The organism is Paenibacillus sp. V4I9 (assembly GCF_030817295.1).
Classification (GTDB): Bacteria; Bacillota; Bacilli; order Paenibacillales; family NBRC-103111; genus Paenibacillus_E.
This window is the reverse complement of sequence record NZ_JAUSZE010000001.1, coordinates 6,916,360-6,974,030: the sequence shown is the minus strand read 5'-3', so window position 1 is coordinate 6,974,030 and position 57,671 is coordinate 6,916,360. Positions and strand designations below refer to the sequence as shown.

Annotated in this window: 56 protein-coding genes and 3 pseudogenes (2 of these 59 only partly in view); 43 read left to right on the top strand and 16 right to left on the bottom strand. The window is 42.4% G+C overall.

The window, feature by feature from the left end; translation table 11 throughout:
- Nucleotides 1-1,342 carry the 3' portion of a glutamine--fructose-6-phosphate transaminase (isomerizing) gene (gene glmS / locus QFZ81_RS31990; RefSeq protein WP_307437934.1) on the top strand. The gene continues 488 nt to the left of window position 1, outside the view, so only the last 1,342 of its 1,830 coding nucleotides appear in the window; the start codon falls outside the window, past its left edge; the stop codon is at nt 1,340-1,342.
- A 207-nt stretch (nt 1,343-1,549) separates the two neighbouring features.
- Nucleotides 1,550-1,915: a helix-turn-helix domain-containing protein gene (locus QFZ81_RS31985; protein WP_307437936.1), complete on the top strand. Its 366-nt coding sequence runs from the start codon at nt 1,550-1,552 to the stop codon at nt 1,913-1,915.
- Between the two features lie 227 nt (nt 1,916-2,142).
- Here QFZ81_RS31985 and QFZ81_RS37550 read toward each other — a convergent pair whose 3' ends face one another.
- Nucleotides 2,143-2,283: an IS3 family transposase gene (locus QFZ81_RS37550; RefSeq protein WP_373463738.1), complete on the bottom strand. Its 141-nt coding sequence runs from the start codon at nt 2,281-2,283 to the stop codon at nt 2,143-2,145.
- A 449-nt stretch (nt 2,284-2,732) separates the two neighbouring features.
- On the opposite strand from QFZ81_RS37550, the gene QFZ81_RS31980 reads away from it, so the two are divergent.
- From QFZ81_RS31980 to QFZ81_RS31960, 5 genes are all read left to right on the top strand, one after another.
- Nucleotides 2,733-3,212, top strand: a complete 480-nt coding sequence (locus QFZ81_RS31980) for an FIST N-terminal domain-containing protein (RefSeq protein WP_307437941.1) — start codon at nt 2,733-2,735, stop codon at nt 3,210-3,212.
- Between the two features lie 190 nt (nt 3,213-3,402).
- Nucleotides 3,403-4,284, top strand: a complete 882-nt coding sequence (locus tag QFZ81_RS31975; RefSeq protein ID WP_307437943.1) for a LysR family transcriptional regulator — start codon at nt 3,403-3,405, stop codon at nt 4,282-4,284.
- A complete protein-coding gene (locus tag QFZ81_RS31970; RefSeq protein ID WP_307437945.1) occupies nt 4,259-4,699 on the top strand; it encodes a hypothetical protein in 441 nt (146 codons plus the stop codon). The genes QFZ81_RS31975 and QFZ81_RS31970 overlap by 26 nt, the downstream gene beginning before the upstream one ends.
- Before the next feature lie 119 nt (nt 4,700-4,818).
- On the top strand, nt 4,819-5,694 hold the full coding sequence (locus tag QFZ81_RS31965; RefSeq protein WP_307437947.1) for a LysR family transcriptional regulator: 876 nt from the start codon (nt 4,819-4,821) through the stop codon (nt 5,692-5,694).
- Nucleotides 5,695-5,830: 136 nt separating this feature from the next.
- On the top strand, nt 5,831-6,301 hold the full coding sequence (locus tag QFZ81_RS31960; protein WP_307605942.1) for a helix-turn-helix domain-containing protein: 471 nt from the start codon (nt 5,831-5,833) through the stop codon (nt 6,299-6,301).
- An 826-nt stretch (nt 6,302-7,127) separates the two neighbouring features.
- Here the strand turns inward: QFZ81_RS31960 and QFZ81_RS31955 are convergent.
- From QFZ81_RS31955 to QFZ81_RS31935, 5 genes are all read right to left on the bottom strand, one after another.
- Entirely contained in the window at nt 7,128-7,934 is an 807-nt protein-coding gene (locus QFZ81_RS31955; protein ID WP_307605939.1) for an SDR family oxidoreductase, read from the bottom strand.
- A 163-nt stretch (nt 7,935-8,097) separates the two neighbouring features.
- Nucleotides 8,098-8,904 carry an SDR family oxidoreductase gene (locus tag QFZ81_RS31950; protein WP_307605937.1) on the bottom strand — a complete coding sequence of 269 codons (807 nt, stop codon included), beginning with the start codon at nt 8,902-8,904 and terminating at the stop codon, nt 8,098-8,100.
- Nucleotides 8,905-8,959: 55 nt separating this feature from the next.
- Complete coding sequence (locus tag QFZ81_RS31945) at nt 8,960-9,361, bottom strand: GlcG/HbpS family heme-binding protein (RefSeq protein WP_307437955.1); 402 nt, start codon at nt 9,359-9,361, stop codon at nt 8,960-8,962.
- A 607-nt stretch (nt 9,362-9,968) separates the two neighbouring features.
- On the bottom strand, nt 9,969-10,184 hold the full coding sequence (locus QFZ81_RS31940) for a hypothetical protein (RefSeq protein WP_307605935.1): 216 nt from the start codon (nt 10,182-10,184) through the stop codon (nt 9,969-9,971).
- Between the two features lie 238 nt (nt 10,185-10,422).
- The gene (locus QFZ81_RS31935) at nt 10,423-11,055 is read right to left on the bottom strand and encodes an acetate uptake transporter family protein (RefSeq protein WP_307437957.1); all 633 of its coding nucleotides are present in this window, start codon (nt 11,053-11,055) and stop codon (nt 10,423-10,425) included.
- Nucleotides 11,056-12,023: 968 nt separating this feature from the next.
- Here QFZ81_RS31935 and QFZ81_RS31930 point away from each other — a divergent pair.
- The 8 genes and pseudogenes from QFZ81_RS31930 to QFZ81_RS31895 all read left to right on the top strand — a co-directional run bounded on the left by QFZ81_RS31930 (nt 12,024) and on the right by QFZ81_RS31895 (nt 18,039).
- Entirely contained in the window at nt 12,024-12,926 is a 903-nt protein-coding gene (locus QFZ81_RS31930) for a DMT family transporter (protein ID WP_307437960.1), read from the top strand.
- An 81-nt stretch (nt 12,927-13,007) separates the two neighbouring features.
- A pseudogene (locus QFZ81_RS31925) lies at nt 13,008-13,176 on the top strand (oxidoreductase); the annotation flags it as partial.
- A 224-nt stretch (nt 13,177-13,400) separates the two neighbouring features.
- A pseudogene (locus QFZ81_RS31920) lies at nt 13,401-13,792 on the top strand (ABC transporter permease family protein); the annotation flags it as partial.
- A 141-nt stretch (nt 13,793-13,933) separates the two neighbouring features.
- On the top strand, nt 13,934-14,239 hold the full coding sequence (locus tag QFZ81_RS31915; RefSeq protein WP_307437962.1) for a hypothetical protein: 306 nt from the start codon (nt 13,934-13,936) through the stop codon (nt 14,237-14,239).
- 654 nt (nt 14,240-14,893) lie between these two features.
- Complete coding sequence (locus QFZ81_RS31910; RefSeq protein ID WP_307605932.1) at nt 14,894-15,457, top strand: NAD(P)H-dependent oxidoreductase; 564 nt, start codon at nt 14,894-14,896, stop codon at nt 15,455-15,457.
- Nucleotides 15,458-15,479: 22 nt separating this feature from the next.
- Nucleotides 15,480-16,325, top strand: coding sequence for an oxidoreductase (locus QFZ81_RS31905; protein WP_307437965.1), 846 nt, complete (start codon nt 15,480-15,482; stop codon nt 16,323-16,325).
- A gap of 224 nt (nt 16,326-16,549) precedes the next feature.
- Nucleotides 16,550-16,792 (top strand): SDR family NAD(P)-dependent oxidoreductase, encoded by a 243-nt coding sequence (locus QFZ81_RS31900; protein ID WP_307437966.1) that lies wholly within the window; start codon nt 16,550-16,552, stop codon nt 16,790-16,792.
- A gap of 329 nt (nt 16,793-17,121) precedes the next feature.
- Nucleotides 17,122-18,039 (top strand): helix-turn-helix domain-containing protein, encoded by a 918-nt coding sequence (locus QFZ81_RS31895; RefSeq protein WP_307605930.1) that lies wholly within the window; start codon nt 17,122-17,124, stop codon nt 18,037-18,039.
- A 276-nt stretch (nt 18,040-18,315) separates the two neighbouring features.
- Here QFZ81_RS31895 and QFZ81_RS31890 read toward each other — a convergent pair whose 3' ends face one another.
- Entirely contained in the window at nt 18,316-19,011 is a 696-nt protein-coding gene (locus tag QFZ81_RS31890) for a response regulator transcription factor (RefSeq protein WP_307437971.1), read from the bottom strand.
- 43 nt (nt 19,012-19,054) lie between these two features.
- Nucleotides 19,055-20,203, bottom strand: coding sequence for a low temperature requirement protein A (locus QFZ81_RS31885; RefSeq protein WP_307437974.1), 1,149 nt, complete (start codon nt 20,201-20,203; stop codon nt 19,055-19,057).
- 165 nt (nt 20,204-20,368) lie between these two features.
- On the opposite strand from QFZ81_RS31885, the gene QFZ81_RS31880 reads away from it, so the two are divergent.
- The 3 genes from QFZ81_RS31880 (at nt 20,369) to QFZ81_RS31870 (ending at nt 23,507) form a co-directional block, all read left to right on the top strand.
- Nucleotides 20,369-20,740 (top strand): hypothetical protein, encoded by a 372-nt coding sequence (locus tag QFZ81_RS31880; protein ID WP_307605928.1) that lies wholly within the window; start codon nt 20,369-20,371, stop codon nt 20,738-20,740.
- 879 nt (nt 20,741-21,619) lie between these two features.
- Nucleotides 21,620-22,468: an AraC family transcriptional regulator gene (locus QFZ81_RS31875; protein ID WP_307605926.1), complete on the top strand. Its 849-nt coding sequence runs from the start codon at nt 21,620-21,622 to the stop codon at nt 22,466-22,468.
- 184 nt (nt 22,469-22,652) lie between these two features.
- Nucleotides 22,653-23,507: an oxidoreductase gene (locus QFZ81_RS31870; RefSeq protein WP_307437980.1), complete on the top strand. Its 855-nt coding sequence runs from the start codon at nt 22,653-22,655 to the stop codon at nt 23,505-23,507.
- A gap of 200 nt (nt 23,508-23,707) precedes the next feature.
- On the opposite strand, the gene QFZ81_RS31865 is transcribed toward QFZ81_RS31870, so the two are convergent.
- The 4 genes from QFZ81_RS31865 to QFZ81_RS31850 are packed head-to-tail and all read right to left on the bottom strand — an operon-like array spanning nt 23,708 to nt 27,597.
- A complete protein-coding gene (locus tag QFZ81_RS31865) occupies nt 23,708-23,911 on the bottom strand; it encodes a hypothetical protein (protein ID WP_307437982.1) in 204 nt (67 codons plus the stop codon).
- Complete coding sequence (locus QFZ81_RS31860) at nt 23,908-25,002, bottom strand: GerAB/ArcD/ProY family transporter (protein WP_307437985.1); 1,095 nt, start codon at nt 25,000-25,002, stop codon at nt 23,908-23,910. Before QFZ81_RS31860 ends, QFZ81_RS31865 begins: the two co-directional genes overlap by 4 nt.
- Before the next feature lie 3 nt (nt 25,003-25,005).
- Nucleotides 25,006-26,139, bottom strand: coding sequence for a Ger(x)C family spore germination protein (locus QFZ81_RS31855; RefSeq protein ID WP_307437987.1), 1,134 nt, complete (start codon nt 26,137-26,139; stop codon nt 25,006-25,008).
- A gap of 15 nt (nt 26,140-26,154) precedes the next feature.
- The gene (locus QFZ81_RS31850; RefSeq protein WP_307437990.1) at nt 26,155-27,597 is read right to left on the bottom strand and encodes a spore germination protein; all 1,443 of its coding nucleotides are present in this window, start codon (nt 27,595-27,597) and stop codon (nt 26,155-26,157) included.
- Nucleotides 27,598-28,112: 515 nt separating this feature from the next.
- On the opposite strand from QFZ81_RS31850, the gene QFZ81_RS31845 reads away from it, so the two are divergent.
- Together QFZ81_RS31845 and QFZ81_RS31840 are read left to right on the top strand one after the other, a co-directional pair.
- On the top strand, nt 28,113-28,562 hold the full coding sequence (locus tag QFZ81_RS31845) for a Dps family protein (protein ID WP_307437992.1): 450 nt from the start codon (nt 28,113-28,115) through the stop codon (nt 28,560-28,562).
- A 545-nt stretch (nt 28,563-29,107) separates the two neighbouring features.
- Nucleotides 29,108-29,335, top strand: coding sequence for a hypothetical protein (locus tag QFZ81_RS31840; RefSeq protein ID WP_307605924.1), 228 nt, complete (start codon nt 29,108-29,110; stop codon nt 29,333-29,335).
- Between the two features lie 111 nt (nt 29,336-29,446).
- Here the strand turns inward: QFZ81_RS31840 and QFZ81_RS31835 are convergent, their stop codons facing one another.
- Entirely contained in the window at nt 29,447-30,373 is a 927-nt protein-coding gene (locus tag QFZ81_RS31835; protein WP_307607092.1) for a helix-turn-helix transcriptional regulator, read from the bottom strand.
- A gap of 103 nt (nt 30,374-30,476) precedes the next feature.
- On the opposite strand from QFZ81_RS31835, the gene QFZ81_RS31830 reads away from it, so the two are divergent.
- The 22 genes and pseudogenes from QFZ81_RS31830 to QFZ81_RS31725 all read left to right on the top strand — a co-directional run bounded on the left by QFZ81_RS31830 (nt 30,477) and on the right by QFZ81_RS31725 (nt 51,596).
- Complete coding sequence (locus QFZ81_RS31830) at nt 30,477-30,941, top strand: VOC family protein (RefSeq protein ID WP_307605922.1); 465 nt, start codon at nt 30,477-30,479, stop codon at nt 30,939-30,941.
- Nucleotides 30,942-31,026: 85 nt separating this feature from the next.
- Entirely contained in the window at nt 31,027-31,596 is a 570-nt protein-coding gene (locus QFZ81_RS31825) for a YdeI/OmpD-associated family protein (protein WP_307605920.1), read from the top strand.
- Between the two features lie 516 nt (nt 31,597-32,112).
- Nucleotides 32,113-32,976 carry an MBL fold metallo-hydrolase gene (locus QFZ81_RS31820; protein WP_307605918.1) on the top strand — a complete coding sequence of 288 codons (864 nt, stop codon included), beginning with the start codon at nt 32,113-32,115 and terminating at the stop codon, nt 32,974-32,976.
- A 328-nt stretch (nt 32,977-33,304) separates the two neighbouring features.
- Nucleotides 33,305-33,784, top strand: a complete 480-nt coding sequence (locus QFZ81_RS31815) for a DinB family protein (RefSeq protein WP_307605917.1) — start codon at nt 33,305-33,307, stop codon at nt 33,782-33,784.
- Between the two features lie 174 nt (nt 33,785-33,958).
- A complete protein-coding gene (locus QFZ81_RS31810; RefSeq protein WP_307605915.1) occupies nt 33,959-34,156 on the top strand; it encodes a hypothetical protein in 198 nt (65 codons plus the stop codon).
- A gap of 43 nt (nt 34,157-34,199) precedes the next feature.
- A pseudogene (locus QFZ81_RS31805) lies at nt 34,200-35,063 on the top strand (MFS transporter); the annotation flags it as partial.
- A 259-nt stretch (nt 35,064-35,322) separates the two neighbouring features.
- Entirely contained in the window at nt 35,323-35,787 is a 465-nt protein-coding gene (locus QFZ81_RS31800; RefSeq protein WP_307605913.1) for a hypothetical protein, read from the top strand.
- Between the two features lie 196 nt (nt 35,788-35,983).
- Nucleotides 35,984-37,915, top strand: a complete 1,932-nt coding sequence (locus QFZ81_RS31795) for a fructose-1,6-bisphosphatase (RefSeq protein WP_307605911.1) — start codon at nt 35,984-35,986, stop codon at nt 37,913-37,915.
- Nucleotides 37,916-38,153: 238 nt separating this feature from the next.
- Entirely contained in the window at nt 38,154-38,735 is a 582-nt protein-coding gene (locus QFZ81_RS31790) for a GNAT family N-acetyltransferase (protein ID WP_307605909.1), read from the top strand.
- A gap of 25 nt (nt 38,736-38,760) precedes the next feature.
- A complete protein-coding gene (locus QFZ81_RS31785; protein ID WP_307437994.1) occupies nt 38,761-39,057 on the top strand; it encodes an NUDIX hydrolase in 297 nt (98 codons plus the stop codon).
- 49 nt (nt 39,058-39,106) lie between these two features.
- Nucleotides 39,107-39,661 (top strand): hypothetical protein, encoded by a 555-nt coding sequence (locus QFZ81_RS31780; RefSeq protein WP_307437995.1) that lies wholly within the window; start codon nt 39,107-39,109, stop codon nt 39,659-39,661.
- Nucleotides 39,662-40,304: 643 nt separating this feature from the next.
- Nucleotides 40,305-40,802 (top strand): NUDIX domain-containing protein, encoded by a 498-nt coding sequence (locus tag QFZ81_RS31775; RefSeq protein ID WP_307605907.1) that lies wholly within the window; start codon nt 40,305-40,307, stop codon nt 40,800-40,802.
- 171 nt (nt 40,803-40,973) lie between these two features.
- On the top strand, nt 40,974-41,558 hold the full coding sequence (locus QFZ81_RS31770; protein ID WP_307605905.1) for a GNAT family N-acetyltransferase: 585 nt from the start codon (nt 40,974-40,976) through the stop codon (nt 41,556-41,558).
- A gap of 162 nt (nt 41,559-41,720) precedes the next feature.
- The gene (locus QFZ81_RS31765; RefSeq protein WP_307605903.1) at nt 41,721-42,890 is read left to right on the top strand and encodes an MFS transporter; all 1,170 of its coding nucleotides are present in this window, start codon (nt 41,721-41,723) and stop codon (nt 42,888-42,890) included.
- 104 nt (nt 42,891-42,994) lie between these two features.
- Complete coding sequence (locus tag QFZ81_RS31760; RefSeq protein WP_307605901.1) at nt 42,995-43,390, top strand: DUF5071 domain-containing protein; 396 nt, start codon at nt 42,995-42,997, stop codon at nt 43,388-43,390.
- Nucleotides 43,391-44,146: 756 nt separating this feature from the next.
- Nucleotides 44,147-44,389, top strand: a complete 243-nt coding sequence (locus tag QFZ81_RS31755; RefSeq protein WP_307605899.1) for a hypothetical protein — start codon at nt 44,147-44,149, stop codon at nt 44,387-44,389.
- A 269-nt stretch (nt 44,390-44,658) separates the two neighbouring features.
- The gene (locus QFZ81_RS31750; RefSeq protein ID WP_307605897.1) at nt 44,659-45,135 is read left to right on the top strand and encodes a GNAT family N-acetyltransferase; all 477 of its coding nucleotides are present in this window, start codon (nt 44,659-44,661) and stop codon (nt 45,133-45,135) included.
- 181 nt (nt 45,136-45,316) lie between these two features.
- Nucleotides 45,317-46,195, top strand: a complete 879-nt coding sequence (locus QFZ81_RS31745; RefSeq protein WP_307605895.1) for a class I SAM-dependent methyltransferase — start codon at nt 45,317-45,319, stop codon at nt 46,193-46,195.
- A 204-nt stretch (nt 46,196-46,399) separates the two neighbouring features.
- Nucleotides 46,400-47,686, top strand: coding sequence for an IS110 family RNA-guided transposase (locus tag QFZ81_RS31740; RefSeq protein WP_307603425.1), 1,287 nt, complete (start codon nt 46,400-46,402; stop codon nt 47,684-47,686).
- A gap of 926 nt (nt 47,687-48,612) precedes the next feature.
- A complete protein-coding gene (gene ltrA / locus QFZ81_RS31735) occupies nt 48,613-49,992 on the top strand; it encodes a group II intron reverse transcriptase/maturase (protein WP_307605893.1) in 1,380 nt (459 codons plus the stop codon).
- A 122-nt stretch (nt 49,993-50,114) separates the two neighbouring features.
- On the top strand, nt 50,115-50,696 hold the full coding sequence (locus QFZ81_RS31730; RefSeq protein ID WP_307440752.1) for a hypothetical protein: 582 nt from the start codon (nt 50,115-50,117) through the stop codon (nt 50,694-50,696).
- 492 nt (nt 50,697-51,188) lie between these two features.
- A complete protein-coding gene (locus QFZ81_RS31725; RefSeq protein WP_307605891.1) occupies nt 51,189-51,596 on the top strand; it encodes a hypothetical protein in 408 nt (135 codons plus the stop codon).
- A gap of 589 nt (nt 51,597-52,185) precedes the next feature.
- On the opposite strand, the gene QFZ81_RS31720 is transcribed toward QFZ81_RS31725, so the two are convergent.
- On the bottom strand, nt 52,186-52,590 hold the full coding sequence (locus QFZ81_RS31720) for a VOC family protein (protein WP_307605889.1): 405 nt from the start codon (nt 52,588-52,590) through the stop codon (nt 52,186-52,188).
- 135 nt (nt 52,591-52,725) lie between these two features.
- Nucleotides 52,726-53,673: a helix-turn-helix transcriptional regulator gene (locus tag QFZ81_RS31715; RefSeq protein WP_307605887.1), complete on the bottom strand. Its 948-nt coding sequence runs from the start codon at nt 53,671-53,673 to the stop codon at nt 52,726-52,728.
- Nucleotides 53,674-54,028: 355 nt separating this feature from the next.
- On the opposite strand from QFZ81_RS31715, the gene QFZ81_RS31710 reads away from it, so the two are divergent.
- A complete protein-coding gene (locus tag QFZ81_RS31710) occupies nt 54,029-54,574 on the top strand; it encodes a GrpB family protein (protein WP_307605885.1) in 546 nt (181 codons plus the stop codon).
- Between the two features lie 208 nt (nt 54,575-54,782).
- On the opposite strand, the gene QFZ81_RS31705 is transcribed toward QFZ81_RS31710, so the two are convergent.
- A protein-coding gene (locus tag QFZ81_RS31705) for a collagen-like domain-containing protein (protein WP_307605883.1) crosses the window boundary here: on the bottom strand, nt 54,783-57,671 show its 3' portion. It continues 39 nt past the right edge of the window; the window shows 2,889 of its 2,928 coding nt (coding positions 40-2,928); the start codon falls outside the window, past its right edge; the stop codon is at nt 54,783-54,785.

Genomic DNA, 57,671 nt, shown 5'->3' with positions numbered 1-57,671 from the left:
ATATGAGCCGGATCGCCTTGTAGCTGTGCGCCAGGCTAGTCCTTTGATTATCGGTATTGGCGAAGGCGAGAATTTCATTGGTTCGGATATCCCTGCTATTCTTGAATATACACGTAATGTGTTTATTTTGAATGATGGCGAAATGGCGCTGTTGACGCGTGATGGTGTCGAATTAATGACTTTAGAGGGGAATTTTATTTCCAGGGAAATGTTTCATGTCGATTGGGACATTGTAACTGCCGAAAAAGCCGGATTTGATCACTTTATGTTGAAAGAAATCTATGACCAACCCAAAGCTTACCGCGACACAATGGGCAGCCGTATTTCCCCTGATGGTCTTAGCGTGACGCTGAATGAGCTTACGATTACAGCTGAAGCGATTCGCAACATTAGCCGTGTTCATATTATTGCTTGTGGTACAGCCTATCATGCCGGTATGGTTGGTAAGTATGTTATTGAGAAGTTGGCGCGTATTCCGGTGGAAACGGATGTTGCTTCTGAATATCGTTATCGTTCACCCATTATCACGAAAGATACGCTTGTTATCGTAGTAAGTCAGTCAGGTGAGACGGCGGATACGCTGGCTGCGCTTCGTGAAGCTAAACGTTGTGGTGCGCATGTACTGGCCATTACGAATGTGGTAGGAAGCTCGGTAGCGCGTGAAGCTGATGATGTTATCACAACTTGGGCGGGCCTTGAAATTGCAGTTGCGTCTACGAAAGGATACACTTCACAGTTAATTGCTTTCTATCTGCTCGGCTTGCACCTGGCTCAAACGCTAGGGACACAAACATCGGATGAGATTAAAGAAGCGGTTAAGGCATTGAAAGAGCTGCCGGCTCAAGTGGAAGAAATTTTGGGGCAAGCGGAAGCCATTAAAGCAGTCGCTGAGGAGATGGCTAAGCATGATAATCTCTTCTTCATCGGAAGAGGCTTGGATTATGCTGTAGCCATGGAAGGATCTTTGAAACTGAAAGAGATTTCTTACATTCATTCAGAAGCTTATGCAGCAGGTGAATTGAAGCACGGCACACTAGCGCTAATCGAGGATGGTGTTCCGGTTATCGCGTTGGCTACTCAGCATGAACTGCTTGAGAAAACGGTAAGCAATATTAAAGAAGTTAAAGCGCGCGGCGCAAATGTACTTGGGATTGCCGTAGAAGGTGAGCTGGAGCTGCAGAAGTCTGTAGATAGCACCTTCGTTATTCCTAAGACGCTGGATGTTTTATCACCTGCGTTGTCGGTAATACCGCTGCAGCTGCTTTCGTATTACGCGTCGTTGGCGCGTGGTAATGATGTTGATAAGCCTCGTAATTTGGCGAAGAGTGTGACGGTGGAGTAGGTTTGGATTATTTAGACACTACATTGTCTGGTGATATAAAAGTGTGGAACCAGTAACAAAAGTATGGAACCAGTAATAAAACTGTGGAACCAATAATAAAAGTGTGGAACCACAATAATAACTTCTTGTCAAAATTAACGGCTTTTATTCAGGTGACCCGATCAATAAGATGGTCGGGTCACTTATTATTTAATTAGATGTGAAAAAATGATAAATATCGGGTCCAATATTCGTAGATTACGAAAATTAAATAATATGAATCAAGTGGAGTTTTCGAGTAGAATAGGCATCTCTCAAGGGAATCTAAGTGAGATTGAGCAAGGAAATTGCAATCCATCCTTTGATACCTTATTAGCAATAAAGAAACAATTTAATTGTAATATAGATGATTTAATAATAATTGAGAATGATTTAATTAAATCTAATGTTTCTTCTGTTCTATCAGAAGGAGAGTTAAGCATGATTTCTAACTATAGGTTGTTAGATGGGTTTGATCAAAAAGAAATCGATGAAATCATTAAAATAAAGATTTCTTTAAATAAAGGTAAAATCAGATCTGATATTAAGTCGTGAACACTTAGTTAGTCCCGGTGAGCTATTACAGCCATCGGGACTATTTTTTTTAAGTGTAGAATAACGAACTATTTTTAAGCTTAACGGGAGACATTAGCTTAATATCAAACTCACGACGGCAGCCGGGCATGAACTGCACCCTCTCAAGTAGACAGTACAAAAAATAAAATCAATTAAGCGGCCTTAGTCCTGTTTTCCATCGGGCTGAGGCCGTTTTTCGCTTGTAATCATTCGTTGTTGTAAAAGCGGATATAGGCCTCAATGTCCCGCTTGAGCTCCTCAAAGGTATGGTACGTGTGTAAATAATATTTCTCGCATTTTAGGGTCCCCAGAAAGATTCCATGGACCGTTATCGATGCACCGCCCAACTAGGGACATGCTCTGAGACAAACGAAATGAACAACAAAAATGGACTTTACAACAAAGTAATGACAGGCAGATCGTGGTATCGTTTACTGATAGAATCAAAATGATGATATCAAGACAAACTCAGATTGGAATTGGCTCTCTTGTTAAAGGTTATTCAGAGTATTAGCAGGCAACCAGAAACAGCCGAAGCGGCTGAGGAGACGATCTTCCGGCTTAAGCACCAAACTCTGAATTTCATATTGTTCTTCTGTTCCGATGATTACGATTTTGAAGAGGTGTCGGAGCATCGTTTCATCATCACTTCCCGGATACGCAATGTATAGGATACGTAGTGGCGGGAGGAATCTCCAAAGAAGGATTTACCGATCGCTGTATCGTTGCCATCGGGCTATCCTCCCTAAATCTGCAATTAAATGTGGCTGTGATCGAGGGGATTTGAACGATTCCGATGCGGTTCAGAGAACGCGAATCAAGTGCGTTTGAAGGATTGGCCCTATATGATAACAATACGTTTGGTATTTTGCTCGTTGACGGCTTGAGGAAAGCGGAGGAAAAAGTATTGTCGGTTATTCAATCCCTATTTCCCAACAAAGACTTCCCTCTTATTGGGGGAAGCGCCGGAGATAACGGGAAGTTTGGCATGATGCTTAGCTGCAACGGCAGCTTATACTCAAATGCAGCCATTCTGACAATCGTAAAAACCAAACATCCATTTTACTTGTATCGAGAAAATATATTTGTCCCAAAAGGTGAGTCGTTGACGGTGACTAAAGCAGATATAAGAGAACGAAAAATATACGAGAATAATCATGCTCCTGCAGCGGACTATTATGACCAAGCAAATAGGTGTTCCGGTGGATCAACTTTCCGAATATTTCATGTATCATCCGTAGCACCTCACCTGAAATCTAGCGGGTATATTACATGACGTGTTATTTCTTATAATGTTTACAAAGTCCAGCAATCACACGAAAAACAGCGAACCGGCCAAGCTGAGATTTCTTGAACAGGACCGGCCAGCCAGGCGAATATAGGTGAAGTCAATTCTAAGAGGTGCACATTGCTCTCAATGAGGCAGTGCTTTTTGTTTGAAATATCTTTGCAGCGGGGGATACACTATGGAATTGCGCCAGCTTGAATATTTTATTCAAATATGCAAATCGGGAAGTTTCAGCAAAGCTAAAGAAGAATTAGGTGTGACTCAGCCTACACTAAGTCAGCAAATTCGGGTTTTGGAAGATGAGTATAATATTCCATTGTTCGATCGGGTAAGTAAGGGAGTTGAAGTAACGGAAGCGGGAAAAATTCTCTTGAATAAGGGAAACGCTATTATGAATCTTCTTGAAGAGACGCGAAATGAAATATATGGCCGAAACAATATATCTGGAGAAACAACTTCTATTGGATGTTGTCCTGCTGAACTTGAATATCTTGCTCCTTATTTCATGAGATTTCGCGAGAAGTACCCGAATATTCTATTAAAAATTATCGATGCAAAGGATGCAGAGAATAAAGTTTTGGAGCAGAGGGTAGACATTGGAATCACTGCAAATCCGATTTCTGATGCTTCGGTCATTTCGACTCATTTGTATAGACAAGATATGGCGCTATTGATTCACTCAGAACATCCTTTAGCCGATAAATCTTCGATACCTTTTCGATCCTTAAAGCAAATGAATTCGATCATGTTTTGTAAAGAAAACAAATCATTAATTGATATGTATTGTTTCTCTTGTGGGTTTACCTTGAAGTCGATAATAGAAACGTCCTCCACTTCAGTATTGATTCATTGGGTTCGTCATGGACTTGGAGCAGCTCTTATACCAACATCTTTGCTCGAAAGTCTAAGGGACGATTCTTTGCGTATTGTAAGATTAGAAGGCCATGTTCCTTGTTGGGATATATCTCTTGTATATCTTAATTCCGTTACTATGAGGTCTACTGCACGTATATTCATTAAAGAGATGAATTCATATGTCCAAGCGGTTAAATGCGTTTAACGAAGATGTGGCGGCTAAAGCGAGGCAGCTGAGCGATTATACGGACATCCGTCTGCAGTCTCCGCAAGAGATCGGTTTGATGCTGGGCGTTTCCGAGTACACTCGGAAGTATTTAGGCGAATATTTGACCAACTATGAGAAGCTCAAAGTTTCCAGTTTCGTCAACGGCATTAATGGGATAGCTTCTAGCCAGAGCCATGCGATCGTTGTCACCAAATATACGGATAATTATGTCATCTTGAATAATCGGACCGGGAACCTGGATTTTTTCCGATCGGAATTTTTCATGACGGAAGAGCTGCTGAATACGATCATCTCCCGCTTTAACGAAGATTGCAGCGAGCTGGTTCTGGTGCATACCGTAAAGGATTTCGATCAAAAGAATCTGTATATCATTGCACGGCAGGAATGCTAAGGCGCCACCAACTATGAGTTTCGCTGCACGCATATTCATTCAAGAGATGAATTCATATGTAAGTACAGGACGATCATATTAAACAGTACGATCTATTGGGAAAAGGGGGTAAATCTTTCGTGTTCAGGCAACTAGAATGTTACGTTCAAATTTGCAAAGAAGGAAGCTTTACTAAGGCTGCAGAAGTTTTAATGATCTCTCAATCTAATTTAAGTCAACAGATCCGATTTTTAGAGAGAGAAGTTGGAACTCCATTGTTCGCGAGAGTTGGTAGAGGGGTAAAGATTACAGCTGCTGGTGAAATACTTTACGAAAAAGCTCTTTTCATGATGAGGCTCATTGAAGAATCGAAGAAAGAAACTTACGAGTTACGCAATGCTCGAACAAATAATCTTTTAATAGGCATCTCGCCTATGGCCTTTTTTTGTTTAATACCCCGTTTTTTGGAATTCCATGAACAGTATCCTGATATCACATTAAATTTTACCAGTGCAGAGGATACATCACAGCAATTATTGAATAGTAGTATCGATATTGGCATTACCGACAAACATGAACCAAACAAAGAAATTCATATGATGCACCTATATAAAGAAGAACAAGCATTGGTCGTTTATGCGGATCATCCATGGGCAGATCGAACCGTTATTTCTTTTCATGAGCTAGAGGATTTAGAATCTGCCTTATTTGTTAAGGATATAAGTTTAATCGAGCAACTTCATAAATTAAGCCATAAGATCGCCAAATCTTTGCAATCAAAGTTTAAGTCAACTTCCACGGAAATTCTTCTTTTTATGGTACTGCATAAGATGGGGGTAGCTATTTTACCTGCTTATTTAATTGAAAGCAGCTTTTTTGGTCAGCAATTAAAAATGATCCGACTCGTAGATCCAACGCCTGTTCGTGAGATCAAGCTTATTTTTAAAAAGCATCATTACAATAATCCTTCGGTTCAAACATGTATCGATTTCTTTTTAGAACAATCGAAAAAGTAAGCAGACTATAGCCATCGCAAATAGGGCAATTATGAAGCTTAAACGCTTCCTCGATTTACCCTTCAACCCATATTGAAAAAAAGACATTAACTACTAGCTGTCGGTGATCATCGACAGCTCGGGTGGCCAATCGCTGGTGCTGTTCGGGCAGCTGGAGCAGCTGGACCTACCTTTACGATCCTGCCGCACGTACGAGGAGCTGCATCAGGCAGCTCTCGATACGTTGGCGGCGCTGGACCACTGGTTCTCCCAAGAGCGCGAGAAGTCGAACAACAGCCTGGCCGAGAATATGCTCTCCTTTATTCATGATAATTATAACAAGGACATCAGCCTGTTCAGCTTAGCCGATTACCTGAACCTGTCTCGCAACTATGTGTCCACCTTGTTCAAGAATATCGTGGGCCGCAACTTCAAGGACTATTTGGGCGAATTCCGCTTCCAAATGGCCTGCAAGCTCGTGGAAGAGCAGCCGAAGAAAAAAATCAAGGAAATCGCCGAACAGGTCGGCTGCACTACGGAGATCTTAACCCGCTTGTTCGTCCGCCACTCCGACCTGTTATCGAGCGAATATCAGCAGCGGCTATGGCAAGACGTGTTGAATGGGTAAATCGCGTTGGCGGTTAATTGAACTAACGTTCTCCGTCGTATTATGAGGTCAACCGGTTTTTACTGGTTGACCATTTTTGTCTTGGTGGTGTATTTCTTAGTAGCCTGGGCCGATCGGATGTTCACCTGAGTCTGTGACCCGTCGCTAAAACTATTAAGTCTCGCATAATAAGCAATGTTGCGGAACTATATGGAAGGCTTAGAGGTTTCGGCTAGTCAATAGGTTTTTATTAGAATTGATCATCTCAAACACAGAATCATTTTGACGTTCGAACATGTTACCGACCAACAACAAAAAACCCCGTAAATAAAATACGGGGCTGTTATTTTCACTTTACATCGGAAAAGCTTTCTTCATAAACACATACGCGGCTACGTCCCTGCTGCTTCAGTGGCAAGCCTGGTCCCCCTGCGTTATATCCGTAGGTATAACCGTGAATGCCTCACCGCCCTACCTAGTCATGCGATGCAATGTGCGCGATATTCTAGCAAATTCAAATTTATTCTAAACATAGCACCCACCATAATTAGAGAATGGTTAACCGGAGCATAACCTGCTTCGAGACATTACCGCTTGTGTAACCAACGAGGGTCCCTCTCCACGAAACAACCCCCACATCGTTTATCGACAGAAGTCTTGTTTTGTGTCTCGATATCGGAAGAGGAGCGGGACTCGATCGCGATTAGGGCCAGCGCGGTCGCGGTGACGCCCAGTGCGGCGTTGTAGATAACCCTAGTGCAGGTCTTGAGCATGGAAAGCGGCAAATTTCTTTCTAGCAAGAACGGGCGGCACCCACTTGAGGTACCGCTCGGTGGCTAGGTTGAGATCAGATTCGGTTTTCCCAAGCGGCGAGCTGATGGTTCTTCAGCATGTCCTCGACCACCTGGGGGACGACGTTTCGGAACTTGCCTTCGTCGGCGGGGACGATGTCGATCATGCGATCGATCATCTCCTGCGCATCCATCTTGCCTTCAGGCGTGGCGAAGAAATCGTCGAAACCTTTGCGCAGATCGGCGCGCTTTGTGAAGTTGACCTGGTCGTCGAGCCAGCGGAACGGATTGTCCGCCATCGTCTCGTTATAACCCGTGTAATAGGCGCCCGGATTGATGGTCTGGACCTTGATCCCATACTGGGTCAGCTCTTGTTGCATGGCTTCGGCGAATGCCTCCAGCGCATGCTTGGTCGAAACATAGGTGCCCCAGTTGGCGGGGGTGAACAGGCCGCCCATGGACGAAGTGAAGACGACCTTGCCACGCTTGCCCTCGCGAACCCATTTCTGGACAACGCCCTGGGTGAGGGTCAGTGGCAGGAAGACGTTGACCTCGTAATTCTTGCGGACGAGATCGACGGGGATTTCCCAGACCGGGCCGGCTTCGCCCATGCCCGCATTGTTCCAGAGTACGTCGAAGTCCCAGGACTGCGCCTGTTTGATATCATAAGGGTCGGTCAGATCGAGCCGCTCGACGCGCAGGTTGGTAAGGCCGAGTGCTGTGGCTTCCTCGCGCAGCGGGGTCACCTGCGAGGATACGTGGACGGTGGCGATGATGTTGTGGCCATTCTTGGCCATGCCGATGGCCGCTGCCTTGCCGAAGCCCGAGCCAGCGCCGGTGATGAGGATGGTTTTAGTGGTCATGATATATACATTCCTTTCACATTCAGATGGGTTGATGGTTGTGCTTGGGTTGGTGTTCAGTTGCTAACCCTGGTGCAGGTCTTGAGCATGGAAAGCGGCAAATTTCTTTCTAGCAAGAACGGGCGGCACCCACTTGAGGCACCGCTCGGTGGCTAGGTTGAGATCAGATTCGGTTTTCCCAAGCGGCGAGCTGATGGTCCTTCAGCATGTCCTCGACCACCTGGGGGACGACGTTTCGGAACTTGCCTTCGTCGGCGGGGACGATGTCGATCATGCGATCGATCATCTCCTGCGCATCCATCTTGCCTTCAGGCGTGGCGAAGAAATCGTCGAAACCTTTGCGCAGATCGACGCGCTTTGTGAAGTTGACCTGGTCGTCGAGCCAGCGGAACGGATTGTCCGCCATCGTCTCGTTATAACCCGTGTAATAGGCGCCCGGATTGATGGTCTGGACCTTGATCCCATACTGGGTCAGCTCTTGTTGCATGGCTTCGGCGAATGCCTCCAGCGCATGCTTGGTCGAAACATAGGTGCCCCAGTTGGCGGGGGTGAACAGGCCGCCCATGGACGAAGTGAAGACGACCTTGCCACGCTTGCCCTCGCGAACCCATTTCTGGACAACGCCCTGGGTGAGGGTCAGTGGCAGGAAGACGTTGACCTCGTAATTCTTGCGGACGAGATCGACGGGGATTTCCCAGACCGGGCCGGCTTCGCCCATGCCCGCATTGTTCCAGAGTACGTCGAAGTCCCAGGACTGCGCCTGTTTGATATCATAAGGGTCGGTCAGATCGAGCCGCTCGACGCGCAGGTTGGTAAGGCCGAGTGCTGTGGCTTCCTCGCGCAGCGGGGTCACCTGCGAGGATACGTGGACGGTGGCGATGATGTTGTGGCCATTCTTGGCCATGCCGATGGCCGCTGCCTTGCCGAAGCCCGAGCCAGCGCCGGTGATGAGGATGGTTTTAGTGGTCATGATATATACATTCCTTTCACATTCAGATGGGTTGATGGTTTGCTTGGGTTAGTGTTCAGTTGCCGAGCGCCGCTGCCGCGGCTTGGGCGATGTCGAGGTCCTGAGCTACTGCGCCACCGGATACGCCGACTGCGCCGATCAGGATGCCGCTGGTGTCTAGCAGGGGGAGGCCTCCTGCGAAGACCACCAGACCGCCATTGGTCTGCTCCAGGCCGGGCGAGGTGCCGCCGGGTTTGGAAAATTCACCGATTGCCTCGGTGGGCATGCCGAACAGCGCGGCTGTCCGGGCCTTGCCGAGAGCGATGTCGATGGAGCCCAGAAGGGCACCGTCCATCCGGCCAAAGGCCTTCAGGTTCACGCCAGCGTCCAGGACTGCAATATTGACCGGAACGCCTATTTCTGTGGCCCGCGCCTCGCCGGCGGCGATAATCTTGCGGGCTTGATCTGCTGTAATCATCTGTATTCTCCTGCCTTTTAGAGTTTTACGATGGCATTCAAAATAACTAGTTATGAAGCCTCTCGCATGTCTTATAATACTAATACCGAAATATATCGATCAATTCTATATTTTCTATACATTCAATCTGTTTAAGCTATAGGGCCGTTCGACTACAACATATAAGTACTCCCTATATGTTGGTTGATACTTTGTTTACTAATAGAATTAGTTCAAGGTCTTATAATAAAAGGAGGCATATTTATGTGGTCTATATTTTTTCATTATTACTGAGAATGAAATGTTCAAGTTAGGCTGAATCAATCTTTAGAGAATTCCGAGAATGGGAGGGGTTATGGTGAAAACATTGGTACTTGTCGCTCATCCTAATTTGGACATACTCGAGTGAATAAGGTTTGTTTGAGGAAGTAATAAAAGCCCATTACGCTGAGCTCAAAGGCGTGGTGATGTCGATGGAGCAGCTTCTTCAGTACCCGATCTCCTGTTCTCGCGGAACAGCCGGGTCCGGATGCCATCACGGAATTGTTCGAAATCGAGGTCGGCAGCATCGACCTGTTGATCTTATTCGCGCGCAAGGGCCTGGGCGTTTCGTACGTGACCCGGGAATTCAGCTCCACGTCAACATGCCGTCGTCCCAGGTAGGATTCATGATCATGGGCAACATGCCGCTCTCCACCACAGCGCATAAGTTTATGGAATTGGTCAAATAGCGATGAGTACGCTGAAAAGGCCCGCGATGCGCAAGGATAATTGCAGAGTTTTCAGCCAAAAGTAGATCTGTCTTGCCGTCAGACGTTTCAAAAGTTTTATTAAGTTTTTGCATAAGCGATTCCTATGGCTGTTATAGAGAAAGCCTTATTACTAGTAAGAATACTGACTTTTAGACTTATAATTTCGGACATAGCTTGTTAAAACAATTGAAAGGATTGAGGAGATGAGTAAGTGAGGTATGGTAAATTATAGAAGTGCATCCAAGGGAAGGGCCGCTATGTAAGAACATGTAAATCCGCGGCATAGAAGATGAGAGCCCACCAGGAAATGGTGGGCTCGTTGTTTAGGTATTATTTGGGGTCTGCTACTGTTACCGTCTGCATCTTTACCCGTGCTAAGCGTGGCAATGGATAGACTACACGACCATACGCCTGATTTACAACCTGTGCTGAACAGAGGTACACTGCAACAACGCCTGAAGCAAGCAGCGCCCATGCAGAAATTTGTTCAAAGCCTTTTGCCAGCACACCAAGATCAGTCAGTGCAATAAACGGAAGGGCAACATCCAGTAATATTACTATAACAGAGAGCAGGCTGAATGATTTAAAAAATGCAGGCGTCCACAGCAACAATATAATTGCCAACACCGACCATGCATAACCGTCAATCCGAGAATCCAAAGGTATACCTGCTGTTATCGCGTCGTATTTGAGCAACATTTCCAGGCCACCCACCAACATGAAGAACGCACTGAAAAATAGAAATGTATTTCCTCCAGTATCATTTTGTCTCTTTAAATCCAAGATGCCGACGATCAATTGTACTACAAAGCCGCCTAGCAGCCAACAGGCGATAAGAGGCAGCGCAGAAGATTCCACGCGACCGGTCAGCAAAGCGAAAAAACATGCGCAGGCAACTGCCAGTGCCACTAGACCCGCGGGTGTCGGATTTGCCCATTCTTTACTTGTTTGATTATTCAGCATACTTTTTCCTCCTAAAATTTAATTGCAGAGTTTTCAGCCAATAGTAGATCTGTCTTGCCGTCAAACATTCAAAGATCCCAACTTTCCATATTTGATTGAACAGGTCCATAAAAATGGACATTCTGTGCTGCTGTCTCAGTCTAATGAAATTTAACTGTACAAACAATATTCTGTTTTCTATACAATGCTTTAAAAAAAACTATACCCTTTAAAAGTTTTATTAAGTTTTTGCATAAGCAATTCCTATGGCTGTTATAGACAAAGCCATATTGAAATACTGACTTTTAGACTTATAAATAGGGACATTATTAACTCATATCTACTGGTAGTGCACCCCCTGGAATGGACGTTGGAGTAACCATCCTGGTTTATCCGATGAAATTTTTAATGGGTGCATTTTCTTTTCTAAAAACGGGTATGAGCTAAATGAACAAATAGATCGGACCTTACAGAAAAGCGAAAAGCCCAAATATACGTTAAAGTTAATACATCCGGAATTCATAAACAATATATACAAGGCAAATACGGAAGGAAGTAAAAATATGAATTCCGAAATAGGAGGGGTAATCGTGAAGACTTTGGTACTAGTCGCTCATCCTAATATGGGCAAATCTCGAGTGAACAAGGCACAAATGCAATGCCCCATGTCCCTTTAGCTGAGTTTGGACGCTTAAGTAGACGTAACTTGTCAGTCAGCATACGTTCTCCTAAGTAAAGTATCCCTATGAGCAGTGAGAGATGATAGAACAATATAAAAATAACTAAATTATTAATATCGACTTATTTTCAACTTTATAAAATCAATAATTTCTTCCTGATCGGCAGCCTTTAATTTATCGAAATGCAACAATATGTTGGCCTCTTTTGCATTAATGTCCTTAATTCCAAAAGCCTTGCCTTCTGCACTCTTCATTGGATGGAAAATATATTGCTGACTTTATTCGTTTCGTAAGGGGGACAATTACATCATGAAGAAATCAACGGGTGTCCAAACGGCTTTATTGATCGCATACCTCGTCATCGTCTGGGGAGTCAACTGGCCCTTATCCAAATATGCTTTGGCTTACATGCCGCCAGTGCTGTTTTCCGGTATTCGAACCCTGCTGGGTGGACTATTGCTTTTGGGGGTTGCCATTCCGAGATTCAAGAACCTGCAATTCAGGCGAACTTGGCGCATCTATGCGGTTTCCGCCATCCTCAACGTCGTGCTGTATTACGGCTTGCAAACGATCGGACTAGGGTACCTGCCGTCAGGCTTGTTTTCGGCGATCGTCTTTCTTCAGCCGGTACTGGTCGGTTTGTTCTCGTGGTTATGGCTGGGCGAATCGATGAACGGGCTAAAAATCATTGGTCTCGTTCTAGGATTTGCCGGTGTGGCCGTCATATGCAGCGGCGCGGGAGGTATCTCCGGCCATATCTCTGTCGCGGGGATATTGCTTGCCTTGGGATCAGCGCTCAGCTGGGCGCTTGGCATCGTGTTCGTCAAAAAATCTAGCGCCGTCGTGGATCCGATATGGCTCGTGACGCTTCAACTGCTGATCGGGGGGGGATTCATGACAGTGCTCGGCACCTGCGTCGAGAACTGGTCCGACGTGGTTTGGAGCGCCGGCTTCATAGGGAGCCTGTTATTCATATCTGTCTTCGTCATCGCCTTGGGCTGGCTCGTGTTCTATCGGTTGATTGGCTCCGGAGAGGCGAGCAAAGTAGCGTCGTTTACGTTCATGATCCCTCTTGTGGCTATCCTCACAGGCTGCCTTATCTTCAGCGAACCGTTTACGGTTTCCCTGTTCGCGGGACTCGTTCTGATCCTGCTCAGCATCTATTTCGTGAGCCGGCAGCCATCTCGGCAAGCAGCCCGTATGGTTGCGTGATAAATGGCGGGGAAACAACTCGCGGGCAGTTCATCTGTTGCTGCTAAGCTGCAAATTAAATCATTAAAGGAGTTAATGGTAATGGATCATTTATTTAGTACTTTTAAGAAAAAAGGCTTGAATAAAAAACCGCGTCGTCATGCCTCCTATGTGTCAATTTTCCGTCAGAAATAAAGATGGGTTTCCTACCAAGTGGCATTACATGCACTATGTAAGTCGAGCTATTGGAGGAGCGGGCCTCATTGCAATATACATTAACTATGTAATAACACTCAATTTGAATAGAACTGCTGAAGTATAGCAGTGGTATAAAAAAAATCAAAATAAGGATTTCTTCAAACAAACACTTGTGATTTGTTATAAATAAAAATATACAAATATTGTTATGAATATAGAAAACGGGTGAAGAGGAATGGGTGGAAAAGAAGGGGCGAGAGGATACCTCCTACCAGTCGGTTGTATCAGTTCTTAATTCTGATCGAATCGGCAAAGATAGACGGCGCGGGAGATTTCGGGACGTTCGTCTCGGTAGTCCTCCCGCTCTGCCAGCCGGTTCTGGCTACCGTGGACTGTTTATCGCGGTCGGGCAGTGGAATTCCTGGTTCGATACCTTCCTGTTTACGTCATCCAAGCAAAATTTGAGTACGCTGCAGTACGAGCTGATGAAGCTTCTGTCTTCTTCCATGAACTCGAACAGCAATCCGGCCGTCGCAAACGGAGCCGATTTAAGCGCCATACGCAACATGGTAACACTGATGTCGATCCGGGCGTCGATTACGATCGCCTCGGTGCCGATCCTCGTCGTCTACCCGTTCCTGCAAAAATATTTTGTGCATGGTCTGCAGCTCGGCAGCGTCAAGGAGTAACTGGCCGACAACAAGATCCTCGAAATCCGAGGCAGGGAAAGCTCCGAAGGCATCTACGCGCCGACGCAACGCTATCATGACGGACCTACTTTAACTTATCACGACCGACGACGTCTGGGGCATCGGCAATCCGGCAGGACTATGGTCCGCCCCAATCCGTTTGCCGTCGTCTGGGAGAGCGATGAAGGCCCATGGATGGAAGGTCACATCTTTACAAAATCAACGGCTCATATTGCGCATTGGGCGGAACGGGAAGTGTCCATCGGGAGTCGTTGCGCGGGAGGAGATGGATCGACGAAAGAAATGTTCGAGTTTGGATATTTAGCGGTGCTTTGGATCTATCATCTTACGCTGGATCCTACACTCATATCCAAGCAAAATCAACTTTTTGGAACTAATACATTTGATAAAACGAACGGAAAACAATTAAGACACAACGGCAGCTGACAAAACGATCGGCTGCCGTTTCTCAATTAACGGGCAGATTACGCTGGTCGTGCAATAAACCCAATAACCAAAAGAAAATTGGGAGGGAGTGTGTTTGTTATCGAAGTTCCCCGAGCAAAAGCTTTCGATGTTGCCTACACAACGTTTCTTCAAATGAACTAAATCGTCTGTCTGAAAACCCAATCCCTGGGGGTAAAAAGATTGCTGGATGAAATTCAGCAATCACTCATGGAATACGGTTATTTGGCTTAACAACATCATGGAGCAATAGGTTTCTCAACTCCCGCGGTATCCCCTTGCATACCTTCAAAACTTGAATGCAAACATAGTATGTTGGTTATTCCGGCTCTAGAAAAAAAGACTTAGCAATTGATTAAAAAAGGCGCATAGGATGAAATGGGAATATAACCTCCTGGTAGTACACCCCCTAGAATGGATGTTGAATAACCACCTTGGTTTATCCGATGAAATTCTAGTGGTGCATTTTTCTTTTCTAAAAACGGACATGAGCTAAATGAACAAATAGATCGGACCTTACAGAAAAGCGGAAAGCTCAAATTTACGTTAAAGTTAATACAGGAATTCATAAACAATATGAACAAGGCAAATACTGAAGGAAGAAAAAATACGAATTCTGAGAATAGGAGGGTAATCGTGAAGACTTTGGTACTAGTCGCTCATCCCAATATGGGCAAATCTCGAGTGAACAAGGCTTGGATTGAGGAAGTAAAGAAGTATCAGGATCAGATTACCGTGCATGATTTATATGCATCCTATCCAGATTGGCGGATTGATGTTCAAACAGAACAAGAACTCGCTGAAAAGCATGATCGGATCATTTTCCAGTTTCCGTTCTATTGGTATAGTTCACCTCCGCTTCTTAAGAAGTGGTTGGATGATGTCCTGACTTACGGTTGGGGCTATACGTCGAAAGGAGGAAAGCTGCGAGGGAAGGAACTTGGGTTGGCAATTTCTATGGGTGGCTCGGAAATTGATTATCGGCCTGGAGGCGGTGATCTTTATACGATTCATGAGCTCCTCAGCCCTTTCCATGCTACGAGTAATTTAATCGAAACCGACTTCTTGATGCCTTTCACAATCTTTGATACCGATGATAAAAGCGATGAAGAATTAGTTTCAAGCTCTAGGCATTACGCAGAATATCTGCTTGCTGATGAGATTATGAGGTTCCAAGCAAATAACGTACTTCAAAAATAAGATAAAGGAAGAAGGAAGCAATATGACAAATCAAAAAGCTTGGTTTATTACCGGTGCAGCAAGAGGCATTGGTTTTGAAATCCTGAAGGCTGTGTTGGAAACTGGGGATCATGTAGTTGCAACGGTCCGGAGTTCGGCGGAGTCTTTAGCTGATAAATTGGGAAATCCTGAGAATCTTCAAGTTGTTCTTCTGGATATTACCGATGAACAACAGGCGATAGCGGCTGCAAATCAAGCCGTACAGAAATTCGGCAAAATTGATGTCCTTGTTAATAATGCAGGATTTGGATTGTTGAGTGCCGTTGAAGAAGCCACTGCTGAAGAGGTGAGGAAAAACTTCGAAACCAACGTTTTTGGCTTGTTGAATGTGACCCGAGCGGTCCTGCCCCATATGCGTCAAAGACGTTCTGGACATATCATCAATTTCTCGTCAGTTGGCGGATTGAGCGGTTATATCGGATGGGGCGTGTATGGTGCAACGAAGTTCGCTGTTGAAGGATTGACGGAGTCACTTGCATTGGAATTGGCCCCGCTTGGGATTCATGCGACCGTAGTGGCCCCGGGCTTCTTTCGTACGGAATTTCTGGATGCTGCGTCGCTAACGCGGTCAGGTAACATCATTCCGGATTATGCGGAAACGGTAGGAGAAATGAGAAAATTTGCTACCCAAGCAAATAAGAAACAACCGGGCGATCCCGTCAAGTTGGCCAAGGCAATCGTGCAGGTTGCAAACGCGGAGAAGCCGCCGGTCCACTTGCCGCTTGGCAAGGATTCGCTGCAAAGATACCGGGAAAAGACGGCTAATTTTGAAAAAGATATACAGGCATGGCATGACGTTATTACAGGCACAGATCATGATGATGTCTAATTTCTAAGTCGAATACATCCAATTGAACCGGGGGCGTTCGCACTCCGGTTTTTCAATTCCGATCGTTATACGCCGAGCAACTTCACCTGTGGATGGCGCTTAAGTTTGGTACCTTCATTCTGCTTTTCGCCTAGGGTCGATTCGATAGGTCTTTATTAATATGATCATCCTGGTCACATTTATTATGACTGTTTGTATCTCTTTCAAAGGGAGGAAATAAATTTATGACAATTCATGCAAACCAACAGACCCCGCAACAACCTTTGCACACCGAATACAGACCATGTACGACTGCGGAAGAAATCATACAAGGAGTAGATTTGGCAGGCAAGGTTGCCATCGCGATTGGCGGATATTTCCGGTATTGGCTTGGAGGTATCGAGGCTATTAGCCAAGGCAGGCGCCCAAGTATCGTTCCGGCCCGCTCACGAGACAAAGCCATCGTCGCATTGGACTCTGTTCAATGAAGCGTAACTAGGTGAGACTTAAAGAACTATTCGGCTTAGAACCGGATAAGCGTGGCAAGCCGAATCATGTACGAGCGTTCTCCGTACACCCCGGTACAATTGTCTGGTGTGCTTTAAGCAACCAACTTGACTGGAAAGATGGGCGTTGATTGCCAAAACATCGATATGGCTCCTTTGGTTCCGATACAGGAGTTATTTTTTTATCTGGAAATTATCTTAACGAGTGGAATTTTATAAATGCGGAGGCGGTAGGATCAAACTACTCGTAAGTATGGTCCTTGTTACCATGGAGCTGTTCCTAGCAGTTGAACAATAAGGAGGAAATACAGTTGTTTTTGCGAGCCGAAAAAGTAATAAAGGTTCCTCACGGTCTGGCCAGAGAACCGCTTAATCAAGGGATCTTGAAGATGAAAGGACTTACAGTTGTCGAGTCTTGTACCTTTACAAAAGGTTTAAAGGGAACCATGTTTTTGGAGGATCATCTGCTTTTGTTTGTACTAGAGGGAACCTATAAGGTAAGATTCGGCAGTCATGAATATATCGTACGAAAGAATGAAATGGTTTTACTGCAGAAATTGATCAGGGTTGAATATGAGAAATCGGGAGAAGAAGGTTCTGACTATGTTTTGGACTATATGATGTTCTTTCTTAAAGAAGAGCTCCTCACTGAATTTATCAATATGGCATATCTCGAAAGTAACTATCCATCAGCGTTAGTACCGGTATCTGTCAAAGCGATCAATGAACGATTAATTAAATATATCTATTCGTTGAAACCGTATTTCAAGGAAACCGATAACATTAGGGATGGATTAATTAAAGTAAAATTGTTGGAATTATTGTTTGATGTTGCGGATGCTGACGAACAGTTTATATTCCAGTTTTTACAGCTCAATCGTTCAAAGAGGAAGAGCATAACGGAGGTTGTGGAGCAGAATCTAACCAACCCTGTCTCGCTAAATGATCTTGCTTACTTATCAGGCAGAAGTTTATCAGCTTTTAAACGAGATTTCCAAGCGATCTATTATACAACATCACCTGTACGCTGGATCCGTAATCGCCGGTTGGATATCGCGAAAGAAATGCTGCTTAACACCTCTTTATCCGTTACGGATGTTTGTTTTTCGACAGGATTTGAGAGTGTGGCTCATTTTTCCAAGGTGTTTAAAGAAAGGTTTGGCGTGGCTCCATCCACATGCAAGCACCCCCTGCAAAAGCCCAATCATAAGTCTCCCCTTAAAATCTGATTCAAATCTTTGAAGATGGAGCGGATGGCAATCACGGACTATCCGTTCTCCCCATCTTCCGAACTTTCCCACTTGGACAATACATTGTAAGGTAATCTTTCGTTCTCCCAAATTTGTTAGTACAGTGTTTAGAAAACAAATAAAAAAATTGTGGAACTGCTGATGGTTCCTGGATAGTAATATTGCGTATCCGCTTTATTGCTTCCCAATTCGTATTTTGACTGGAATGTCCCTTTGCAAGGATTGTGGGCAATTTTAAGGGTGTAAAGATGCAATTTAAGGTTTCGCAAATCGATAGCCTAGACCCCATACCGTTTGGATATATTTCGGCTTTTTGGGGTCTATCTCGATCTTCCTCCGTAGATTCGTAATATGAACGTCGATGGAACGATCATTAACATGGTAATTAATGCCTCGAATAATCGTAATTAATTCATCGCGTGTGAATACTCGATATGGATGTTCATAAAAAACCTTCAAGAGTTCGAATTCTGAAAATGTTGTCTCAACCCTATCACCATTGACTGAGATATACCGACGAACCGGGTCCAATTGCAATTGCAGAAAATGTTCAGCTGCGGGAATTTCCGGACTGTTTTCCGTAGAAGGTAGCTGTATTGATTTGCGGATCGCTATCATGATTCTTGCTTTCAATTCCTGCATACTAAAGGGTTTTGTTAAGAAATCGTCAGCCCCTGCAGTAAAAGCCTTGATGATTTCACTTGCTCTGGAATTGATAGAAACAACTATAATAGGTGTTTGCGTTTGCTGTCGCAAAGTTTTACACAACGTAATCTCGTCTACATCCGGAAGCGAGAGGTCGAGCAATACAACATCCGGTACAAAGGAATGAAATGTCCTGAGCCCGTCCCGAGCCGTTGAAGCGGTTTGAACAGTAAAGTCTTCTTCGGCAAGATACATTCGAACCATTTCGGCAAAGATGACATTATCATCAATGATCAAAACCTTCATGATTTGTCTACCCTCCTCCGGCTTTACTATGTAATCTTAGGATTTAATTAGATAATTTTTTGTACTTGTGTTGTTCGATTACAATCATTCCTACTAACACTAAAATCTGAATTGTCATCATTTGTAAAGTTCCAATCCAACTGAAGGCGTTGAACATAAGAATGAATAAAGATAGAGCGGCTGAACCAAGTCGCGTTCCAGCTGGTCCGATGCGAACCAGTCTTCTGAATATTGCGGTTCCGACAAGGTATAAGGTAATGCCGCCATTTAAATACCATGAAAAAGAGTGTACCGATTCGCCGTTAAGTTGTTTAATGGCTACTTCGATACCTGCAGCAGAGATGACAATGCCAGATATCATAATTAAATGAGCATGCCAATAAGCCTGCATAGCTAGTCGAGCACGTTTCTCAGGTGATGCCTGCAACATATAATCTTCAGCCAGTAGCGTATCCTTGTCAAAATAGCTCCACCATAAAGTGATGACGATGGCCAATCCTAAAACTATAGACACAAATAGCGTGAAGCTGAAATATAAATGGCTGGAACCTAAACCCATGGACAGAATGGTTTCGCCTAGCGCAATGAGCACAATCAAGCTGTGCCTTTCAACAAAATGCCGAGTGTTAATAACAAAAATATCGCCTTGATTTTTAAACGAAGCGGTCAGAATAACCAAGACAGCTGCAACCGTCAACCACCAGCTCCATGTATACCAGGTATTCAATATTCCGGAGGCAAGAACCAAAAGAGCTGCTGAAAGGTTAAAAGGAGCCAAGTATGTAATTGCCTTGATCGATGTTACATGTGGTGAACGTCTGAACAGAAGGATATGAATGACCGTAACCAGTAGAAAAGCGATGCCGAACGGAACTCCACCCGTCCCAAAAATAGATGGGATACTAATGGCCATACTAAGAAAACCGGCCATACCACAAAACATCAGCATCCTATAAAGAAATCGGTCAGTTCCAATATTATTTGCCAGCCAAGCATATCCGCTATACATCCACCAGGTTACAGTCAGAACCATTAAAGCTTTAAACACATCCAATACGGAGTGAGTATCGATGACTAAATGGGTTACCTGAGTAATGGTGAAAACAAATACCAAGTCAAAGAAAAGTTCAAGGTAGGATACTTTGGTTCTCGTATCAGCTTTTTCAGAGTCTCCGCGCCGCGATTGATGCATAGTGAGTCACCATCCGTTATTATTTTTGTTTGTTCCTGTCGATGATAAGCTTACTATACCGAATTTTTACGGGGTTTACTTTTCCAAAAAGTTCTAACTTATTGTTCATTTAGCTCATGCCTAAAAATTAACATTGCAAAAGTGTTGGAAAGTTAAACTAAAGGTATGGAAAACAGAAAAAAATCACGGAATTGGCGCTGCGGCTCCTCTGGAAATGAGAAGAAAGGGGATTTAGGTATTTCGTTTCTGACCGTATCAAATAAATCCTCAATCTTTATTACAAACGATCGTCGATCCTTCGGTAACGGTTTACTCATTTCGCAACCAGGTTATACAATTGCGGATGGAATTTGTCTCATTTCCTCTATGCAAACTGATTTAGAATCCTTACCGCAAGCACTTCAAGAAAAGGTACAAGAACTGAGCCAACTTGAAATATCCATAATAAAACAAATGCTTTCTGAAATTGTTATGGAAGAAAGAGTAAAACAAAAAGTCGAAGATGCGGAAGTCTTTGCCATTATAATTCTCCATTAGAGCGGTGCAATACCATCGCGTGATGGGTTTTGATATTTTGCCAATAGTCTTGGATCAGATACATCATATCCTTAATTTCAATGACTTGATTGCCTTTTTCTTTAATTGGAAGACCTTATACGGGAAATCAAAAAGCGGTTACCTGATTAATTTGGTAATAAAATTTTGAAATGCGATTTCGGCCGTCTGGGCGAGCCTGAAAATATTTCAAGAGTTGTTCATTTTGTGTCCAGTGAGGTTTCGCAGTAAGAAATGCAGTTTTTAAATTACGAAAATGATAGGGGGTACTAAATGCCCTCCAGTCCCAGACAATACATTTTGTAACTGATAAATAAAGAAATTCGGGATGTTGTAGTAAAGAATCCCAGAATGTAACATTAAAATACCAATCTCTGGAATAAAATAGACGATCCTGATCATCTTTCTCAGGATCGTCTTATTTTATTTGTGGTGTTATTGACGCTTGGGGAAGCCGAATTGCCGCCTTTGGACGATCGAATGCAAGCTCCTTACGAGCAAATGAATGAAACATATTAGCACAGTAAATAAAGTTGTAAGTTAACGGGAGGATAGTGGAGAAATATATTAAAATTCGATTTCTGTGGCTCGGCGGTGACGGGTAAATCCATCGCTTTAGGTTATAATGTATGTAAGAATGTAATCCTTTGAAAAGACTAAGACCCGGATCGCTGGTAACGAATACAAGGCCGCGTCAATAGTTATCCGTTATGGGGGCAGCTATTACCGACCTACGGGTATTGATATATCGGTAAAGTATCATGTTTTAGATTTGTTAGAACATTAATTGAAAATCTTAAATAGAAAGGAGGAATCATATTGCTCATAAGGTCCAGTAAGGTTGTAAAGGCGCCTCTGGAATTGACAACTGCCCCATATAATCAAAGTATTTTAAAAATGAACGGGTTATCTGTCATAGAATCGTGTACGCATACGCAAAATAACGCAGGAACCATGTTTCTTGAGGACCACTTGTTTTTGTTTGTACTCAAAGGTAAGTACACCGTTCGCTACGGGAACCAGTCATACACTGTAAAGAAGAATGAAATGGTTCTCTTGCAGAGGTCAATCACTGTAGAGTATGAGAAGTCGGGGGAGAAGGAAGAGGAATATTTACTCGACTATATGATGTTTTTTTTAAAGGATGATTTACTTAACGAGTTTGTCAAGATGGCCGATCTCAAGCCCTCCTACCCCGAGGCTCTTGTTCCAGTATCGGTTAAATCAGTAAATGACCGCCTTATTAGCTATATTGAATCTCTAAAGCCCTATTTTAATCAACCTGAGGAAGTAAGAAATGGGCTTATCAAGATTAAACTGCTTGAATTGCTATTTGATGTGGCAGACACTGATGGAAATTTTTTAATTCAGTTTTTGCAACTGAAACGGAAAGAAAGAAAAAGCATTACGGAGGTTATTGAAGAAAACATTTTTAATCCCTTATCTTTAAATGATCTCGCCTATTTGTCTGGGAGAAGCTTATCAACCTTCAAGCGGGAGTTTAAGGAAATTTATAATACTTCTCCTTTACACTACATACGTAATCGAAGATTGGAAAAGGCAAAAGAGCTGCTGACTCATACTTCACTATCTGTAACTGATGTCTGCTTTTCTACGGGATTCGAAAATATAGCTCACTTTTCAAAGGTATTTAAGGAGAGATTTGGTATATCTCCATCACTGCTTAAAAAACCGCTAAGATTAACATAATAGATTTCTATCAGAGGCTCATGCAATTCGCATGGGCTTATTCTATTGTAACAAAACAGAAATGAGCTAAATGAACAAATAGTTCGGACTTTGCAGAGAAGTGAAAGCTCCAAAAGTTCAGTATAGTTAACTTATCGGCCGGCAGGACATAATTACAATAATCATCAAAAGGATGGGATTATATATGGCAAAGCAAAAAATTTGGTTCATCACTGGGGCATCCAGAGGTATTGGATTTGAAATCGTAAAGGCAGTGCTGGATACAGGAGATAAAGTCGTTGCGACTGTCCGTAGCTCGGCGGAGTCATTATCTAATAAATTAGGAAACCCCGAGAATCTAAGTGTTGTTCTTTTGGATATCACGAATGAAAAACAGGCGGCTGAAGTCGCTAATCAAGTTGTTCAAAAACTCGGAAGAATCGATGTATTAGTCAATAATGCCGGATTCGGACTTCTGAGTGCAGTTGAGGAAGCCACTGCTGATGACGTGAAAAAGAATTTCGATACCAATGTGTTTGGTTTGCTCAATGTCACCCGGTCGGTACTGCCTTTTATGCGAAAAGAACATTCTGGACATATTATCAATATCTCATCCGTTGGAGGATTAAGCGGTAATATTGGGTGGGGAGTATACGGTTCTACTAAATTTGCTGTCGAAGGATTGACGGAATCTCTTGCATTGGAGTTGGCTCCGATTGGGATTCATGCGACCGTGGTAGCCCCAGGCTTCTTCCGTACGGAATTTCTGGATGCTGCGTCGTTAACGCGGTCAAGTAACATCATTCCGGATTATGCGGAAACAGTAGGAGAAATGAGAAAGTTCGCTACTCAAGCGAATAAGAAACAACCGGGCGATCCCATCAAGTTAGCCAAGGCAATCGTGAAGGTTGCGGGCGCGGAGAAGCCGCCGGTTCACTTGCCGCTTGGTAAGGATTCGCTGCAAAGATACCGGGAAAAGACGGCTAATTTTGAAAAAGATATTGAGGCATGGTACGACGTTATTAGAGGTACAGATCATGAGGATGTTAGTGCTCAATAAAAGAGGAAAAGATAAATCTAAGCTTTTAAGGTAAAACCTAGTAACGGCAGATTCATATAATGAATTCTGCCGTTACATCATCTGACGTAAGATAAAATGGATTGCAAAGGCTTGAGTTCCCCCGTTGGCATAATTTTTGCTATGTAAAAAGATAGATTTTTTATTTTTATGTAAGCCTCCGAAAAATCAAACATGAAATCTTATTGCAACTCGTCAATAATCAATGCAATAACCTTATTCAAATCAAGTGGATGATGTACAATGATGCTTCCCCAAAGAACTCCACCCACTGTTGTCACCCCGATGAAAATAAGTAATTCCTTTCTAATCAACTTTCGTACCCGGTTAAGAACCATCAAACCTCCGATGAGAAATATTGTGTACAGGATTAGCATACTGATCATGCCGTGGTTTCACTCCTCTGTTTGTTCCGCAGCCAGGAACCAATAATTAGAATGGCCGGAACGATGACGGCGTAAAGCATATAGTAGCTAAACAAATACTTTTGAACCCACTCAACGTTCTCTATAACGTTTGCGAATAAGAGGGAGTACGCGGAGATGATCCATACTAACGGATAGGCAACTACAGAGCGTCTGTCCACTTTGAACAGCTGGCATATCGCTGTTACCGCACAATAAAATAACAAACTTAATTTGATACAGACTAACAGGAAAATATTTATAGAAAGAATCGATTCTAAATGTTCTACGAAACCGGAAAACTTCATTTCACGAAAAATGGTGTAAACCGGGTATAGATGATGGGAGCTGCGCTCTAATCCTAAAATACCAATTGTCATATACATAGAAATAGAAAGGATAACCCCGGCTGAGCCGATTCCTAAAAGAAATGAAGTTTTTAAATTGCGTTTTACATATGGAAAAAGCATCATGAACATAACCGTCTCCATATAGGGAAATGCAAGCGCATATTTGGTTTGAAGAATTGTGGTCCAAAGCTGAAAATGATAGGGTGTACTGAATGCCCGCCAGTCCCAGACCTTAAGCATGACCGAGAAAGGAATCCAGAAAGCGACTACAATATACGGCGTAACAAGCTCGCAAACCATTGCAATCGACTCAATCCCTTTCACAACAGCATAAGCGCACACGAGCAACACCACGATATTGAAAATGGAAATGGGAGTTCGCGGCATCAGATTGGTATGCATAAAGTCACCTAAATTACGTGTTACCCAGGATGCAACTTGGATGAAATAAAGGATGTAAAGCAAAGTGACGATTCCTCCAGCCCATTTCCCCAGAACTTGTGTCGCAATTTGTACGATACTTTTCCCAGGGTAACGTTTGGATAAATACAGCCACAACACCGCCAAAACTAACCCGTACAAGAACGACCACACACAAACAAGCCAACCGCACTGTTTTGCATCAGCGATAAGTTTTCCCGGTAACAAAAGAAACGTAGTACCGCAGACAAAGCAAAAAGTTAATGTGACCAATTGCCATCCGCTTAGCTGGGCATTTTCCATTTATCAATCACTCTTTTCTACCTTGTATGAAGATCCTGTATTCCCGATCGTTGTGACCTTGGAGTTTACGAGAACCAAGACCTTAAATTGATGCCATGCTGCAGGATCAACGTCTTTATCCTGAATGCCTAGCAGATCCCAGTCTTTGTTTTTACACAATTCATCGAAAGACTTTGCTTTCTGTTTTAGGGATTGATTAAATGCCGTTTCTATATCATGAAGATTCTGAACGGTCATTTCATTTTGTTTATTGCTTAATATCCGAAGATCAGCTCGGACCTGTATAGTAAGACGAGAGGAAGAGCGGTCATATTCCCTATGAACTCGAACATTCTGTGCTTCAACATCGACCTTTTCTCCATTAACTACAATGGGTTCTACAAATTTCTCGAGCTTGCCATTCAAGATGTAGAATACCGTTTTTGTTTCCACACCTAAACGGCCAACCATGCGAGCATGGATAAACACAGCTCCATCATCAAAACTCATCGACTCTTTACTTGCATTGATGCTTTCCAATTTATCTGCCTTAGAAGCAGGTTGCTTGCTGCTGTATTCGAGAATGGGGATGATGGTCGGTTGGTGGAAATTGATACCTTTCGCTAAATCGTTTAACCGGCTAGGGAATACACTCATATGAAAATTACGCGCATGAAGTTCAAACAAAGAGCGAATATACCGGCCCGGTACTCTTTCCAGAGAGGTAAAGCTGTTCATAACAACGGATAACGGTGCGTCGGAAACGATAATATCCACATTTGTCCGATGTTCCGGATCTCGCTCCAGAAAATTAATTAAATCTAAAATACCTTGCCGGGCATACCGTTCCGAAACAATATAACACTGTATTTGAGGTGTATAAAACAACCTTGGCATTACCCTGCTTGTCTTATCCGCAAATCTCCCCGAACTATATTCCTTGAAATCATACGTATATACGGCTGCGCCTCCTGAGCCGCCTTTTTTCGTTGAGACACCGGAGGGATTTATTACTTGATAATAAGAGGTGATCATACCCGTTTTCGGGTCTTTGTCGGCTGCAGCGATGTTGACAATCGCTAATTGATTAATTTCCTTCATATCCCAGCATCCTGAGCAGAACAGCAGAAGAAATAAGGCAAGACATGATTTTCTCACGATTCTCACTCCATTTTATTTCTTTGAATAAAACGCACGCGGAATTCGTTTCATTAAAAACCGGGGGACCCTAACCAAGGTGTCCTTCAAGTCGGAAAGCGCTACGGGAGCTAGTGGAGTCATATATTTGACACCGAACGAACGTATCGACACCAAATGAACCAGTAGAAAAAAAACGCCGGACATGATGCCAAATAATCCCAGTGCCCCGGCCAATAGCATAAAAGAAAACTGAATGATTCTTTGAGTAATACCGAAACTGTAGTTAGGAGAAGCGAAGTTCGAAATAGCTGTAAGGGATACAACAATAACCATCGCTGCCGAAACGAGCCCGGCTTCCACTGCGGCCTGGCCTAAAACGAGAGCGCCTACGATAGATATGGATTGGCCGGCAATACGCGGCATACGAAGTCCGGCTTCACGTAAGATCTCGAACGTTACCGTCATGATAATCGCTTCAATAAACACAGGAAACGGCACTTCTTCACGTTGAGCCGCCAAACTGATTAGGAGGGAGGTAGGCAATAATTCCTGGTGATAGCTTACCACCGCTATATAAAGAGAGGGTATGAATACGGATAACAAAAAAGCAAGCATACGCAACCATCGCGTAAGAGTGGCAATATCCGCTCGTTGGTAATAGTCTTCTGCCGATGAGAACATTTGAAAAAAAGTGACGGGCCCCAATAGAACGATCGGTGTTCCGTCTGTAATGACCGCGACTTGTCCCTCGAGTAATTTAGCGACAATAATGTCTGGTCGTTCTGAACTAACTAGTTGAGGAAACGGCGAGAATGTTTTATCTTGAATCCATTCTTCAATATATCCACTCTCCAAAATGCTATCGGTTTGAATGGCATGAAGACGACGGCGGAACTCATCAATAACTTGCACGGAGGCCACATTATTGAGATAAGTCAGGTATACTTTAGTCTTTGTTGCTGACCCGATCGTCATGGATTCAAACACTAGATGTTCGTTCTTCAGTCTTTTCCGGATTAAAGCGACATTCCGCGATATATCCTCAACGAAGCCCTCTCTTGGACCACGAACAGAAGCCTCCGATGTGGGTTCCGAAATAGTACGATATTCCCCTTTTGAGACATCATAACTTAGAATTGTATTTCCCCAGGTTGGAATGAGAAGACAATGACCTTCAAGAAGTTCGTTGATACCTTCTATGGATCCTGACAATTCCTTCCGCCCAATAAGAGGGATTCTATTTGTCAACCAGTGAACTGGATGATGTGTAGATGCTTCTATGCTTGGATTTCCTTCAAAAATGGGCTTCAATAGCATTTCATCGATCTGATTCGTCGTTACGATCGATGCAAGATAAATGCAGTAAAGGTTCAATTCTTCATTGATTACCAGTTCTTTACAAATAAAGTCGGGAGATTGTCCAAGACGTTCCGTGATTTGTTCAACAATGAGACTAGTTGTGTCAGCCCTTAACATGGAAAATCCCCCACTTCCCACTAATACTAGCCATATTGTTTGCTGTGGTGGAATTTTTATACATATGCCAATAATCTGTGGAAAATTAACCTTACAAAAGTTTAATCCCTTTAATGAACAGAAAAATCAAATCACGGCTTTGGAAAGAAATATTGAAAAGCAACTTGCACGATTGAACTAAATGAACAAATAGTTCGGACTTTACAGCGAAGCGAAAGATCAACAAGTTCGGTATAGTTAACTCAACAGGCGGAAGGAACAAAAAAGTATCGGCTGCGATGATCTGATCTATTGGAATCATGATGAAATAAGCTCAGATTCTTAACAGAATCGCAAACTATTTTGAAAAGGATGGGATTTAAATTGGCAAAGCAAAAGTTTGGTTCATTACTAGAGCATAGAAGAAGCTTTGGTTTGGAGATCGTAAAGGCAGTACTGGAATCTGGAGATAGAGGAAATATAGTTTATAGTTAAATATTTTATAGAAAAAATAAATTGAATTTTGGAGACGAGATATGATGAGTTCAACTACCGTAACACTGCAAGAAGTGTTGAATAAACAAATAGCAAACTTGAATGTGCTGTATACCAAGCTGCATAACTACCACTGGTATGTGAAAGGACATCAGTTTTTTACGCTTCATCTCAAATTTGAAGAGTTATACAACGAAGTTGCGCTTCACAGTGATGATTTAGCAGAACGGTTACTTGCAATTAAGGGGCTGCCGATGGCGAGAATGGTAGATTATTTAAATTATTCCTCAGTGAAAGAAGCAACCGGGACAGAAAATGCGGATCAAATGGTGAAAACCATCGCTCAAGATTTTGAAATTATGATTGTAGAATTAAGGGGCGGGATGGTATTAGCAGAATCTCTCAACGATGACACAACGGCAGATATGTTGCTGGCTATTCACACATCCTTGGAAAAGCATGTTTGGATGTTAAATTCATTTCTTGAGTAAGCGAAATCTTTGGCTTTATGTTTAATCACTTCTAATTGGTAATACAATTACGCAACTCTGTTACCGGACGTCCGTTGTTATATTCGTCGACAAATCAAATAAGTTTTGAAGTAACAATATAGAGTCTTGAAGTAATTAGGCGTTCGCTCTACTGGGTGAACGCTTTTTTTAGCAGGATGCTAGTTAGACGAACGAATCTTTGTCATTAGGTGGGGGATAAATTGATTGAGGGCCACTCCGGCGATTAAGCTAACGAGGAACGTTAGTTGAGTAAATGTAACAAGAATGAAATCTTATTTTCATATGACTTTAATGAATCAAGCCTATAATAAAACTGACCCCCTTTAAAATATAGATAGTTATGACCCATAGCCCGTTGCTGTGGGTCACTTTTTTGTTCATTGAAGTAACGGGCAGAATAACGTGGTAATCCTCTTGGAAATAAGGAGGGAATTAATCATATTTCTCGAATAATTGTTTAAGCTTGCAGTGAGCATCTGGCTCTTTTACGCATTCGAACTAAGGTTTGTTTTAGGGAGGATACTATGGAAAAAGACTTAGTAAAATATCTCGGAGATCTGCTTTTACATCAAGATGACGGGTTGCTAATTAAATTAAGGATGGGTGACGGTTTAGATAAAAGTAAAGTTGATGAGATTAGTACAGTATTAAGTCAGTTAGCCATCGAGTGGGAAAATGATGATAAGATATCGAAAGAGGCAGTTGATTACTTTTTGGCGGATTCGCAGGAAGTTGCGCAGATTAAAGACTAGGCGGTTTAATTTCATGTAAGTGCTTCTATACCAGTTTTATTACAAATCCTTCAAGCAAATTGCATGTTACTCATTCTTGTTAGGTTCAAGGCTCCCGCCAACATTTTGATGTTAATGGGGGCCTTTTGAAATATACTTCTCCACCATTTTATTCAAATAATCTCGAAATTCTTCAACATAGGTTTTCGGCTCTACTATTTCCAGATTTGTCCCGAAGCTCGCTAAAAATTGAAAGCCAATACTGTTTTGAGGAACATAGATGGTGGCTAAGAAATATTCAGAACTATAGTTTTCAATACTTTTTCGACCGTACCTTTCAATGAATTGATCTTTTATGCTAGGCGAAATCAACGCCTTAATAGCGACTAGTTGCGGTTGATAACTTGCTTCATGTTCTTGTTCCAATAAATAATCTCTAGGGTTAAATGTGTTTTCATCCATAACAAGATGATCGATCCTGAATAATTTAAATGTTCTATATCTCTGACGATGTAAACAGAATCCCTTCAAATACCAACTCGATTCACTAAAATGAAGCTGATAAGGCTCGACAATTCTATTCGTAGCGAATCCATTTTTATCCATGTAGTTAAATGAAACTAACCTTCTCTTTAATATCGATTCTTGGCATATCTTCAAGGTTTGAAGAATATCAGACCGTCCCTCCCAATCATAAAATGACAGTCGGATTGAACCTTTCGGAGACAATGGGCTAACCATGGCTTCTATTTTTTTTATGGTCACTTCAACTTCTTCGCTAATTAGAATTTGTCCCAATCCGCCGAGTGCAGTTAATATATTCTCCAAGTCGGAGCTGCTTAAAAGACGTTTATCAACCTTGTATTCATCCATAATGCCGTAGCCGCCATTAATTCCGTGGATAGAATAGATCGGTATGTTTGATAAACTCAGTGTTTCCATATCACGAAGAATCGTTCTTTTGGAAACGTTAAATAATTGTGCAAATTCTTTTGTTGAAACGATATCTTTTTTGAGCAATATCATGATAATGGATATTAATCTCTCAACCTTCTCCATATTTTCCCCTCTGTTTTTTTGTACTTTATTTGAAAAAGGTGACATACATATGTCACCACTTATACATTATACTTCATTTATCACAAGAAGGAGGTATGACTTTATGTCAGCTATTGCATATTTAAATTTTGATGGAATCGCAGAACAAGCGATTGAATTTTATGCGGAGGCTTTAAATGCAAATGAGGTAAAAAAAGTAAGATTCAGCGATTTTCCGCAAGATCCAAACTATCCATTGCCAGAAAATGAATTGAATATGATCATGGAGTCTGCCATCGAATTCGCAGGCGGGAAAATCATGATGTCGGATATTCTACCTTCGATGAAGAGTGTAACGGGCGAGTTGGTTAAAGGCAACAATATACTGATTAGTATCGTTATTGATGATATTCAGACACTGGAAAATTACTTTTCTCATTTGTCTGTAGGTGGTTATGTTATCATGCCGTTATCAGAAATGCCCTGGTCTTCCTGCTTCGGAATGTTGGTTGATAAATTTGGTGTTGTTTGGAAATTTAATCGTGACGCAGATAAATTTCTTGATAAAGTGATTTCCAACAAACGGTAGCTCATAAAAAATGGTCTTGCAACTAAAGACCATTTTTTTTAATATTCCTTTTGTAATCAATTTAGAAAGGAAAATGTATTTTACTATGGAAATGAAAAATTTTATTCCGGTAAAATCGAGAGAAGATTTAAGAAATTGGCTGCAGAACAATTGCAAGACTGAAAAGTGTTGCTGGGTCTTGGTTAGTATGACGCCCACCCCCGATGTGCTGTTATATTTGGACGCGGTCGAGGAAGCTTTGTGCGTTGGATGGATCGATGGAGTCAAGAAGAAAATTTCTGAAACGGAGCTGGCTCAGAGACTATCTCCTAGAAGTAAAAAAAGTTCATGGACTGAATTAAATAAAGAACGTGTCCGTCGCCTCGAAAAGTTGAGGTTAATGAGAGACGAAGGAAGAAGGGCTCTTCCTGATATGGATCACGATTCTTTTAGAATAGATGAAGATATAGAGCCAAGGCTAAAAGAGGAAAAGCAAGTATACGATAATTTCATGGCATTTCCAGATCTTTATAATAGAGTTCGGATCGACACGATACAAAGCAATAAGAATCAGTCAGAATTGTTTAGGAGCAGATTAGATAAATTCATAACAAATACTAGAGAAAACAAAATGTACGGTCAATGGAATGATAATGGACGTCTACTAGATTATTAAGGTGCTCTGGGGCAATTTTCAAACCTTCAAATCCACGTCACTCGGCTGCCATAATGAACAACGACCGCCGATCAGGCCCGCCGAGCTTATTCTCGAAATAACCACTATTTCGACTATCACATTCATCACCACCGTTTGCTAATGAGCGACTGTCTTCACAGTATAAGGAGTGGGTAAAGTCAGATTACGTGATTGATATCGATACTGACCGTATTTATGTGTCACGGTATTGAGCTAACGGAAGACAATAGCTTAATAAAATCCGGCCGCGGTGGCCGAATTTTGCAATCACATATGTTTGTGTCACAATAGCACCTATGTTTGTGTCGTTCCGATGACACAAACGTAAATTGGTTTTTATATTTTAAGAGCTTACTCAATATTAAAATCTACCACAAATCGATACTAACGGATATTAGCCAGACGTCGCACGATAAGCAGGTGGGTGAAAAGTCTGGGGCGAAGTATTGTAAGGGAAAAGGGAAGTTATTTTAACCCGAAACGGAGGCTGACCGCATGAGCTCGCATCGCCGATTGGATACGAATGTGCCCGGGTCGCTGTACGTCACGTCCGCCTGTATCGATTGCGATACGTGCCGCCAGCTCGCGCCGAGGATATTCACCGAAGCTAAAGGATTCTCCATCGTTGCCCACCAGCCTGAAACGGGACTCGAGCGGAAGCAGGCACTGCAAGCCTTGCTCGCTTGTCCGACAGCGGCTATAGTGAGCGAGGAGAAGAGCGACATCGCCGAGGCGATGGCCGACTTTCCGTTGCTGCTGGAGGACGGTGTCCATTATTGCGGATATACGTCGCCCAAATCGTTCGGCGGCAGCTCGTATTTTATCATACGGCCGAACGGCAATTGGCTTGTCGATGCGCCGCGCTTCGTGCCATCCTTGGCTCGAAGGTTCGAGGAAATGGGAGGCATCGATACAATCTTCCTCACGCACCGGGACGATGTGGCGGATGCGAAGTTGTATGCGGAGCGGTTCGGCGCGAAGCGCATCATCCATGCGATCGAGAGGGAGGCGCAACCCGATGCGGAACATGTGATCGAGGGCTTCGAGGATGTACAGTGGGATAACGAGATGAAAATCGTCGTCGTTCCGGGCCACACACGTGGCTCGATGGTACTGCTGTATCGGGAACGGTTTCTGTTCACGGGTGACCACTTGGCATGGGACCGGCACCGAGGGGCGATGGAGGCGTTCGACGATTATTGCTGGTATTCCTGGGAAGAGCAGGGGCTTTCTATGGAACGGCTTGCCGCTGAAACTTTCGAATGGGTGCTTCCCGGCCACGGGGAACGGGTGAAGCTGCCGCCGGCGGACATGAAAAAGGCTATGCAACGGCTGGTCAACGAGATGCGGGGGCGATGAGCGGCATGAAGACCCCAATAATAATTCAGAGGAACTGTGACAGCAACTGGTATAAGAAAACAGTGCTCGAGGCTGCAGGGGAAGATCCGCCGCAAGGGGCTCGACGTATTTCTTGCGACGCTGAAGTCGATCAAGCATTCCCAAACCTTCAAACTGTGTTACGTTAGTTCATTCCGCTAACGCAGAACGTTTGCTGAATAATAACATTAATGAGCAGGTGTCCTCGGCAGCCTGCTCATTTTATTGAATTAAAGGGCAGGAAGGCTTCATGATTTCGAGAATAATAAAAAGACCCTACGTCGCAGAAAAATACAGGAGGCTATACGCCATGTTGAAACTATTCGAGTATAACTGGCAAGTACGCAAAGATTGGTTTGACTGGTGCGACTCGGTGACCGAAAAAGAGTTGCTAGAGAGAAGCACAGGGGGCCCGGGCAGCATTCTCTATACGCTGTTTCACATTGTGGATGTCGAGTACAGTTGGATAAGCGGATTGCAAGGAAAGCCGGAGCCACAAGAGCCGCCTTTCGAGGACTATGCCAATGTGCAAAAGTTAAGAGAATATTCCGCACGTTGCCATGAGGAAATCGCTCCATTCATCTACGCTTGGAATAGCAGCATGGAAACTCTTGTTTTAGCGGACGAAAACGCAACAGACGAATCAGAGAGCTTTAAATACGGGGAGATTATGCGACATGTTCTCGCCCATGAGATCCACCACATCGGCCAATTGTCCGTATGGTCGCGAGAAATCGGAAAGCAGCCGATTACCGCAAACTTGATTCGAAGGGGATTGTTCGATAGTTAACGTTGGTATCCCATTAAGTTCTCTCGGAAAAATGAGAGTTCAATAATCATCAGATCTATCTTTATTCAAACGGATACTATCGTTCAATACAAAAAGGGCTACCGCGGGGTAGCCCATTGTTCTATCGAAGTAGGCGTTGGACTAAGGCTTAGGAGCCAGAAAAGGTGAGGTCGCATGCGATTTAAAGGTTCTTTTTGGAATTTTGTCATCGGCCAATCATTTACCAGTTTGGCGGATGTATTTTTTATCGTTGCTATTATTGTATTCGTTCAAGAGTATACGCAGTCTGCTTTTATTACCGGTATGATCCCCATTATACGTGTGACGGCTTTGTTAATCAGTGGGCTGCTAGCACCTATAATCATGGATTAATTGGCGCTGCGGACGGTATTGATATCGAGTCAGGCCGGCTCATAATGCCATGGTGCCGAGACTCGTTGATCCTGCGCGCTTGGTGAAAGCAAACAGCCTGCTTTCAACCACAGATCAAACCGTTCAAATGGCAGGATGGGCTGTCGGCGGTGTTGTCGTCGCTTTATTAGGCTGGCAGAATACTCTTTGGCTGTCTCTTGTGTTGATTCTCATTTCCACGGTATCGCTCTGGTGGGTAAAGGGTGACACTGTTGTGGAAAAAGGGAATGACAAGAAAGTTTCCAGCCTGGAGTCCATGAAAACGGGATGGTCGACCATATGGAGAACGCCGACGCTGCGGATCGTGATGATGATGGATGTTATAGAGGGGATCGCCAATGGCGTATGGGCGGGAGCCATCAGTTTAGTGTACGTAAACGAAGTGCTCCATAGAGGAACAGACTGGTTCGGATTCATAAATGCCAGCTATTTTATCGGAACGATATCGGGTGGGCTGCTTGTCATCGCTTTATCGCGGTGGGTTGAACCAAGGTTAATTGTATCAATGATTGCCGGCTCCCTGATATTCAGTTTAATGACGCTCGGATACGCGCTCACTTCATTACCGACTGTTGCGCTGATTCTTTGCATGCTGATGGGGCCTGCATACCAATTGCGTGATATCGCACAAAGAACCATTTTTCAAACAAATGTGGCAGTATCGGAATTGCCAAAAGTATTTGCAGCACAGGGTAGCATCATTGCAGTTACTTTCGGCGTTTCCGTACTGATTATGGGGCTGATCACCGATTTGTTCGGAGTCCGGATCGCTTACTTAGCAGCTGCGGGGCTGTTTGCTCTTTCTGCCCTTATGGCTTTGGTATTCGCCAGAACGATGAACGTAAAAAACCTTGAAGAGAGGAGCTAAGCTGAGCTTCGACCAGGTTTCTACCGCCAAACAAACTGAGTTTGTTTGAGGTGAATGTTACTAGACTATAAAGTCTAATTGTGGTGGAGATCCCAGATACAAAAAATAATAATAAATAATTGCCTTATATGTTCAATGAATTGAGTAATTCATTGTTATAAACTGATTCGTTAAACTAAAGGGCAGCATAGTTCAATTGGTAGAAGGTTAATTATTCTCATTAGAATGGGGAATATTACCTTCTAGTGGAGGTTGATTATTGTTGAAAACGCTAGTCCGGATGTTATTACTTGTGGCTGCATTTAGTCTCCTTTTTACTCAAACAGTTAGGGCATCAGAAGGAGCAGAAGTGTTCGATATTAAGAAAGGTGAGATAATCCTTATAATTAAAAACTCAAATTCGTTGCAGGACCAGGTTAAAGAATTGTTATCCTCTGCAAATGGTACAGTAAAATCCTTTAAAATCGAACCAAACGATGGCATAGCCATTAAGATTCCGCTTATGCCCCCTTACAAAGTTAATAACGGTTGGATTACTGGGACAGTTACAGAAGTAGTGATGTTTATTAGTCCGTCCAAAACTTATTTTCCAACTCTACTTGTATTTACAAAAGAAAATGGTCTTGTTGCAGTCCATGTTAAAACCCACAGTTTAAAGACATTTCTAAAGAAAAACAAATTATTCAATCCAGAATTGAATCTAACCCAACCTTCTTTGCACTAATGGCAAACTTTAATGGAGGAGCTTGCATCGTTGCAGCTCCTCTATTTGTTCATTCAAGTAACGGGCAGGATAGCGTGGGAAGTTTCAGTTATAATAGCTGTTAGTAAGAGTACCAAAGGGAACCTCGTTACGCGGCTAGCCCCATTTAAAAAACCTCTTATACATCACCATATTTCCTTGAAGGGGGACATCTGTTTTGGATGCGCAGTTTCTAGATTTATTGGCCCAGAAATATGATACGGAAGAAAAAGTTGTAACAGAAATCATCAACCTTGAAGCGATCTCCAATCTTCCCAAGGGAACTGAGCATTTTGTCAGTGATTTGCATGGGGAGTTCCAGGCTTTTCAGCATGTACTAAGAAACGGTTCGGGTACCGTAAAAGAGAAAATCAAAGCCTTGTTCCGTGAGGTTTGGACGGATCATGAAATCAATGATTTTACGGCGTTAGTTTATTATCCGGAAGAAAAAATACAGCTGGTTAAAGGAGACCTGTACAATAAACAAGCCTTGAACCGATGGTACAGACAAACGATTGAACAAATGCTTAAGCTCATTTCTTATGCCTCTTCCAAATATACGCGCTCGAAATTGCGTAAAGCTCTGCCGGAGCAGTTTGTATATATTGTAGAAGAGCTTCTATACAAGACGGATTCGACCAACAATAAGGACCCTTATTATGAGGAAATATACCGGCAAATTATTTCCTTGGGCCAGGCGGACAAGCTCATTATCGGCCTTGCTTATACGACCCAGCGCCTGGTGGTTGACCATCTTCATGTGGTCGGAGATATCTATGACCGCGGGCCGGACCCCGATAAAATTATGGACATGCTGATCAACTACCATTCTGTAGACATTCAGTGGGGGAACCATGATGTCCTGTGGATAGGCGCCTATGCGGGTTCCCTGGTCTGCCTTGCGAATATTATCCGGATCTGCGCCAGATACGACAATCTGGACATCATCGAAGACGTATATGGAATCAATCTTCGCCCACTGCTGAACTTGGCGGAGAAATACTATGATGACAATCCGGCCTTTAGACCGAAGCTGCAGACCGACCATAACGGTTCGGAGCAGGAAATCCTGCAGATTACCAAAATTCATCAAGCCATTGCCATGATCCAGTTTAAGCTTGAAATCCCGATTATCAAGAGACGCCCATACTTTAATATGTCTGAAAGGCTTTTGCTTGAGCAAATCGATTACGACAAAACTGAAATCAAGATTGGCGGAAAAACTTACCCGCTGGAAAATACCTGTTTCGCAACCGTAAATCCGCAGCAGCCTGAACAATTGCTGGAGGAAGAACAGCAGGTGATGGAAAAGCTGCTGTTCTCCGTTCAGCATTCCGAAAAGCTGGCCAGACATATGAATTTTCTTATGAAAAAGGGCAGCCTTTATTTAAAATACAACGGGAATTTGTTATTTCACGGCTGTATTCCCTTGGATGAAGAAGGAAACATGGAAGAAATGCAGATTGAAGACATGACGTATTCGGGCCGTCAGCTGCTCGATGTTTTTGAATATTATTTACGTTACGCCTTTGCGCATCCGGAAGAGACGGATGATCTGGCTACGGATATGGTATGGTACATCTGGACAGGGGAATGTTCCTCGCTCTTTGGAAAGAGAGAAATGACCACCTTTGAACGGTACTTTATCCAAGATAAAGAAACCTATAAGGAGAGAAAGAACCCTTATTACCATTTGCGTGAAAATGAGGAGATCTGCCGGAAAATCCTGCTGGAGTTTGATATGAATCCGGATTATGGACATATCATTAACGGCCACACGCCAGTTAAAGAAATTCGTGGAGAGAACCCCGTTAAAGCAAACGGGAAAATGGTTGTCATTGACGGCGGTTTTTCCAAAGCCTATCAATCCACAACGGGCATCGCCGGATATACCTTGTTGTATAATTCCTTTGGCATGCAGCTCGTTGCCCATCAGAAATTTAATTCAAAAGAAGATGTGTTATGTAACGGAACGGACGTATTGTCTGTAAAAAGGCTGGTGGACAAAGAACTGGAGCGGAAGCTGGTGAGGGAAACCAATGTCGGGGAGAAGCTGCTGCAGAAAATCTCAAATTTGAAGAATCTCCTGGAATATCGCTACATGAAATGAAACAACTGCTAAATGAAACAACTGGTACAGCCGCGTTACGCTAACGGAAACGATAGCTCAATAAACATCAGGAGAAGGCTGCCGAAATCAATAGATCGGCAGCCTTCTCAGCAAACGGGCTTATCTCCAATACCAGATAGAGGAAATAACCTGATCTTGTAGAAGTTATAAGAAAAATACGGAAGTGGCACTTCCTAAAGAGTACACCAATAATTTCAATCTTGGAGGCAAGATTATTTTGAACATTCAAATGGTTTTTGACCAATTCCCAAATCTGGAATCAGAGGATTTGCTGCTTAGGAAGGTTGAGTTAAATAACCTCAAAGATGTATATGCGATATACAGTAATGACCATGTATTTGAATACTGTGGTATTATTCCGAAGCACAATATTGAAACTGTAAAAAATATGATAGGACATTTTGAACGAGACTTTACTAAAAAAGCACGAGTTAAATGGGGAATATTCACCAAAGAGGAGCCCGCCAAATTGGTGGGCATCATTGAGGCAATGGATTTTAATCAAAAGGTAAGCATGGTAACGATTGGGTACTTTTTGGCGGAGTCATCTTGGGGAAAAGGGATTGCTTCAAAAGCTGTTAATGCACTTGTCAAATTTTTATTTGAAACTGTAAGTGTAAATAGAGTCCAGGCGGAAGTTATGCCATCAAACGGGAACTCAAAAGGGGTGCTTCTAAAGAACGGGTTCCTCAAGGAAGGAATAATAAGACAAGCCACTATATGGTCTGGAAAAGGAATTGTTGATTTAGAAATATACGGAATCCTTAAAGGGGATTACAACAAGGGACAATTAAGCTAACGGATAACGATAGCTCCATGAGTACATGACGAGGCTACCGGGTATCAGAGTCGCAGGGGTTTTACGTAATGGTGATAAAATTCTTTTTCAAAGAAACAAGAAAGGTGACGCTTGGGTCTTACCTGGCGGAAGAGCTGAGGTGAATGAGCCGACGGAGGAAATCGTCGTCCGTGAATTCTTGGAGGAGTTAGGATTTCAAGTTGTCATCGATCGACTTATCGCCATAATTGAAAATTTTAATGCCTACGAGTATGAATCACTTCACGAATTCGGAATGTATTACGAGGTCAAGTTGCTGGGACAATTACCACATAACAGCTGAGTTCTCATTTTATGAGGACTCAGCTTTTCTAATAAAGGGAGGGGCAATCATGGTAGTACAGAAACGTCTCATTTATTATATTTTATTAGGAGTTTCGGCTCTTATATTATTGTACTTTTTTATCACTTTGATCTCGAATCGAATTGATCCAGTCGGTAGTAGTGTGACAGAAGAGGCTTTGATACATGACCTCAAGATTATTGCAGCAGATAAAGTATCAGTTGAACGAATAGACGTAATTAGCAACAATAAATCAACTAAAGAGGCTATCCCCGAGAGGGATGGAACAATTGATGAAACAGCAAAGGTTTTATACGTAATATCAAAAACCAAAGATAACAGAAAGCTGAACCATGTCTACGCCGCCATGGAGATGTTTATTTATATGAATGAAAGACAGGTTCCTTTTAAGGTGAAAGGAATTCAGTTGGGAACCACTCGTAAATATATGGTTGATCAGTTATGGAAAATTACTGTTACTCAGGAAGAATTCAATGAATTATATGCAACTGTAGATAAGAAAAATCTCACAAACGAGCAAGTCGTACAATTATTGGGTGATCAGTGGACCAAAAAACATAATTACAAGGGCTGGTTGAAGTAACGCAAATCGTTCAAAGCGGGGATTCCCCGCTATTTGTTCTTCCAGACAGAAAAGATCAGGCGAAAACATATTGTGATCCCTTCGATTTGTTCCAATACACGTCTAATATGAAACTTTTTAAGGGAGTTGGCAATGGTGAGCTTCGCAGGTACTCCCCTTCTTCTTAGAGCATTTTCACAGAAAAGAACAAAGTGGAATCCCTTAATAAATATAGGATTCCACTTTTTGAGTTTTTCCTTTTAGGATTAAGTGGTTTAGAAAAGGTGCTGATATTTTTGGCTTTATCGGATAGAACAATTCAGATGGAGTCACTGAAAAACTTAACGCCATCATATATTTGGAATATTACCAAACAAGTTATTAATCAATGCCCTCGATGCGACATTAATTGTTTCAATCGAAGAAAAAGAAATCGCACGTTTTGACCTTTCTAAATCTAAATGAATGTAAAAAAACGTTGAACTAACGGATACGATAGTTCAAAATAAGGGAACAGAATGCCAGGATAGTTAATACAAATTCAACAAACGTGGTTGGGTTTCAATATCAATATTAGAACGAATCCATCTAAAATTAGTTGTTTTATTAATAGGATTAAAACACTATTATATTCACATCCAGAATAATCCAAGGGATGAAAAAAATGAGTGGTTGGCACGACTCTTATATAGGCAAACTTCGCAAAGTCATTGGCACACAAAAGATAATCGAAAACTCAGTACGGGCAATCTTACTTGATGAAAAAGGTCGTGCATTGTTTATAAAGCGTAGTGGTGATAAAAAGTGGGGTATGCCTGCAGGAGCCATGGAACTAGATGAATCAGTGTTTGACGCGATGAAGCGTGAAGTTAAAGAAGAAACAGGGCTTGATGTTCTTAAGGCAACATTAATTGCTATTTATTCTTCTCCAACAACACAAACATTCACAGACCGTTGGGGTAACGAGCATCACATAATAGAGTATCTGTTTCGAGTGGATGAATGGACGGGGACGCTTGAAAAAGAGACAGATGAAAGCGTGGATGCTAAGTTTTACCCTTTAGATAATCTACCAGAAGCTTCAACTGAGCTTTTTGCAAAGCATCACGAAAGGGTATTTAAAGATTATAAAAAGTTCGATGGAAAAATAATATTAGAATAGTAATTGTTATTTAACTAACGCAGACCGATAGCTGAATAAAAACATGAAGCCAGCCGGTCAATACGATAGGCTGGCTTTGTTGAACTATCGGGCAGTTTAACTGAATAAGAAGGAGAAGGCATAAAAGAGACGAAATGACTATTCAATATTCATAAAAAGGAGAGAATTATCGTGGAGATAACGCCAGTAGAACTGATAGGAGAAAGGGTTAAGATACTTCCTATGGAAGTTGATCACGTACAGGAATTATTTGATGCGGGAAACTATCCAGATATATGGGCGTATATGCCAATGAAAATAAATTCAATTGAAGATATGAAATGTCTTGTGGATGGAGCGCTTCAAGCAAAAGTACAAGGAACTGAATTTCCTTTCGTTATCTATGATAATGATTCAGGAAAAGTTGTGGGAAGCACTCGTTTTCTTGATATATCCATACCTAATCGGAGTTTGGAAATTGGTTGGACATGGCTGTCTCCGACAGTTTGGCGAACAAGTATAAATACTGAGTGTAAGTATCTTCTTTTGAAGCATTGCTTTGAAACACTAGGGACAATTCGTGTACAAATAAAAACAGATGGTCGTAATCTTAGGTCTCAACAGGCAATTGAAAGATTAGGTGCTGTTAAGGAAGGAGTGCTTCGTCGGCATCGCATCATGTATGATGGATATGTGCGAGACTCTGTGTATTACAGTGTAATCGATGAAGAATGGCTTTTCGTGAAGGACAGATTAGAGAGTATGCTACGACAATAGCGTAAGTTCTTGATTATTAAACGAAGGGATTCGATTGTTCGATAAGATGGGCTGCGTTCGGCAGCCCCTTTTTTTTGTAGTGATATGTTTCATCATTAATGATTCCAACCTAACTCTTTTTATGCCCCTTTGTGAATATACATTTCAATGGGGGGGGATTTAATGGAGTTACAAGGGAAGATAAGTTTAAGTGTTGGTTGGATAACTTTGTTTCTTATGGGTACTGACTTATTTGTGGTGTCTCCGTTATTACCGTTCATTTCGGAAGCATATCAGGTTAGTACATCGACCACTGGATGGATGGTAACAGTTTTTGCAGTTACATATGCTTTTTCAGCTCCTTTTTTTGGTTGGTTTTCAGATAAAAAGGGACGGAGATTATTTATTACGTTTGGTTTATTGCTGTTTGCTATTTCTAATACACTAACCGCTTTTACTCCTTCTTTTTTATGGTTAATTATAAGCCGTATTTTAGCTGGTTTGTCCGTCGCTTCAATTACCCCTTTGATTTATGCAATCATTAGTGATATTGCACCACCAAATCGGAGGGGAACATGGCTTTCAATTGTTGTTTCAGGACACTTAACGGCTCTTTGGGCAGGAGCGCCGTTCGGTACGTTATTGGAGCATTTTCTAGGTTGGCGTTCAGTATTTGTTGTAATGGCTGCCATAGGAGCAATATTGGCAGTAGTGAATTTCAAAACATGGGTTTCTATTCCAAGAAGTGATTCAACCATAAATCTACTACAAGGAAATCTTCTTCGAATATTAGGTTCTGTAAGTGTTACTACCATTTGGGCAATTTCGATGTACACTCTTTATGTTTATTTGGGAGCAGCTCTTTACTCCGAAAATAGATTCTCGTCATCAGAAATCGCATTAGCTGTTACTTTTTATGGTATCGGAGCGGTTTTAGGAAGCCTTACAAGTGGACAATTAACAGATAAGTTTGGAGAAAGAAAAATTTCAAAGGCTACACTAATTTTCTTGACTCTTATACTCATTTGTTTAGGGATATTCTTCTCATCTGGCGATTGGGTTTATTTCTTTCTGTTTATATGGGCTTTGGTTGGTTATGCAGGATTCACATCATATCAAGCAAGATTAGCAATGGAATATTCAAAAGAACGAGGAATTGCAATGGCATGGAATAATACAGCTTTATATATAGGTATCACGATTGGTTCAATGATTGGAGGTTATGTCATATCTAATTGGGGATATTCACTGCTCCCTTATGTTTGTAGCGGCGCAGCAATCGTTAGTTTTATACTCAGTACCCAAAAGGTACAAGAAGCCAAAAAAGAATATGTTTTTTCAGAAGATAGATGACCTCAGAACGAGGTCTTGTTATTTAGCTAACGGATAACGATAGTGAAACAATAAATTTAAAAAAATCTGTTCTAAATTAATTCAACTAATCTGAGGGGACTTTCATGGAGGATTTTGGTATTTATCTACCTAGAGATAAACATGATTTTGAAAGAGTTAATCAATTGCGTAATTTAGACGATTCTATTTTGATCGCGATTATTCCTAATCTTGTAGAATGGCTTCAAGATATTAATTGGCCAATCTCTTCAGAAGTTGCGAAACTTTTACTTAAACATCCAGAGGAGACAATACCACATATTAAAGATGTCTTAATAACAAATGATGATATTTGGAAAGAGTGGAGCCTAAGATATTTCGTGAAGGAACTACCAATACATTTAATTCAGGAATTTAAGACTGATTTAATTAGAATTGCTAATACACCAACTAAAGGTGAATTACTTGAAGAAGTGAATGAAACTGCTCTAATGATCCTGGATACAATTAATAAAGAATGATTTTTAGTATTTCAATAAAGGTAACTACTTCTAAAAAAAACAATCCTGATCGGGAACTCACCCTCTATCTCATAAAACATTTCAAGGTAATGGATCCAGGCATTTCATTAAACAAATGAAGAACTATAGTTCAATCACGACGGCAGCCGGCACATGATCAGCTGCTTTTGTCCGTTGAAGTAAAGGTCAGGTTTACATAGTGACAATATATTAAATTTAGGAATAGTTAAAATGTCCATGTTGTATTGTTCCACATTTCTTCCCATAAATAAAATAAATATGCTTCTGTAATAATGGATATAAGTATAGTAATAGAAGATCTGTATTGTTTTAAAAGTATCGAAATAAGTAAGATAATTATTGGCAGATAATAAAGATAAATATTTTTAATCATTTCTTCAAATTCTCTCAAATATGAATAAGTGACCATTAAAATAACTAAAGATAAAATCATATAAATAAAACCTATTATTAAACCAAGTATCATCAATGATACGTACTCTAGAACCTTCATATGCAAACCCCGCTTTTAATTAATTCATTAAACTCATTATATAAATTCAGTTCGCTTACTATAAGTACTAATCTTATATAGTACTGTCGAGTTGGCGTTAAGCAACGGAAAAAATAGTTGAACAAACCTAAAACGGCTGCTGCGTGCAGCCTTTTGTGCTAACGGGCATCTATATTTAAAAGATAATGGAAAAGTGCGTATCCTGGATTATGTAACTGATAATCGAAAGGTAGGTTCGGAATTTGGCGACATATGTAATACTGATCAAAGAGTACGATGATTCAGAGAAGGTAATTTATAAATTTGGTCCAACGGAAGAACGAATGGGAAGAATTGAATTTGACAAGGTTGTTGAAGAATTTAGGGAACTAGAGCAAGTGCCAAATACAAAAAATGACCATACATTCATGAGGGCCGTTTCAGCTATTGCTAGATGCTATAAAGAGGGAAAAGGATTCCCAGACAGAACTTTTTTTGCATCATAAGTTATTTCACTAAAGTCAAACCACCTTGCGACCAAACGGGGTCTCTTTTTGCTATTCAATTATCGGGGTGATTACGTAAAAAAAAAACGGCACAACATTGTGCCGTTTAACCAATTGCGAATATGACAAAAGGATACCCCTAAAAAAGTCATGGATACATAATAGTATATAAAAAAAATCAACATAAGTCTATTCATTTTTTGGATAAAATTGTATGTTATTTATGCGACCGCGGCGCAAAACGATAAGGGATGAAGGGAGAAGACCTCATGATTACGCTCAGAAAGATAACGTTGGAAAACCGACGCGCCATATTTAACTTGGAAGTATCAGACGAACAAAGGCGCTTCGTTGCGTCCAATCTGTCAAGCGCGGCTTCATGCTATGTCCTTACAACCAATGGGGGACATCCATTTCCATTTGCCATTTACTCGGATGGACAGCCGGTCGGTTTTGTTATGTTGACTTATGGAATCACCGGATACGACCTTCCGTCAATCGCGCACGACAGCTATTGCATCGTGCGACTGATGATTGACAAGCACCACCAGAACCGGGGGTACGGTCGGGAAGCTATGAAAAAAATCTTGGAATTTATCCGCACCTTTCCTGCCGGGCCTGCACATTACTGCTGGATTTCTTATAAGGTAGATAACTTGCCCGCCAAAAAGCTTTATGAAAGCTTCGGATTCCGTGACAACGGCGAAATTTTAGGAGACGAGCTAATCACCGTATTGCCACTCTGATTTGCATTGGAGACTCAACTATCGAAATACACTAGCGAGGCGATGGAACCGATCCATCGCTGGCTTTCATTGCTGCAAGTAGCGTTCCGAGGGACTGGCAGTATTGTGGAATATTTTATCTTTAAACTTTTTTAAGTGCTAATATTCAGACTGGATGTTTCTCATAATAGGGGGTTAGAAGATGAGTGACTACTATTGGGATAGTAAAATCGATTATTTAAGTAAAACTAGATGGCTATATTACAATGATGATTACTTAGAGTTCCTTATTAAAAGTGTATGGAAAATTACATCGCCAGTTCGGATTATCGACTTCGGGTGTGGCTATGGGTATTTGGGGACAAAACTCTTACCATTGGTGCCAGAAGAGTCTACATACACGGGAGTCGATTTCGGAAATAAATTGATTGATCATGCGGAGGAAGTATTTAAAGATACGCCATATAAAACTCAATTTATCCTTGGTGATATTCAAGAGATGGATTTCGAGCAGAATTATGATATTGTAGTCTGCCATGCATTTTTATTGCATGTTGAAAATCCGAAGGAAATTCTTCAAAGAATGATAGGGTGTTTGATTAATGGAGGCAGAATTATTTGCTTTGAACCACATTGGATCTCAACTATGGCAAACTATTATCTTGATGGGTACAATACATCGGAGTTAGTCCAATTAGGGTTTCTTCAGAAGCTGTTTGAAAGTGACATGAAGCGTAGTGGCAAAGACGGTAATATCGGGATAAAGGTACCTGTTTACCTAAGCCAGCTTGGAGTAAAGCAAATTGAGTGTAGAGTCAGCGACAGAGTTAATTTCTTAGATCCGAATTCTGACACATTAAAAATGGATACTCTATATACCTCGCTAAAGGAAGATGGATTTGGTGCCGATCCAGGAGTAGAAGAAACATTTATTTCGAATTTAGTTCAAAGAGGTGCTTCTTATGAAGAAGCAAGGAATGAATATAAAGTGGAATCATTAGTATCTAAAGTCTTTAAAAATGACGTTTTTCTGACCTATGCAGCCAACTTGAAGATAACTACTGGGGTTATCAAGCGATAGGACTGGTTATGGACACAAATGATTCATCGATCTAACGCGAAACAATAGCACAATATCAACAGGCTGCCGGCTTACTCGGCAGCCTGTTGAAGTAAACATTCCTGTTAGGGCTAAGAAATAGCCTTTGTCAAAAAAGGAGCGCCTCGGTATGATGGGTTTGTCGACGGGTTTATAACCCAATACCATCAAGGAGGCGCTCTCACTATGAAGTTTAAACAAACAGACGGACAAAATCAACGTATTGAACGAATTACCACTTCTCATCTTGTTGTGGGCATCGACATTGCGAAGGAAACTCATGTCGCACAAGCGACTAATTTTCGCGGCATCGTACTTTCTCAGCGTCATCTCACATTTTCAAATACAATTGAAGGCTTCGAAAAATTAGTACGGTGGATCGATGGACTGAAACAGAAACACCGTTTACAGGGACTCATCATTGGCATGGAGCCGACTGGACATTACGGTTCAAACCTGGCTAATTGGCTTGCTGACAAAGGCATAAACGTTGTCATGGTGAATCCGGCCACCACCAAAAGAAACAAGGAGAATCGCGACAATAGTCCATCTAAGAATGATCCGAAGGATGCGCTTGTCATTGCCGACGTGGTCAGCCGAGGATTTTACTATGAATACTCTCGACAAGCTGCAGTCTTTCAAAGGTTGCGAACAATGATGAGTGATCGGGAATATTGGGTGACAAATAGTGTACGGCTGCAGAACCGAATCATCCGCTGGATAGATATTCGCTTCCCTGAGTATTTTTCTGTGTTTAAAGATTGGACCTGCAAACGTTCCTTGGCTACGCTTAAGGAATTCCCATTTCCGCAGGATATAGAGTCTCTGTCCGTATCTGAGGTGATCACCGCTTGGAGAGCGCATATGCAGCGAGCCGGTGGTTCCACTGGCATGCAGAAAGCTGCGCAACTTATCTCTCTAGCTAAGCGAAGTGTAGGCGACAAGACTGCTCTCAATGAAGCGAATCAGGATTTACACCGACTCTTGCAAGAGTTCGAACGGATTGTTGAAATACTAAATGAAATTGAAAAAGATATCCAAAAATTGCTCAGTGAAATTCCTATGGCCGATCAGCTTCGATCTATCAAAGGACTAGGCTCAATCTGTACGGCAGCTATTCTTTCAGGTGCTGGTGACCTTAGACAGTATGCGCATGGGCGCCAATTATTACGTAAAGCAGGCTTGAACCTAGCCGAAAGCACGTCGGGAAAACGTAAAGGACAGATCGTGCTTTCTAAAAGAGGTGATGCTACACTGCGAAAATATCTATATCTAGCCACGATCCAGCTCGTAGGGAATAATCCTGTGTTCCGACAGTTACATGAGAATAATGTTCAAATCAAGCATATGAAGAAGCAACAGTCTGTATTTAAACTGCTTGGAAAACTGGCACGAATCATCATTAGTATTGTTCAAAAAGGAGAAACTTTTTCTCCTGAGATAGCTGCTCCAACGTTTACGCAAGCTGCTTAAAACGAACTTAATGATCACATAGATTGACTCATTCGCAGGATTTCAAAAAAGAAAGCACGGAGAACCGAGCTACTGCCCGGCAAGGGCTTCAGACCCGTCCGCTAAACGCTATCGGTCTCCACGCCTTGGTCAGGTGTAACGAAGGAATGTAAGGGCATAGACCCGTTGAGCCATGGGATGGTGAACACCAAGGAGAAAGTGGAGTATGCGTGCAGAAGAATAGCACTTGGAGAAATGTTCCACACGTTTCTTCTGTTCCCGCATATCCAAACATGGAACGACGGTGTCTAATAAGCTTACTTTCTGGAGCACAGCTGTTATACATGGCGACGAAATCCTGCGAATGAGTGAGTAAATGTAAGATAAATCCTTAAAACCGAGGGACGGGCAGTGCGCGCCTAGCCAAGCTAGGCACAACTTACTGATGCAAGTTCAGTCGGGGTAAGGACCAAGCCGCCCCGTAGCTAGCAGGCATACGTCGGCGAAATCCGGCGGCTGAAGCCCTGTGAAAAGTCGCGCTTTGCGCGATGAAGCAAATCTGCAGGCCGTAATGAAAATGAATCCTACCGCATCGTGAAACTGAACCCGAAAGGGACAAGAGGGAGCCGAGCCACGACTGCCCCGGCGAAGGCCATGGAACGCGCGAAGAACTTGGAATGCAGCGTAGAAGAACCCTCCGGTGTAAAGGGATCGGCATGTAGAGATAGTTGTGTCTGGAACTAGGGAGGCCCTCCCCCGCACGAAGTTTTTTTTTTTTCGTAACGAGCAAACTTATAAGCCTCAAAGGTGAAGTGGTAAGCTGCGGGAAGGGAGTCGGAGGGGGCCATATTACCAAAGATCCGGCGGACAACATAACCCCGGGGAGGGAAGGGCGCCGAAAGGCAATACCCCACTTCGTTTACGGGATATTAAGGAGGTAAGAGCAAGTGAATGCCGAATACACGGCTAACGCCACCAGTGAAAACGCTCGACAACTCCAAAATACCCTCTATCTTGCGGCTAAGGAGAACCCAAAGCGTAAGTTTCATGCACTGTACGACAAAGTATTCCGAAAAGATATCTTGCAAGAAGCATGGACAAGAGTGAAAACCAATCGTGGTAGTGCCGGTATTGACGGACAAACGATTAAATTCATCGTTCGAGATATTGGCGAAGAATCCTTCATCGAAGAGATCAGGCAACAGCTAATGAATGGGGAATACCGACCGTCTCCGGTTAAACGGAAAGAGATTCCGAAGCCGGACGGTAAGACACGTCCCTTGGGTATTCCAACAGTCCGTGACCGGACTGTTCAGATGGCAACCAAACTGGTAATCGAAGGCATATTCGAAGCAGATTTTAAAGATTGCTCTTACGGATTTCGCCCCAAACGGTCGGCTCACCACGCTATAAAAAGCATCCGGGAAAGCATCAATTGGGGCGTCATTAACTGGGTGGTCGACGTAGATATAACAGGCTACTTCGATAATATCTCCCACAGCAAGCTGATGAAACTGGTCGAAGAACGCATCTGCGACAGGCGCATACTGAAGTTAATTCGACAGTGGCTTGAAGCAGGTGTAATGAAGGATGGCATATGGCAAAAAACGGAGATCGGAAGCCCACAAGGCGGCGTAATATCTCCTCTTCTGGCCAATATTTATCTCAATTACCTTGATACGATATGGGAAAAACGGTTTTCCCATCTCGGAAAGCTGATAAGGTATGCGGACGATCTAGTCATTCTATGTCGATACAAACCGCAGGCGCTAGAATCGATTCAGACACTTAAAGCGATCTTTGGGAAACTGGAATTGACCATGAACACGTCTAAATCAAAGCTAGTGAGTCTATGGAAGAACCAGGACGGATTCGACTTCCTTGGCTTTCATCATCGGAAGATGCCTTACCTTCATAAAACCGGGACAAAGTATCGACTTCGAAGCTTTCCATCGAAGAAAGCAATGAAGAAGATGCGCACTCGTGTGAAGGAAGAAACGGCATCCAGAGGCCTGTTAAACTGTCAGTTAAATATGATGGTCAAGCTGCTGAACCCAATGATTCAAGGATGGCGCAACTATTATGCTCATCAGGATGTAGATCGAAGTATGGCAAACCGTTTCCTTGGGAAAGTGGACTGGTACATCCTGAGGAGATTGAGACTGTTCTGGAATAACAAACATAGGAAGCGCAAGCGGAATTGGTCGGAGATGCAGATTCTGCTTCAACGTGCAGGATTGAAAACAGTATGCTCATGGAAAAACCGTAATGCCCTAGATGAAGAACGTCGGAAAGCCGTATGCGGGAAAACCGCACGTACGGTTTGATGAGGAGGGGCTGGGAAATCCAGTCCTTTACTCTACTTAGTTTCATTCCCAGAAGACGATACTAGGCAAAAAAGGGCTTTCGGAGAGTGAAAAAGAACTGACCATTTGTTTGGAGGGTAAGCATGGCTAGGTTTGAAGTTGTCTTTAAAACAGAACCAACTGAGAACATTGTTGAGATAGTTAAAGAGGGACATATTGATTTTGATTTTTGGGGTAAGTTAGATATTCAAATTGATGGACAATCCTTTTTTATTAATTTCCGCTCAGAGTATTATGATAAGTATTATGAAGGTACTTCTTCTATCTCCAATCAAGGAATATCTACACCTGTTTTCCCGATGCTGGAAGCATTTATTAAAGGGATTGTTAACCTGAAGAAAGAAAAAGAGGTTGTTATCGAAGAATACACTGGACAAATCAGCAAATCACTCGTATGTGTTGATTACGGCAACGGAGAAAATATTATCTTTGCAGTTCGCGAAGGCGAAGACTTTTTTTCTGAAAAATATATTTGGTACGATGGAGAAAAAGTGTCAATTCAAAAGGAAATTCCTATTTCTAAAGTGAACATTTTAAAGAAAGACGACTTTATTTATGGGTGTTTTGAAAGTGTTAACGAATATCTGTCGTCCTTAATTGATAAATACCCAAAGCTAAAGGAAATACCCTATTTCAGGGAATTTGTAGAAGGTACAGGTTTGTAATATTACTCTGGTCTTTGCTGAATTTCCGTTCCGCTAACGAAAGAACTATAGTTGAGGAGCATGCTTAGTGGCTGCTCCTCTTTTTTATTCATTCAAGTAACGGGCTGGCAGTTTAGTTTAACAGTTGACTATTTATTGTCCCTCGTAATTAGTCCGAGAATAAACAGGACAACCCCAATTAGTGGAATTATTACTTCAAACAGATGCAATCTTATATGCATATTGTTTTGAACGTAATACATCAGTACAAAGAGAAAAATACCTGACAGCATTAATTTGTTTGATGGCATTAGTTGATCACCTCAGTCCAAGTTTATCATATTGCACGAATGAATGTTAAGGTTAAGGCTAACGAAAGAACTATAGCGTAATTAATCTTCAAGTCAAAGGCTGCCGAGTAAACTGGCAGCCTTTTCTCAACTAACGGGCAGGATTGTTCAGTTTACAAGCGAATATTCATAATATAATGAACAACTGTGGGGGCTGAATTTCTTGAAATTTCAATATGAAGTAGATAACCATGTAATGGAAGATATTGATCCAGATATTGATTTTGTTATCAATTTCCTCAAACAAATGAACAACATAACAAGTTCCTTTTGTACATTATCGTTTAATGATTTTTTATTTATTCAATGTGCGGGTTCTAAGTCAAAAATGACAATAGAATACAGATCACCAGATAAAAGCGGAAACGATTTTAGGCATTTTGTAATAGGTGTTAAGAGTCTGATCAAGACAAGTACTAAGGTTCCCTATAGCGGTGGAGAAATAAAAGTAAGGACAAATGAAGTTTTGAACTCTGATCAAGCAGTAGTACTTTTTAAAGCTTTTTTTAATGAAAGAGTGATACTGAGTGATTATGTTCAAAGAGAAACAACAGAAATATTCAAATCTTAAGGCTATTACAGTGATACAGCGTCATTACGTTAACGGCGAACTATAGCGGAGGAGACTGTAGCGCTACAGCTCCTCTTTTTTTTTCATTCAAGTAATGGACAGGTTAATTGAATATGGTTTAAAAAGAGGAACGTTAGTTCAATGAAATAGCGACAGTCTAGGACTTTATTTTCTAGTCCTTTGCTGTCGCTGTTTCAATTTCTAAGGTCAGTCTAAAACTTAGTCAATGAAGTCTGACGGTATGACAATTCGAAAAGCCGCATGGAATAAAGACATCCAGTCTAATACTTTATTTTCTGCTGACACCAGAAAGCAAGCAGAACTGAAAACAGTAAAGGAGCAGCCGTAGCTGCTCCTTTGACTTGTTCATGAAAATTCTTACTTACTAAATGATAATGACCACAAATTGGAATAGTTTCTACCATAAGCTATATACACATTGGTAGTCGTGTTGGCCCATTCGGGTTCATTGTCATACCGGGAAAGACGATGTTATCATCGGAGAAATGTTATCGGCACATTCGGCCAAAATGGCCATACGAATCGTTGTCACTCCCCAAATTGAGGCCTCACTCACTTCAACTGTCCGTCAACGCCTACCGCTGAACCGTTTGATCGCTTCCTCGGTCACAGGCGCGAATAGGTTAACCAGATTGCCGTCGGGATCGCGAAACAGCACAGCACGGTTCCCCCACGGCATCGTGGTTGGTTCCTTTACCCACTCGTCGACAAACGGCTTCAAGCGCTCGTATTCGGCGTCGACATCGTGGACGCGAAACTCGATGATGACAGTGTGATTGTCGGCCGCCATTGCGGAACCAGCGCCGAACAGTTGCACCGTCTGGGAGTGGCCGATCGCCAGGGTGCACGATGGCACAACGAGTTCGGCAAAGACGGGTGCGGGGCGTTCCGCCGAAACACCCAGGACTTTCTCATAGAACTCGACGAGACGATCCACGTCGTCGGTAATGATGCGTACAGATGCAAAATTCACGAGATACCATCCTTCCTATAATAAATGATACAATACCGTATCATATCATTTTGGGCCAGAATACTTCGCATTTATCTCCCACTCCTTTATGTTTACTTACTACGATTATAAAAAAACGCTACTGACAACAGTATGTCAGTAGCGTTTTAACATTTTTTCGGCTTCCTCGCGAATCCGATTCCGGAATGATTCAGGCTCCAGTACCATCACATCCGCTCCCCAGCTAAGCACCCATTGCAGCGATTCGTCCAGTTGGCGAACTCGTAAGACTACGTACAACCCATCTTGCTGCTCTTCCATGTCTTCCATGTAAGTGTAGTTCGCTTCCTTCACCTTATCAGCCATGTCCTGATTAAATCGAAGGCTAACTTGCATGTGCCGATCATCCTGAGGGGTGTACTCCCTTAGGTTAAAATGGGCGGGCAGTTCGAAGCGATCCTCCAGATCGATAAGTGCCGATATTCGGGACAAACGGAAATGTCGAATGTCTTGGCGCAGATCGCAATGAGCCACTAGCATCCACGATCCTTGAACGAGCACCAGTCCATAGGGAGCAACCGTACGAAAACTATGGCGATTCTCCTCGGAATCCACAAGTCTTTTTATATAACGAAAGCTGATCTTTCGCTCGTCTAATATTGCTCGACGGATCTTTTCGAGATATTCCCTTTCTTTTGAAGGCGTAATCGGTTTATCGGAAGGGAGCAAGCGCATAGCCTTGCGTACTCGAGAGGTTTCATTACGAACGCTCTCCGGTAGAATAGCTTCGATTTTCCCGCGAGCGGCTTGAGCCTTGAGACGGTAATCAGAATCAAATCGTTGCTCGATAAAGTCCGTTCCAATGAGCAAGGTTACGGCTTCTTCTACCGTGAAACTGACCGGCGGCAGGAAATAGCCTTCCATCAAAGAATATCCTGTTCCTGTGGCTCCAATGATCGGCACGCCTGCCTCACTTAGAGCCTGAACGTCGCGGTAAATGGTCCGCACGCTGATTTCAAATAGGATTGCCAAATCTTCGGCTCGTACCACTTTTTTTCGTTGCAACTCCAGCACTATGGCTAACAAACGGTCTGTTTTATTCATTGGCCGCCTCTCTATAAACCTTAAAATTAACGTATGCGCAACTCATTCTCTACAAAAGACAAAGAATCCCTCATATACATCAATATATATATAAGAGTCACACCTGACAATGGAGTAGTTTCGTGGCTTAAGCTAACGGAAACGATAGTTCAATCAATAAGGGCTGCCGTGAGGTGGCACTTTGCTCCGCTAACTGGCAGTTAATGCAGGATTACACCTATTACAATTTCCTGTTTCATTGAAGTAACTGGAGTTATGCTTAAAGGAGCCAAATATTGATATCAAACTGGAAATCTAGATATGGTAAAATTAGGACGAATATATAAAACAACTGTTATGAAGGAGATTAGATTAAATGGAAGATCAATGGAGGATATCCAAACATGATAGTGGATGGAAGGATCTGTTCAATGAAATTGCTTTAAAATTAAGATATTCATTAGGAGATATGGCCATTCGTATTGATCATGTTGGTTCTACATCGATCTTTGGTCTGGATGCTAAACCAATCATTGATATCCAGATATCTGTTCTAAATTACGATGACATAAAATCCTATAAGACCAAAATTGAGAGTGTTGGTTTTATATTTCGCGAAGAAAATCCAGACAAAACTAAGAGGTATTTTCGAGAACTACCGGGCACTCGAAGAACTCATATTCATGTAAGACAAATCGGTAGTTTCTCTGAGCAAATGACTTTGCTCTTTAGAGATTATTTACGTGAGCAACCTCAAGATTGCTTAAGGTATGCAGAGGAAAAACATCGGTTAATGGAACTATTTAAAAATGAACGCTCAAAATATGTTGAAGGAAAAGGTCCGATCGTTTGGGATATCATCCAAAAAGCTCATAGCTGGTCTCAAGAAGTAGGCTGGAAGCCAGGCACATCTGATAAATAAGTTAAATTGGTTCATTAAACTAATGGGCACGATAGTTTAACCAAAACAGGGAGCAGACCGCCACGGCACTGCTCCCTGAACGTATTCTTCTGCATATGCTTTTTACTTTAGAAGTAATACTGCCGTGTCTCAGGTAGTTGATGAAAAATCTTCTGTCTAAGCAAAAAATCCGCCGCACATCAACGACGGTTTTGCTCGAATAACAACACTAATTAACTGCTGGATCAATATTAACAGAAGCAGGGAATAAGAATGTAACCGTAGCATCCGGTGAAAAAGTAGCCGTAAGGACACCATAGTTCTTTACTAATACTGCAACTGTCGATGATATCGAAGGTCCTGCTCCACTAATAAGAGTTGTATCGATTAACCGCATCACATTAGGTGGATCTATGCTATTAATGGTAATCGCCGATGTGTTGGGTCCTGTAGATCGATATAGACCTTTGAACGTATAATCCGCTGAGTTTGCATTAGGAAGGTTGTTAATGTTAATGACTTCCGTATCCGACTCCACCTCATCCGCATATAATTTGATCCTCCCTGTACTAGAGGTATTTAGCGCGTTGTTTGATGTGCGAATGAAGTCAATATCAGCGATAAAACTTGCATCATTAGCAAGTAGAATACCAGTTCCCGTATTAAGTCCGGTCCCGTTTTCGAGTTGTCCTCCCTTTACCCTTAAGGTACCTGCAGTTACAACTATGGCTGCTGTACCGGCAAGGGTTACGCCGCCAGGAGTAAAAATACTATCGAAGTAAATGTCTGAGGTGGCCGTAGAATTATATTGAATACATACACCACCGACTCTAAAATCTTTGATATGTGCTTCGAGATTCGCCGAATCCTGAACAGAAATGCCTGTATAATCCGTGCCACCCTGAAGAAGGTTACCAACGATTCGAGTGATGACGTTCCCGCTTAGCAAAATGATATTTTGATCTAAACTAGGCTGGAAGACAGAGATCTCGTCAAAAGTAAGTGCTACATTGCCTGAACTCGCTTCTAAAGCACGTGTGCCCAATTGAATTTTATCAATGTTGCCATAGAAATTGCCTCCGGAGACCATAATTCCTATAGAAGAAGGCGTAAAAGTGTTGAACATGAGTCCTCCTTCTATGTCAAGATTGCCATTCACTAGTCTTATCATCTGCGCTGGAAAGAAGGCATCCATTCGATTGAATCTAATGTTTGCAGTACCTGCTTCTTGAAGTATTAAGCTGGATCCTGTAAATATAGGATCTGTGTTTATATTGCTGGAGAGTTCATCTACATAACAACGGAGGTTTGGATTGCCACCGCCAGAAGAGAGATGGATACAATTTCCAAAAGCTGATATCACATTAACATTCGCATCGACTTGACCATCCGTGATTAGCAAGGCTGTATTTAAACCGTTACCACGATCGAATGTGCTGATACGTTCTCCAATCATGTTTAAATTTCCGCCGGTCCCAACTGTAATAAGCCCATTTACCGATCCAGATATTTCCTGGAAATTCAGGAATAGAACACTGTTGTTTTCAACACGTACGGATGGAATGGTTAACCCGTTTGTGGTCATCTGCATCACAGTCACCTTGTGACTACCTCCGGCTACGTTGATATTTCCTGCCTCGCTAGAAATGAGATCCACCTGTAATCTCATTTGCCCATTTTGAAGATCGATGGCCGGGTTCACCGTCTGGAAGGAATTCATTGTTTTGACATGGATAACTGCCTCACCGTTCTGCATAAGAATACATCGATCTTGACTAAATATTCTATCGAAATCACCCGTGAATTGCGTATTCCCATTAATAACGAGTGCCGGAGCTGCTGAATTAATCACGACCAATATATAAGAAAATAAACTAATATTACCGGCTTGGAGCGAGACCCCTTGGGAACTGCCTACCAGAGCAATGGAGTAACTAATAAAGGTTCCTGTAAATGTCGGAGTGACATCTATAATTAAACCAGAGTTGGACTGTATGTTGCGTGTTCGCATTGTGATAGCTGTTGTCTGGGTTGCGGCACTGTTGGACACAACAATAGCCCTGCCTCCACTATTAATCATGGTTACTTCAAGGCCAATACTAATCGTTTCTGTCCCCGTAAAAAGGATGAGGTCATCTGTACTGGTGATATCATTCGATATTTCAAAAGCTTTCAAAAACAGCACACCACTAGCAATCACAACCGCAGAGCCTCCGATGAAGTTGTTCGTTATACTCTCCCTAACATTAATGGTATAATTCCCGCCACCTAGGAGACTGATCGTGTTACCAACCGTATCACTCATTGATTCACATTCAAAGTGGACCGTGCTGGCTCCTGTACTCTGAAGAATGGAACTACCTGCAGCTGTTGCTCCGTTAGTCAGAAACTGACCCTCACCAAGCACATCAAAGGCGATCACTGCCCCCAGATCATCAAAAAGATTTCCGACTGCTATCACTATGGCTCCCTTTTCAAATACCCAGCTGATCCCGTCTTTAGCCAAATTCGTCTCCGTATATACTCCGGGACGTACAATAATTGTCGTGCCCGAAGGGACACTAGCCACAGCTGCAGCGGCCGTCTGCCAAGGTTTTGTCTCGTCGTCAAGCATGGCGGTTGCATTGTTACCATACACAGGATCGACAAATGCCGTCTGATTCACAAGTAACTGAGTAGGACCCGTAGGGCCGATTACACCTTGAGGTCCGGTTGGGCCTTGAATGCCCTGAGGTCCATCTAGACCTGGAGGACCGGTAACACCTTGTGGCCCGGCTGGGCCTTGAATGCCTTGAGGTCCATCTAGACCTGGAGGACCGATAACACCTTGTGGCCCGGTTGGACCTTGTATTCCTTGAGGTCCAATTATACCAGGGGATCCTGCTAAACCTCGCGGCCCGACTAGCCCTGCCGGTCCAGTTACACCTTGCGGACCTTGAGGTCCCGCAATTCCTCTACGTCCCTTCCGACCGCGGGGTCCAGGAACACAGTGTACTTTTCTCAAAAACTGACGGATTGTTCTACGAATGAAGGGCTTTAATTCTTCCTCACACGTTTTGCAATTAGATGGGCTAGTGGCTATTTTCTTTTTTACAGAAATATACTTTTTCTTTTTTAA

Coding starts and splice junctions, on each gene's coding strand:
- QFZ81_RS31985 (WP_307437936.1), top strand. CDS start 1,550: ATGATAAATATCGGGTCCAATATTCGTAGATTACGAAAATTAAATAAT.
- QFZ81_RS31980 (WP_307437941.1), top strand. CDS start 2,733: ATGCGGTTCAGAGAACGCGAATCAAGTGCGTTTGAAGGATTGGCCCTA.
- QFZ81_RS31975 (WP_307437943.1), top strand. CDS start 3,403: ATGGAATTGCGCCAGCTTGAATATTTTATTCAAATATGCAAATCGGGA.
- QFZ81_RS31970 (WP_307437945.1), top strand. CDS start 4,259: ATGTCCAAGCGGTTAAATGCGTTTAACGAAGATGTGGCGGCTAAAGCG.
- QFZ81_RS31955 (WP_307605939.1), bottom strand. CDS start 7,934: ATGACCACTAAAACCATCCTCATCACCGGCGCTGGCTCGGGCTTCGGC.
- QFZ81_RS31950 (WP_307605937.1), bottom strand. CDS start 8,904: ATGACCACTAAAACCATCCTCATCACCGGCGCTGGCTCGGGCTTCGGC.
- QFZ81_RS31945 (WP_307437955.1), bottom strand. CDS start 9,361: ATGATTACAGCAGATCAAGCCCGCAAGATTATCGCCGCCGGCGAGGCG.
- QFZ81_RS31940 (WP_307605935.1), bottom strand. CDS start 10,184: ATGCAAAAACTTAATAAAACTTTTGAAACGTCTGACGGCAAGACAGAT.
- QFZ81_RS31935 (WP_307437957.1), bottom strand. CDS start 11,055: ATGCTGAATAATCAAACAAGTAAAGAATGGGCAAATCCGACACCCGCG.
- QFZ81_RS31930 (WP_307437960.1), top strand. CDS start 12,024: ATGAAGAAATCAACGGGTGTCCAAACGGCTTTATTGATCGCATACCTC.
- QFZ81_RS31915 (WP_307437962.1), top strand. CDS start 13,934: ATGGTCCGCCCCAATCCGTTTGCCGTCGTCTGGGAGAGCGATGAAGGC.
- QFZ81_RS31905 (WP_307437965.1), top strand. CDS start 15,480: ATGACAAATCAAAAAGCTTGGTTTATTACCGGTGCAGCAAGAGGCATT.
- QFZ81_RS31900 (WP_307437966.1), top strand. CDS start 16,550: ATGACAATTCATGCAAACCAACAGACCCCGCAACAACCTTTGCACACC.
- QFZ81_RS31890 (WP_307437971.1), bottom strand. CDS start 19,011: ATGAAGGTTTTGATCATTGATGATAATGTCATCTTTGCCGAAATGGTT.
- QFZ81_RS31885 (WP_307437974.1), bottom strand. CDS start 20,203: ATGCATCAATCGCGGCGCGGAGACTCTGAAAAAGCTGATACGAGAACC.
- QFZ81_RS31880 (WP_307605928.1), top strand. CDS start 20,369: ATGGAAAACAGAAAAAAATCACGGAATTGGCGCTGCGGCTCCTCTGGA.
- QFZ81_RS31870 (WP_307437980.1), top strand. CDS start 22,653: ATGGCAAAGCAAAAAATTTGGTTCATCACTGGGGCATCCAGAGGTATT.
- QFZ81_RS31865 (WP_307437982.1), bottom strand. CDS start 23,911: ATGATCAGTATGCTAATCCTGTACACAATATTTCTCATCGGAGGTTTG.
- QFZ81_RS31860 (WP_307437985.1), bottom strand. CDS start 25,002: ATGGAAAATGCCCAGCTAAGCGGATGGCAATTGGTCACATTAACTTTT.
- QFZ81_RS31850 (WP_307437990.1), bottom strand. CDS start 27,597: ATGTTAAGGGCTGACACAACTAGTCTCATTGTTGAACAAATCACGGAA.
- QFZ81_RS31845 (WP_307437992.1), top strand. CDS start 28,113: ATGATGAGTTCAACTACCGTAACACTGCAAGAAGTGTTGAATAAACAA.
- QFZ81_RS31840 (WP_307605924.1), top strand. CDS start 29,108: ATGGAAAAAGACTTAGTAAAATATCTCGGAGATCTGCTTTTACATCAA.
- QFZ81_RS31835 (WP_307607092.1), bottom strand. CDS start 30,373: ATGGAGAAGGTTGAGAGATTAATATCCATTATCATGATATTGCTCAAA.
- QFZ81_RS31830 (WP_307605922.1), top strand. CDS start 30,477: ATGTCAGCTATTGCATATTTAAATTTTGATGGAATCGCAGAACAAGCG.
- QFZ81_RS31825 (WP_307605920.1), top strand. CDS start 31,027: ATGGAAATGAAAAATTTTATTCCGGTAAAATCGAGAGAAGATTTAAGA.
- QFZ81_RS31820 (WP_307605918.1), top strand. CDS start 32,113: ATGAGCTCGCATCGCCGATTGGATACGAATGTGCCCGGGTCGCTGTAC.
- QFZ81_RS31815 (WP_307605917.1), top strand. CDS start 33,305: ATGTTGAAACTATTCGAGTATAACTGGCAAGTACGCAAAGATTGGTTT.
- QFZ81_RS31810 (WP_307605915.1), top strand. CDS start 33,959: ATGCGATTTAAAGGTTCTTTTTGGAATTTTGTCATCGGCCAATCATTT.
- QFZ81_RS31785 (WP_307437994.1), top strand. CDS start 38,761: ATGACGAGGCTACCGGGTATCAGAGTCGCAGGGGTTTTACGTAATGGT.
- QFZ81_RS31780 (WP_307437995.1), top strand. CDS start 39,107: ATGGTAGTACAGAAACGTCTCATTTATTATATTTTATTAGGAGTTTCG.
- QFZ81_RS31775 (WP_307605907.1), top strand. CDS start 40,305: ATGAGTGGTTGGCACGACTCTTATATAGGCAAACTTCGCAAAGTCATT.
- QFZ81_RS31765 (WP_307605903.1), top strand. CDS start 41,721: ATGGAGTTACAAGGGAAGATAAGTTTAAGTGTTGGTTGGATAACTTTG.
- QFZ81_RS31760 (WP_307605901.1), top strand. CDS start 42,995: ATGGAGGATTTTGGTATTTATCTACCTAGAGATAAACATGATTTTGAA.
- QFZ81_RS31750 (WP_307605897.1), top strand. CDS start 44,659: ATGATTACGCTCAGAAAGATAACGTTGGAAAACCGACGCGCCATATTT.
- QFZ81_RS31745 (WP_307605895.1), top strand. CDS start 45,317: ATGAGTGACTACTATTGGGATAGTAAAATCGATTATTTAAGTAAAACT.
- QFZ81_RS31740 (WP_307603425.1), top strand. CDS start 46,400: ATGAAGTTTAAACAAACAGACGGACAAAATCAACGTATTGAACGAATT.
- QFZ81_RS31730 (WP_307440752.1), top strand. CDS start 50,115: ATGGCTAGGTTTGAAGTTGTCTTTAAAACAGAACCAACTGAGAACATT.
- QFZ81_RS31715 (WP_307605887.1), bottom strand. CDS start 53,673: ATGAATAAAACAGACCGTTTGTTAGCCATAGTGCTGGAGTTGCAACGA.
- QFZ81_RS31710 (WP_307605885.1), top strand. CDS start 54,029: ATGGAAGATCAATGGAGGATATCCAAACATGATAGTGGATGGAAGGAT.